We start from the raw sequence: 55,265 nt of genomic DNA, 5'->3' as shown, positions 1-55,265 counted from the left end.
AAATAGATAGCTTTCAGCGCAACACCATCAACAAATTGATAGATAAACAAACCCAAGGTTGTTTATCAGCATGCGCAAGCAGCTATCAAATTCATTGATTCTGCTGCAACGCGCGTGCGATGCGGTCGCGCTTGACCGTGGGCTTGGGCACCTTGAACGGGAACCACATGCGCACATCCTCCTCCAGCCCGATGCCGTGCATGAAGTTGTAGATGGCCTTCTTGAGCGCCGCGCCCAGGGCATCGTGATCGACGCCCGTGGGGTCGATGAAGGGGCGGTCGTTCTTGGCAAAGTTGCCCTCGGGCAGCGGCGGCAGCTCGATGCCGTATTCCTCGGGGTTGAGGCCCACGGGCGAATGCACGGTGCAGCTGAAGCGGTGAAAGAAGCCGCTTTGAATGCAGCCGTTGAGAAACAGCTGGCGCACATATTCGAGCGCGTCCACCGTGTCCTGCACGGTCTGCGTCGGAAAGCCGTACATCAGATAGGCATGGACCAGAATGCCGGCCTCCGAGAACGCCTTGGTCACGCGTGCCACCTGGTCCACGGTCACGCCTTTTTTCATCAGCGCCAGCAGCCGGTCGGAAGCCACTTCCAGACCGCCGGAGATGGCGATGCAGCCGCTGTCGGCCATCAGCTCGGCCAGCTCGGGCGTGAAGGTCTTCTCAAAGCGCACATTGCCCCACCAGGAGATGCCGGCGTTGCGCGCAATCAGCTCCTGCGACAGCGCCTTGAGCGCCTTGGGCGGCGCGGCCTCATCGACAAAGTGAAAGCCGGTCTGGCCGGTCTCGGCGACGATGGCTTCGATGCGGTCGGCCAGCACGGCGGCGCTGGCGCCCTCGTAGCGGCCGATATAGTCCAGGCTCACGTCGCAGAAGCTGCACTTCTTCCAGTAGCAGCCATGGGCCACGGTGAGCTTGTTCCAGCGCCCGTCGCTCCACAGGCGGTGCATGGGGTTGAGCATGTCCAGCAGCGACAGGTATCGGTCCAGCGGCAGGCCGTCCCAGGTGGGCGTGCCGACCTCGGCAAACGCGATGTCGGACTCCATCATGTTCACGTACTGGACCTTGCCACCTTCGTCATCACTGCCGCGCACAAAGGTGCGCACCAGACGCGATCTGCCGCGCTCGCCGCGCAGATGCTCAAGCAGCGCCAGCAGCGGGCGTTCGCCCGCATCCAGCGTCACGAAGTCGAAGTAGTCGAACACGCGCGGCTCGGCCAGCTCGCGCAGCTCGGTGTTGACGAAGCCGCCGCCCAGCACGGTGGCGATCTGCGGGAAGCGCCGCTTGATGGTCTGGGCAATGCGAAACGCCGCATAGGCCGAACCCGGAAAGGGCACGGACAGCAGCACCACCGTGGGCTGGTGGCGCTCCACGGCCTCCAGCGTCAGGCGCTCCAGCACCTCGTCCACCAGATTGGGCTCTGCCGCAAGGGCATTGGCCAGCGGATCGAAGCTGGGCTGGCTGCCGGCCAGCGACTCGGCATAGCGCACGAACTCGAAGCGCTCGTCCACGGCATCGCGCAGCACATCGGCCAGATCGTTCAGGTACAGCGTGGCCAGATGCTTGGCCTTGTCGTGCAGTCCTAAAGCGCCAAAGGCCCAGCCCAGCGGATCGCCGCCCTCCTCGTCCTCATACACATCGAGCGTGGCAAAGCGCGGGCCTTCGGGCAGAAAGTGGCGCCCCACGATGCGGTGGGCCAGCGTGGAGTCTCGCCCCTGCAAAAACGCAATCGTGGGCGCAATCGTGGCCAGATAGCGCTCCTGCTGCGCGACAAAGGACTGCACGGCAGGCGTGTGCTTGCCGATCGGCAGGCTCTGGATGCGCTGGGCCACGGCGCGCAGGCCATCGGGCGAGAGCAGCTGCAGCACCAGGGCCAGTGCCAGGTCTTCCTGCATGGCGGTGATGCCACGCGAGCGCAGAAAGCCGGTCAGATAGGCCGTGGAGGGGTAGGGAGTGTTGAGCTGCGTCATCGGCGGAATGACGGCCAGCACGCGGGTGGGCAAATCGGACATGGGGTGCGGGTCGCCGGCATGCGCCGTTGACGGTGTAGACAGGCCCCGATTATCGGTTTGACCGCTGAGCTGTGCTGGTGTGCGCCCATACAGCCGACCTCGCTGCTGCGCAGGTGACAGGCCAAGGGGCCACCACCAATGACTTGCGCGGCCCGCGGCGCTAGGCTGGGGGCATGTCTTGCGCCCCCCAACACCCCGCCCCCTATATTCCCCAGATCCGGCTGTACCAGAACTGGCTGCGTGAAACGCGCGGCCTGAGCTTCGCCGACTATGACGCGCTGTGGCGCTGGTCGACCAGCGATCTCGATGCCTTCTGGCAAAGCATCTGGGATTACTTCGACCTGCAGTCGCCCACGCCGCACAGTGCCGTGCTGGCCAGCAACACCATGCCCGGCGCGCAGTGGTTTCCGGGCGCGCAGGTGAACTATGTGCAGCAGGTGCTGCGCCATGTCCAGCCGGCCCATGCCGCCGGCATGCCGGCCGTCATCAGCCGCAACGAACAAGGCCTGCAGCGCGAGCTGAGCTGGCCCGAGCTTCAGCGCCAGGTAGCGGCCCTGGCCCTGCATCTGCGCGCGCAGGGCGTCACCAAGGGCGACCGCGTCGCCGCCTATCTGCCCAATATTCCCGAGGCCATCGTCGCCTTTCTGGCCTGCGCCAGCCTGGGCGCCATCTGGAGCCTCTGCGCGCCCGACATGGGCACCCATGCCGTGCTCGACCGCTTCAAGCAGATAGCGCCCAAGGCGCTGATCGCCGTGGACGGCGTGCACTACGCAGGCAAGGACATTGACCGCCGCGAGGTCCTGCAGGAGCTGCGCCAAGGCCTGCCCAGCGTGCAGCACGTGGTGCTGGTGCCCAATCTGAATACCTCGATAAAGATAGCTGACACCGCAGACTACACCAGCGTTACAGCGCGAAATGATGCTGATACCGCTGCCTTTGAGCCCGAGTGGCTGGCGTTCGACCATCCACTGTGGATCGTCTACTCCAGCGGCACCACCGGCCTGCCCAAGCCCATCGTCCACGGCCATGGCGGCATGGTGCTGGTGGCCCTGCAGCTCAAGGGTCTGCACAACGACATCGGCTGCAGCTACGAGCCCAACAGCTGGGGCGAGCGCTATCACTGGTACAGCTCCACGGGCTGGGTGATGTGGAATGCCCAGGTCTCGGGCCTGCTGGGCGGCACAACCTGCGTGATCTTTGACGGCAGCCCCGGCGGCAGCAAGGACAAGCCCGACTGGGGCACGCTGTGGCGCTTCGCAGCCGAGACCGGCGTGACCAGCTTTGGCTCGGGCGCGGCCTTCTACGCCAACTGCATGAAGGCCGGCATTGATCTGTCCGCCTGCGGCGATCTGTCACGCATACGCGGGCTGGGCAGCACGGGCTCGCCGCTGTCTGCCGAGGTGCAGCAGTGGGGCACGGATCAGTTCCGCAAGATCCGGCAGATGAGCGGCGCAGAGCCGTCCCAGGCCGGGAAGGCCCCTTTGGGGGAGCGCGGGGGCGACATCTGGTGGAACAACCTCTCGGGCGGCACCGACTTTGCGGGGGCCTTCATCGGCGGCAACCGCGATCTGCCGCTGGTGCCCGGCGTCATGCAGTGCCGCCAGCTGGGCGCGGCCGTCGAGGCCTGGAACGAAGAGGGCCAGCCTGTGATGGACGAGGTCGGCGAGCTGGTCTGCACCCAGCCCATTCCCTCCATGCCGCTGTTCCTGTGGGGAGACACGGACGGGAAACGTTATCTGTCCAGCTATTTCGACATGTATCCGGCCGGTCATGGCCGCCAACCCGGCGGCGGCGACGGCCCGCAAGCGATGGGGCCGGTCTGGCGTCATGGCGACTGGATCAAGCTGCTTGGCGAGGGCGGCTGCATCATCTACGGCCGCAGCGACGCCACCATCAACCGCCATGGCCTGCGCATGGGCACCAGCGAGATCTACAGCGCCGTAGAAGCCCTGCCCGAGGTGCTGGACAGCATGGTGGTGGATCTGGAGTATCTGGGCAAGGACAGCTATATGCCGCTGTTTGTCGCCCTGCGCCCCGGCGTGGAACTGGATGCGGCGCTGCGCGAGCGCATCAACAAGGCCATACGCTCGGCGCTGTCGCCCCGCTTTGTGCCCGACGATATCTTTGCCGTGGCCGAGATACCGCGCACGCTCAGCGGCAAGAAGCAGGAGCTGCCCATCAAGAAGCTGCTGCTGGGGCAGCCCCTGACCAAGGTCGTGAACAAGGACGCCATGGCCAACCCCGGCTGCCTGGACTGGTACGAGGGCTTTGCCAGGGAGTACCTGGCCAGGGCCGAAGCAGGCACGGTGTCCTGACGCGGCAGGCGCGGAGCAAGGGCCTGGCTGGCCCCTCCGCTTTGCGAAGGAATGCCGTCCCTTCTTCGGCTCAGTGCCCCTGAAAGCGGGCGGCTCTTTTTTCGCGCCAGGCCGCACCGCCCTCCTTCAGATCGGCCGACTCGATGGTGGCCTGCACGGCTGCATCGATGGCGGCCCTGTCATGCACGCCACGGGCAATGGCGTTGAGGTGTTTCTTCATGCCCAGCAGCGCCAGCGGCGCCATGCCGGCCAACGTGGTCTGCAGCTGCACCACGCGCTCGCAGATATCGGTGCCGTCCACCAGATCGGTCAGAAAGCCGCAGTCCTTCATGGCCTGGGCCTGCAGCTTCTCGCAGCTCAGGAACAGGCGCTTGGCCGTATCCACGCCCAGGCGGGTCACATAGCGCTCCAGGCCCGAGCGGTAAAAATGCAGGCCCAGCCGTGCGGCAGGCATGAACATCTGGCTGTTGGCCCCGCCGACGCGGAAGTCGCAGGCCAGCGCCATATCGGTGGCGCCGCCAAACACACCGCCCTGAATGGCGGCAATGGTCACGGGGCGGCAGTTTTCGATGGCGTCCACCATTTCGCCGAAGGAGCTGCCCTCGTTCTGGCTGTTGGCAATCTCGCCAATGTCATAACCGCTGCAGAAATGCTTGCCTACCGCCTGCAGCGTCAGCACCAGCACCGCAGGGCTGGCGTTGACCTCATCGATCTGGCGGCGCAGCACGCCGAGGTCCTCGGGCAGCAGTTTGTTGGCAACTTCGGGGCGGCGCAAGGTGATGCTGGCACAGGCGCCCTGGATCAAAAGCTCTGGAGACATGACTGTATTTTCATCCAGAGCTGCGCCGGTAGAGGCCTCTGAGGTGCATCAAGTGTTGCAGTGCAAACACTCGGTGACCATATCTTTTGCCGGTAGGCAGGTACACTTTGTCGTCCTCATAGAGCACCTGGTGTGCGCTGACCCCATCCATGTCTGTTGAACCGACCGGCGCCGAGCGCCCCAGCTTTGACCTCAAGAGCGCGCAACTGCCGGTGCTTTCCGTGGTGCTTCGCAGCACCGACATGCAGGCGCTGGCGCAGGATCTGGCCCGCCGTCTTGCCGACGACCCGGACTTCTTCGACAACGACCCCGTGCTGATCGACCTCAGCCAGGTGCGCGAAGCAGACGAAGAAATCGACTTTCCGGCCCTGATCGAGGCCCTGCGCAACCACCGCACAGTGCCGGTTGCCGTGCGCAGCGGCAGCGAGGCCCAGATGCAAGCAGCCAAGGCCCTGGGTCTGAGTGCAGCCCCCGATGCCATGCCGACGCGCCGCGCCGAGCCGCAAATCCACGAAATCATTCGCGAAGTGGAGGTCGAGGTGCCTGCGCCTCTGGCCGATGCCGTCATCGTGGATCGGCCGCTGCGCTCGGGCCAGCGCGTCTATGCCAAAGGCACCGACATTGTGGTTCTGGACATGGTCAGCTATGGCGCCGAAGTCATTGCAGACGGCAACGTCCATGTCTATGCGCCTCTGCGCGGCCGCGCCGTGGCCGGGGCCAGCGGCAATACCAGCGCAAGAATTTTTAGCACTTGCATGGAGGCGCAACTGCTTTCCATCGCAGGTATCTACCGCACAATTGAAACCGATCTCCCCAAAGAAGTCGCCGGCAAAGCAGCCAAGGTGCGCCTGGAGGGAGAAAGCATCGTTATCGAGCCGGTATGAGAGAGACACCGGACACCTTATCAACCTGCCCCATTTGTCTTAAAGGAATCGTGCAAACATGGCCAAAATCGTCGTCGTGACCTCTGGCAAAGGCGGTGTCGGCAAGACCACCACCAGCGCCAGCTTCGCATCCGGCCTCGCTCTGCGCGGCCACAAGACCGCAGTGATTGACTTCGATGTGGGTCTGCGCAATCTCGATCTGATCATGGGCTGCGAACGCCGCGTGGTCTATGACCTCATCAATGTCATCCAGGGCGAAGCCAATCTGAACCAGGCCCTGATCAAGGACAAGCAGTGCGAAAACCTGTTCGTGCTGGCCGCCTCGCAGACCCGAGACAAGGAAGCCCTGACGCAGGAAGGCGTGAAGAAGGTGCTGGACGATCTGTCCGCCATGGACTTCGAGTTCATCATCTGCGACTCGCCCGCCGGCATTGAAAGCGGCGCGCTGATGGCCATGCACTATGCCGAAGAGGCCCTGGTGGTGACCAACCCCGAAGTCTCGTCAGTGCGTGACTCCGACCGTATTTTGGGCATGCTCAGCTCCAAGACGGAGCGTGCGGTCAAGGGCGAGCGCATCAAGGAGCATCTGCTGATCACGCGCTACAACCCCAATCGCGTGGAAGACGGCCAGATGCTGTCGCTGGAGGACATCCAGGACATTCTGCGCATCGAGCTGATCGGCGTGATCCCCGAATCCGAAACCGTGCTCCAGGCCTCCAACCAGGGCATTCCTGCCGTGCACATGCAGGGCACGGACGTGGCCGAGGCCTATCAGGACGTGGTGGCACGCTTCCTGGGTGAAGAAAAACCCATGCGCTTTACCGAAGCCGTCAAGCCCGGCTTCTTCAAACGCATGTTTGGCGGGAGGTAAGCCTTATGTCCATGTTGTCGTTTCTGCTCGGAGAGAAGAAGAAGTCCGCTTCGGTCGCCAAGGAGCGTCTGCAGATCATTCTCGCGCGCGAGCGCGTGGGCGGCGAAAGCGGCAAGCCCGACTATCTTCCGGCCCTGCAAAAAGAGCTGATGGCCGTGATTTCCAAGTATGTGGACATCAACCCCAACGACATCAAGGTACAGCTGGAGCGCCAGGAAAACCTTGAGGTTCTGGAAGTCAAGATCGAGCTGCCGGACGCCGCACGCGGCTGAAGTCGACTCACTCTTTCAAGCGTATGGCGCTTGATGGATAAGAAATGGGCCTGAAAAGGCCCATTTTTCATTGCGGCGCCCCGCTGTGCGAACGCGCGGGGTCGTTTCTCATTCGCGCACCGGCTCCCGCATGGTCACCAGCTCCTCGGCCACGGTCGGGTGTATGCCTATGGTCGCATCGAACTGCTGCTTGGTCGCGCCGCATTGCAGCGCCACGGCAAAGCCCTGCATCAGCTCGCCCGCGCCCTCGCCCACCATATGCACGCCGCGCACGCGCTGGTCGGCCTTGGAGACGATGAGCTTGAGGAAGACATTCTCGGGCTCGGCCCCCATGCGGTTGGTCAGCGGCCTGAAGCCGGACTGGAAAACCTGCACCGCGCCGAAGCGCTCGCGCGCCGCCTCCTCTGACAGGCCCACGGTGCCCACCTGCGGATGGGAAAACACCGCCGTCGGCACCAGCTCGTAGTCGGGAGCGCTCTTGCCGCCCTGGCCGAACAGATGATGGGCGAGCACTGTCCCCTCAGCCAGCGCCACGGGCGTCAGAGCCATGCGATCGACCACATCGCCCACGGCATGGATGGAGGGCACGCTGCTGCAGAAATGCGGGTCCACCTCGATGGCGCCCTTGTCATTGACCTTGACCCCCGCAGCCTCCAGCCCCAGGCCTTCGATCAGGGGCACACGACCCGTGGCATACATCACGCAGTCCACGACCAGCTGCTCGCCGCTCTTGAGCTGCAGGTGCAGGCCGTCCGCCTGCTTGTCGATGGCCTGAATTTCATCCTCCCAACGGAAGTTCACCCCCAGCTGGGCCATCTCCTGGCCCAGATGCAGACCCAGGTCTGCATCAAAGCCGCGCAGCAGCTGCTGGCGGCGGTGCAGCAGGGTCGTCTCGGCGCCCAGACCGTTGAAGATGGAGGCGAACTCGACTGCGATATAGCCTCCGCCCACGACCACCACCCGCCTGGGAAGATGCGGCAGATGGAAGGCCTCGTCAGAGCTGATGGCATGCTCCACACCTGGAATATCGGGCAGGCTGGGCGTTCCGCCCGTTGCAATCAGGATATGGCGGGCATGGATGGTCTGGCCGTTCACCAGCACGCTATGCGGCCCCGAGAGCGCCGCTCGGCCGTGGATAAGGGTAATGCCTGCGCCGGCCAGCATGCGGCCGTAGACACCGTTCAGGCGCTCGATTTCGCGGTCCTTGTTGGCAATCAGCGTGGGCCAGTCGAAGCGCGGCGGCTCCAGCTGCCAGCCGAAGCCCCGGGCCTCCTCGGCCAGCTGGCTGAAGTGCGCGGCATGGCTGAGCAGCTTCTTGGGGATGCAGCCCACGTTGACGCAGGTACCGCCCAATTGGGCAGCTTCCACCACAGCCACACGGGCCCCCAGAGCGGCAGCCACACGGCTGGCGCGCACGCCGCCCGAGCCACCGCCGATGACCAGAAAGTCGTAATCAAAGTCTTGTTGCTGCATGTTCTGTCTCGCTGTTTGGGAGGTTCAAAGCAGATGCTTGCTGCTTTGAACTCTACAAGACAAGACTGACGCAGGTGGTTTAACGCAGCGTTAAACCACCTGCACGACCCAGTTTGATTGGCGGGCGGCTCAGAACGGCTTGTCGCCCACGACCGTGGCGCGGTGCATGCGGCGCACGGCCGGGAAATAGTCCTGAATCGCGTAATGCTGGGTGGAGCGGTTGTCCCACATCGCGATGGTGTTGGGCTCCCAGTGCAGGCGCATCTGGTATTCCAGAATCGCGGGCTGGCGCAGCAGATAGTTCATCAGATCCTGTTGCTGGGCATGAATTTCGTTGGCCGAGCGGAAGCTGGCAAAGTTCGAGCTGAAGTTGGCAAAGTGCGTGACGAAGGTCTCGTTGACGTAGAGAATCTTCTTGCCGCTTTCGGGGTGGGTACGCACCACCGGGTGCACCACGGGCGGGTACTTGCCGCGTGCCTGGGCCTGCTGCGCGGGCGTCATGCGCGCACCGAACGAGGGCAGGATGTCATGCACGGCATACAGGCCGGCGATCTGCTGCTTGCGCGTCTCGGGCAGCTGCTCGTAGGCCTGCTCCATGTTGATCCAGACCGTGTCGCCGCCGACCTCGGGGCATTCCACGCAGCGCAGCACCGAGGCCATGGAGGGTGTCTCGCGCCAGGAAACATCGGTGTGATAGACGTTCTCGGTGCCCGGGATCTTGCTGTTGCCGCCCAGCAGCACCAGCTCGGCATGGTCGGGGTGATGGGGAAATACCGGATGCAGCTCCAGCTCGCCGAAGCGGCGCGCAAATGCCACATGCTGGGCAGGCGTGATGTTCTGCCCGCGAAACACCAGCACCTTGTGCGCCACCAGTGCCTGACGCAGCTCGCGCGCCTGCTCCTCGCTCATGGGCTGGCGCAGGTCTATGCCCGAGACCTCCACGCCTATGGCGGGGGAGATGCGCCTGAACTTGATCCCCGTGCTGCTTGCCGCGGCCACCTTGAGCTGGGTGTGGGCCGGCCTGTCTTCGCAATCAATCATGATGTGTCTCCAAAGCGTTGCAACCACTGTCCTGCGGCCTGACGCAGCAGGCCTGGAGGCAATCTAGGGCGAGCCTTGGAGATCGGTATCGTTCAAGCCGACTAGGTAGGGTTCCCAGTCGGCAGCCGGCACTACCTGACGAAGCCGTGGGCGTGCATATGGCCCGAGTGGTAGAGCAGCGGTGCGCGGTCGGTATGGTGCTCGCAGCGATCCACCTCGCCAATGAAGAGCAGATGATCGCCCTCCTCATGCTGGCGCAGATTGCGGCATTCGAAGACGGCGCTGCAGCCCTCCAGCAGCGGCACGCCATGCTCGGAGTCATGATGCGGCGTATGGCTGAAACGGTCCGCACCCTTGCGCGCAAACAGCTCGGCCAGCGGCTTTTGCGAAGCCGCCAGCACATGAATCGCGTAATGCGTGCTGTGGCGGAACACAGGCAGTGAGTTGGCCTTCAGCCCCAGGCTCCAGAGCACCAGCGAGGGCGCCAGCGACAATGCGTTGAAGGAGCTGACCGTGGAGCCCACCGCATGCCCCTCTGCACTGCGCGCCGTGATGATGGTCACGCCGGTGGCAAATTGCCCCAGCGCATCGCGAAATTCGCGCTGCGAGAAAGGCAAGGCCGAACGCAAGACGGAGGTAGGCAAGGCGGAGTTCACGAAATTCAGAGCTCAAGTCGGCGACCACAACGGTGCGCCACGGTTCAAGATCAGCAGATCCAAAGAAGCATCTGCAAGACTTGATCAATTATCAACTTGAACCTTGCCGGTCACAATCCGTAAGGGCTTAAGGCCAGAATCATCAATTTCGATAGCTTCTAACGCAGGATTGCAAAGACCTGCAGGCCAAAATCTTCATCAATCCTGGGTCTGGACTGCTGGTAGCCCCTGACCGGCCTGCTGCGCCAGCCAGCCGCCGACCTTGGCCTTGCTGCAGCGTTGCAGCTGCATCAGCAACTCATGCTCGGGCCAGGGCAGGGCATGGCGCTTGCACAGGTCCTGCTGCATGCGGGCCAGCAGGGCCGCCGCCATCTCGGCATCGGCCAGCGCCCGGTGGGCACGCCCCGTGGAAGGCAGGTGCAGATAGCGCGCCAGATTGCCCAGGCTGTGGCTGGGCGCCTGGGGGTAGATGCGGCGCGACAGCAGCACGGTGCAGGCAAACAGCTGGGGGGCGGCTTCGCCTGCCAGCGCCAGCTCGGCCTGCCAGAACTTGCTGTCGAACGATGCGTTGTGGGCCACCATGGGCGCAGCGCCCACAAAGCGGGCCGCATCGCGCATCACCTCGGCGGCGGGCGGCGCCGTGCGCAGCATGGCATTGGTGATGCCGGTGAGTTCGGTGATGAAGGGCGAGACCCAGGCCCCGGTCTGCATCAGGCTCTGGAAGCGGTCCACCACGCGGCCCTGCTCCAGCAGCACGATGGCCACCTCGGTGGCCCTGGCACCCTGGGCGGGCGTCATGCCCGTGGTTTCAAAGTCGATGACAGCAATCGCAGCACTCATGACTGCATTGTGCCGTGGCCGGCGCCTCAGTCCGTGCCCAGCTCGTCTTCTCCGGGCAGGCCCAGGCTTTGCACCACATGCTCGAGGATGCGAAACAGCTGCTCGCTCTCGGCGCTGCCCAGCTGCGCCTCGATCTCGGTATAGATGGTCTCGAAGTGCGGCACGATCTGCGCCACCATCTCCTGGCCGGCGGGCGTGAGGGCGAACTCGGAGCCCCGCAGGTCGGCCACATGGCGGCCGCGCTTGATGAGCAAACGCCCTTCCAGCGTCTTGAGCAGGCGCGAGAGGCTGGGCATGCTGATGAAGGTCAGCTGCGACAGCTCCATGGGACGCAGGCGCCTGTCGGCCACCCACATGATGCGCAGCACGCGCCACTGCTGCTCGGTCAGTCCGTGCGCACGCAGCGAGGGACGAAAGCGCACCATGACAGCCTCGCGGGCCTTGAGCAAAGCCATGGGCAATGAACGCGCAAAGGAACGTGAGGTGTCAAGGGCAGGAGTGATGTCGTGCTGGGTCATGGCATGGACGAGTTGCTGTGGTGATTGTATGTAAGAGCCCCACACAGCGATACCGTCAATCCGGGCAAAAGAGTCAGCCAGCCCGTACTCGTCCTGCAGTCCTATGCCCTGTCTCAGGCCGACGCAATCCGCGCGCCGCGCACCATCTCGTCGGCGCGCTCGCCCCAGAACCTGAAGTCCAGCGCCGGGCGCTCGCCGCTCATCAGCGCCGCCATGACCTTGCCCGAACCCGCACCATGCGTCCAGCCCAGGGTGCCATGCCCGGCATTGACCCAGATGCCTCTTGCCTGCGTGGCCCCGATGCAGGGAATATTGCTGGGCGTGGCCGGCCGCAGACCGCACCAGAACTGCGGATCGCCGCCCTGCTCGGGCAGGCGCGTGTCGCAGACGCCGGGCATCAGCTCCTCCACGCGCCTGAGCAGCATCTCGCAACGCGCCCTGGCCGTGGGCGTGTCCAGACTCAGATCGAAGCCACCCAGCTCTATGGTGCCGGCCACACGCAGGCGGTTGCCCAAGCGGCTCATGGCGACCTTGCGGCTGTCGTCGATGGTGGAGACCATGGGGGCTTTTTCAGGCTGCAGCAGCGGCAAGGTGGCGCTGTAGCCCTTGCCCGGATAGATGGGGACCTTCACCCCCAGAGGCCCCAGCAGCAGCGGCGTGTATGAGCCGCAGGCGACCACCACGGCATCCGCGCTCAGCATGCGTGGGGCGCCATCGCTGCCGCCGCGAATCTGCACCTGGGCAGGCTTGCCCCGGCGCGCCGGCTGCAGGCTCAGGATGTCGTGGCCGTAGAGGAACTGCACACCGGCCTGGGCACAGAGATCGGCCAGCTTTTCGGTGAACAGACGCGCATCACCGGACTCATCGGTGGCGGTGAACGTGCCACCCGCAATCTGCGCCGCATAGGACGTGAATGCGGGCTCGATGGCAAGCAGCTCGTCGCGGCTGACCAGACGGCGCTGCACACCGTATTGCCGCATCAGCTCCACGCCTTCGGCGGCCTCGGCAAACGCCTGCCGGCTGCTGTAGAAATGGGCAATGCCGCGCTCCAGCCGCTCGAACTCGATACCGGTCTTCTGGACCATGTCCTTGAGCGCCAGATGGCTGTAGGCGCCCAGCGCCACGATCTGCTGCACATTGCGCGCGAAGGCGCGGTCATTGCACTGGGCCAGGAACTGCAGGCACCAGCGCCATTGCGCGCTGTCGAGCCGGGGCCGCAGCAGCAGCGGAGCCTCTTTGTCGAACATCCATTTCAGCGCCTTCCAGGGCGCCTGGCGATTGGCCCAGGGCTCGCAGTAGCTGACCGAGATCTGGCCGCCATTGGCATAGCTGGTCTCCAGGGCCGGACCGCTTTGGCGGTCCACCACGGTGACTTGGTGACCGCGCTCGCGCAGATGCCAGGCGGTGCTGATGCCGATGATGCCGGCGCCCAGGACGATGATGTTCATGCAGCCAGTGTCTGCACTCTTGCGGGTAAACAAAAGCAGCATTAAATTTTCAGCAGTTTCATAAGAAATGCTAATCAAATTGCCATGAGCTCCTGGGACCCTGTTGCGTTGGAATGCCTGGCCGCCATCGTGGAAGAAGGCGGCTTCGAGCGCGCGGCGCAAAAGCTGCACATCACCCAGTCGGCCGTGTCCCAGCGCCTGCGTGCGCTGGAGGCTCAGGTGGGTTCGGTGCTGGTGGAGCGCACGCGCCCCGTCAAGCCCACCAGCGCCGGGCGGCTGCTGCTCAAGCATGCCAAACAGCTACGCCTGCTGCGCGCCGATCTCGCGCATGAGCTGCAGGAGCTGGCACCGCAGACCGGGCAGAGTCTGGCCGGAGAAATCGTCTCCATCGCCATCAATGCCGACAGCATTGCCACCTGGGCCATGACGGCTCTGGACGAACTGGTGAAGAGCGGCCTGCCGCTGGAGGTGGTGGTCGACGACCAGGACTTCACGCAGGAGCTGCTGCGTTCGGGCCAGGTCATGGGCTGCGTCACCACGCTGAGTCAGGCCATGCGCGGCTGCGTCGTGCAGCCCCTGGGCGCCATGCGCTATGTGGCCGTGGCCTCTAGCGAGTTTGTGCAGCAAAGACTGCCCCAGGGGCTGACGCGCAAGAACTTCAACCAGCTGCCCTATCTGTCCTTCAACCGCAAGGACGATATGCAGGCCGAGTTCGTGGCGCGTTGCCTGGGTCTGCGCACTGTGTCGCTGCAGCATCAGATTCTGCTGCCCAGCTGCGAGGCGCAGGTGCGCGCCGTGCGTGCCGGCTGGGGCGTGGGCGTGCTGCCGCAGCTGCTGGTGCAGCCCGCGCTGGATGCCGGTGAGCTGATCGACGTGGCAGCAGGCCATGTGCTGTCCATCGCGCTGTTCTGGCATTGCTGGAATCTGGAGTCACGCGTGCTGGCCCGTCTCAGCCAGGCCTTGCTTGGCAAGGCCCGGCAACTGCTGCAAGCATGATGGATGCAGCCAAGAAAAAAGGCCGTGCTTTGCAGCGCGGCCTTGAGAGCTTGATGTCAAACGGAGGTACTTTGGTTTTTGTAGCTGTGAACGCTCATCCATCCTTGATTTGAAGCTGATTGATGCCTGATACGTATGCAGATAAGGCGCAAGCAGCTATGAAAATCAGCGAATCAGCAGCACGGGGATGGTGCAACCCGCCAGCACCTGCGAGCTGACCGAGCCCATGACCAGACGACCCAGCGCACCGTGACCGTGCGTGCCCATGGCGATCAGGTCGAACTTGCCGTCCTGGGCAGCATGGATGATGGTGTCGGCAATGGGGCCGACCTTGGAGATGCTTTGCGCCTCGACGCCACGTCCCTTCAGGAACTCCAGCACGGGCTGCAGGATCTTGGTGGATTCTTCGTCGTAGTACTGCTCCACCACTTCCTTGCCCAGCGCAGCGCGTGCACGAGGCGGCAGCAGCGGCTGCACGGTGATGATGGTGTACTCGTGGCCCGTGCCCAGCATTTCCTGATGCGAGGTCAGATAGGCCAGCATTTTCTGGGTGTAGGCACTTCCGTCCACAGCGAGCAAGATCTTCATACCAATTTCTCCTTGTTGATGTCTCAAGCCTAAGGGCTGGGGACAGTCAGCATCTTGACTTGGCTCAAGTCAATTGTCGATGCCGGCAGAAAGTCATCCTGCTCTCCCTTGCGGGCATAACCAAGAGGATTGGCCACCACACGGCATTGCCATTCGCTGCCGTCGTCGCGCTGGCCGCGCGCGATGTAGTCGCTGGCGCAATGCAGATGGCCGTGCAGCCAGAGCTGGGCATAAGGCAGAAAGTCGTCCATCACATTGCAGAAACCGGCTGTGCCGGGCACCAGGCCGTAGCGCGGATCAGCACTGCGCAGGCTGGGCGCAAAGTGGGTCACGGCCACCGTGGGCCCGTCAAAAGGCCGCTGCAGCGCGGCGCGCAGCCAGTCCTGGCACAGCAGGCTTTCCTCGCGCATGGGCGCGGCCAGAAACGGCTCGCCCTGGCGACTGCCGCCGGTCTTTTGCAGATAGAAATTGGCGGCGCGAAAGGCCTTCTCGCGCAGCTTGTGCAAGCGCGTGGCATCGCTCACGCCTTCATGCATGGCCATGGCGTCGAAGTCGCTCCACAGCGTGGTGCCGATAAAACGCACCCCGTCCATGACCACGGTTTCACGGTCGAGCCAGATCAGGCCCAGCCTGTCGCACACACGCCGCAGCCGCAGCCGTGCCTCATCGAAGTCCTGCATGTCGTATTCGTGATTGCCGGGCACGAACAGCACGGGCGCGGGCCAGTGAGCGTATTGCGGCAGTGGCGAGAAACGCTCCAGCCCGAAGTTCTCGCCGTCGACCTGGGTGCTGCTCTGATAGGAGCCGATATCGCCGGCCAGCACCAGCACATCGGCGCCCGCGGCAGGCTGGGCCACGAATTGGGGGTGGACTTCGAGGTGCAGGTCGGACAGCAGCTGGATCTTCATGTGGCTAGTTTAGTCAACCATGCTGAGTGACCTGGGCCGAACCGTTGGCAAAGGTGATCTCGGCCGAACGCGTCAGCGTTTTGAGCAGCCAGTCATAGGCCTGCGGGTGCGGGCCGCGCCGACGCCACAGTGCATCCACATGCACGGGCGTGACATCGAACGGCAGATCGCGCAGCTCCAGATGCTCGCTCATGCCGGTCACGGGCACAAAATGGCGCGGCAAGATGGTCAGCAGATCGGAGTTGATCACCACGCGCGCCGCGGTGAAGAACTGGTTGACGGTGAGCACCACTTCGCGCGAACGCCCCAGCGAGGCCAGGGCCTCGTCGATGAAGCCGAAGGAGCGGCCCGAGAAGCTGACCAGCATATGGCGTGCCGCGCAGTAGTTGTCCAGCGTCAGCGGAACATGCGCCAGCGGATGGCCTTTGCGCATCACGCACAGGTACTCGCCCTCATACAGACGACGGCTGTCAAACGCCACCAGACCGCCGGCCTGGGCACGCGCCGTCAGATCGGCCAGTACGGCAGGGAAATAACCCACGGCCATATCGGCCTCGCCATCGTCGAGCAAGGGCCTTGGATCGCGCGTGGTCAGCGGCAGCAGGCGTATGCCCAGGCCCGGTGCCTCGCGCGCCAGAATCGGGTACAGCGGTGGAATCAGCGTGGCAGCCGTGGCATCGGCCATGGCGATCACGAAAGTCGTGGCGGCCGTCTCGGGATCGAACTCGTCGGGTGCGAGTGCGCCTTCCAGGTGCTGCAGGGCCTCGCGTATCACCGGCCACAGGGCCTGGGCGCGCGGCGTGGGCTCCACGCCCTGTCCCTGGCGCACCAGCAGCTCGTCGCCCAGGACCTCGCGCAGCCGGCGCATGGCATTGCTGACCGCCGGCTGGGTGATGCTGAGCTTGTGCGCCGCGCGCGTGAGGCTGCGCTCGGACATGACCTCATCGAAGACGCGCAGCAAATTGAGATCCAGAGAACGAAAGTTCAAAGACATGGCATCACCCAATACATCACTGCCGTGAATGCTACAGATTCAAAATATAAATTTGAACACACATAGGGTAATCCCTATAGTTACACCTATTCCCCGGGCAATTCGCCAAAAGCGTGGGTCAAAGGGTTAACTGCCATGAGCAACTTCATTTACAACTCCTACTGTGTCGAGCACCCTGGTGTGGTGCGTATCTATCAAGCCAGCGATGAACGCATGGCCGCCATTGCCGCCGAACACGAGGCGCAATCCCAGTCCAGGTCGTACTGGATGGTGCTGGCCGTGGTGCTGGCAGCCCTGGCCGCCGGCGTCTTCCAGGCGACCGAGACCTGGAGCGACGGTCATATGATGGCCGCCTGGATGGTTCTGTGGGCCATGGCTTTCGCCAGCATCGCCCTGTTCTCCCAGCCCGTGCGCCGCGCCATCAATCTGGTGCGCACCGGCTACCGCGCCTGGGTCAAGAGCCGCCAGCAAGCTGCTGCCGATGAACGCGTCTGGAACGCCGCTCTGCAAGATGCCCGCCTGATGGCCGATCTGGCCCGTGCCATGGATCGCCAGAGCCGCTGAGCGCCCGGACCGCTTCCCGAAAAAGCCGCTGGCCTTGTGGGCAGCGGCTTTTTGCATGGGGGAATAGATTTTTGAGTCAAACAAGCCTCTATCCCAGATTCAGAAAGTGCTTACAGCTACCAAAATAAAAGCAAACAAAAAGCCCTGCTGAAAAAATCAGCAGGGCTTTTTTAATGTGCACAGTCTCAGTCAGGGACACCGCGCAAGGGCCGCCCGCCGCGCTGGTGTCGTCCCCCCCCATAGCGCCAAGCGCGTAGAGAGAGAGAGGCGCCCGGCCAGGGGGAAGCCGCGCAGCGGCTCAGGGGAGAATCAAGCGCTCAAGCGCTTTTCCAGCTCAGCCTTGGTATCCAGCATGGCCTTGGGCAGGTTGTAAGCCAGCTTGTCGAAATGCTCGCCGTGCAGCTTCATTTCCTCGGCCCAGGCAGCCTTGTCGATATTGGTCACGCTGTCGAACTGGGCAGCGTTGAAGTCCAGGCCGCTCCAGTTGATTTCAGCGTACTGGGGCGCAATACCAAAGGCGGTTTCCTGACCTTGGGCCTGGCCTTCCAGACGGTCGATCATCCACTTCAGCACGCGCATGTTCTCACCGTAGCCGGGCCAGACGAACTTGCCTTCGGCATTCTTGCGGAACCAGTTGGTGGTGAAGATCTTGGGCAGGGTTGCGCCCTGGCCTTCGATCTTGGCGCCCAGATCCAGCCAGTGCTGGAAATAGTCGCTCATGTTGTAGCCGGCAAAAGGCAGCATGGCAAAGGGGTCGCGACGCACCACGCCTTGCGCGCCAAAGGCGGCGGCCGTGGTTTCGGAGCCCATGGTCGCTGCCATGTACACGCCTTCGGTCCAGTCGCGTGCTTCGGTCACCAAAGGCACGGTGGTGGAGCGGCGGCCGCCGAAGATGATGGCATCGATCTTCACGCCGGCTGGATCGTCCCAGGCTTCGTCCAGCGCGGGGTTGTTGGTGGCAGCCACGGTGAAGCGGGCATTGGGGTGAGCGGCCTTGGCACCGGTTTCCTTGGCGATCTGGGGCGTCCAGTCCTTGCCTTGCCAGTCGATCAGGTGATCGGGCAGCTTGCCCTGATCCTTTTCCAGGCCTTCCCACCACACGTCGCCGTCATCGGTCAGGGCCACATTGGTGAAGATCACGTTCTTGTCCAGGCTCAACATGCAGTTCGGGTTGGTCAGCATATTGGTGCCGGGAGCCACGCCGAAGTAACCGGCTTCGGGGTTGATGGCGCGCAGCGAGCCGTCGGCCTGGGGCTTGATCCAGGCGATGTCGTCGCCGATGGTCGTGACCTTCCAGCCGTCGAAGGCCTTGGGCGGCACCAGCATGGAGAAGTTGGTCTTGCCGCAGGCCGAGGGGAAGGCCGCAGCCACGTGGTACTTCTTGCCTTCGGGGTTGGTGACGCCCAGGATCAGCATGTGCTCGGCCAGCCAGCCCTGGTCGCGGCCCATGGTCGAGGCGATACGCAGTGCAAAGCACTTCTTGCCCAGCAGAGCGTTGCCGCCGTAGCCCGAGCCGTAAGACCAGATCTCGCGGGTTTCGGGATAGTGGACGATGTACTTGGTCTTGCTGCAAGGCCAGGTGGTCTCGTCCTTCTGTCCTGCAGCCAGAGGTGCGCCGATGGTGTGCACGCAGGGCACGAACTCGCCGCTGGTGCCGATCACGTCATACACGGCCTTGCCCATGCGGGTCATGATCTTCATGTTGACCGCCACATAGGGGCTGTCGGAGAGTTCGATGCCCACGTGGGCGATGGGCGAACCCAGCGGGCCCATGGAGAAGGGCACCACGTACATGGTGCGGCCAGCCATGCAGCCGTCGAATAGAGGGTTCAGCGTGGCGCGCATTTCGGCAGGGTCCATCCAGTTGTTGGTGGGGCCTGCGTCTTCCTTCTTGGCGGAGCAGATATAGGTGCGGTCTTCCACGCGGGCCACGTCCGAAGGATCGGTCCAGGCCAGGAATGAGCCGGGGCGCTTTGCCAGGGGCTTGAAGGTGCCGGCATCCACCAGCTGCTGGCACAGCGCGTCATATTCGGCTTGCGAGCCGTCGCACCAGTGGATCTGGGCGGGCTTGCACAGCGCAGCCATTTCGGCAACCCAGGCGATGAGCTTGGGGTTCTTGACGTAGTCGGGAGCCTGGATGTTCAGGCTTTGCACAGCGGCGTTCATGGGGAAGTCCTTCAATTAAAAAACCAATTTTTCAAAGAAGCATCCTCTGCAGTCCGTACCGGCTGCGTCTTTGAAAAAAGGCTTTTGAAGGTGTCTCGCTTGCTTTCCCTAGCGCTTGTTGGCGCCTGAAATCCGTCTGAAATAGTCAAAACAACCTTGTTTTGAATAACAGCGGGAGATCGATTTTAGGTAGGAGCCTTGCATTTGTCAGCAAATCACCGGCAATATCTATGCATTCTGTGCATCAGAATATGCATTTGACATTCATTCATCACCTGCACAGACGTAAAAAAACCCCGCGTCGCGGGGTTGGGCTCGAGAAGGTTGGAATGCCTAGGCCATGTTCACGGCGATAAAGGCCAGCAGGAACATCATCACGGCGCCAGCGGCGGGAATGATGATGGGAATGTAGGGCACAACGGCTTCGGCCGCGTCATGTGCCTCGTGGTTCACTGCGGAATCATCTGACATGTGATCAATGCTCCTCCTGAAAGCAGGCGGTGAAACAAGCAAGCTCTGCAGCCATTCTAGGCACAGCCCTGGCGACATGGCTCAGGGAAAGCCATAGCAGCTCTTGGCGCTCAGACCCGCCTCCGATGCGCCGCCAATGGCGAACAGCACTTCTTCGATGTCGACCATGCGCAGACAAGTTCTGCACTCGGCAGTGCAACAGCATATGCTGAGCTTGCGGACGACCCGGCGCCGATTGCGAAATCGATGCGCACTGTTCCGCGTCAGATCGCAGCGCCGAAGTTCCTCGCTGAAAGGATGGCTTCTATGGTTAGCGCTTCTTTCTTGTTCTGGCTGATCCTGCTGATGCTGGTGATTGGCCTGGGGATGGCGTCGATCCGGATTTTTCGCGAGTATGAGCGCGGCGTGGTCTTCACGCTGGGGCGCTTCTGGCAGGTCAAGGGGCCGGGACTGATCTTCATCATTCCCGCCATTCAGCAGGTGGTACGGGTGGATCTGCGCACCGTGGTCCTGGAGGTCCCGGCGCAGGATGTGATCTCGCGCGACAACGTCTCGGTCAAGGTCAATGCCGTGATCTATCTGCGCGTGGTGGATGCGGAAAAGGCGGTGATCCAGGTGGTCAACTATCTGGAGGCCACCAGTCAGCTCGCGCAAACCATGCTGCGCTCCGTACTGGGCAAGCATCAGCTCGACGAAATGCTGGCGGAGCGCGAATCGCTGAACCTGGACATCCAGCAGGCGCTGGATGCGCAAACCGACACCTGGGGCATCAAGGTCTCGAACGTGGAGATCAAGCAGGTAGATCTGACCGAATCCATGATCCGGGCGATCGCGCGCCAGGCCGAGGCCGAGCGCGAACGCCGCGCCAAGGTGATTCATGCCGAGGGTGAATTGCAAGCCTCTGAAAAACTGTTCCAGGCGGCCAAGGTGCTGGCGCAGGAGCCTCAGGCCATCTTGCTGCGCTATCTGGAGACGCTGACCGTGATCGGCGCAGACAAGAACACGACCGTGGTATTTCCCTTGCCCATGGATCTGGTGGCGCCGCTCATGAAGAAAGCAGCATCCTTGCCGGCCTGAACCCCGCCGCCGGCCCCGCTTTCACACCAGGGCTGCCTCCATGCCTGCGGCGCGCAGTGCCTGCAGCACCTGCTCCACATGAGGCCGGTTGCGGGTCTGCAGCACGAATTCGATTTCGACGTTCTGTGCGGCCAGCATGGTGAAGGCACGCTGATGATGCACTTCCTCGATATTGGCACCGGCACCGGCCACGGTGGCGGTGATCTGGGCCAGCACGCCGGGCACGTCGCGCGCGCTGACGCGGATGCGCGCCAGACGACCGGAGCGCACCATGCCGCGCTCGATGATGGCTGCCAGCAACAGCGGATCGATATTGCCGCCCGACAGTACCAGCCCCACCTTCTTGCCCTTGAATCGCTCAGGATTGCGCAGCAGCGCCGCCAGGCCTGCCGCACCCGCGCCTTCGACCAGCGTCTTCTCGATCTCCAGCAGCATGAGCACGGCCTGCTCGATATCCCCTTCGTCCACCAGCAGCAAGTCATCCACGCAGCGCTGCACCACCTCCTGGGTGATGACGCCGGGCTGGGTCACGGCAATGCCCTCGGCAATCGTCGATGTGCCCATGGGCAGCTCGGTGTGGCGCAGCGCGTTGACCATGGAAGGAAAACGCTGAGTCTGCACGCCCACGATTTCGATCTCGGGCTTGATGGCCTTGGCCGCCGTGGCAATGCCCGCAATCAGGCCTCCGCCGCCAATGGCAACGACCAGCACATCCAGATCGGGCTGGGCCTGCAAAATCTCCAGCGCCAGTGTGCCCTGGCCGGCGGCGATCGCCTCGTCGTCATAGGGATGGACAAAGGTCAGCTGCTGCTCCTGCGCCAGCTGATAGGCATGGGCACGCGCCTCGGCCAGGGTATCGCCATGCAGCACCACCTCGGCGCCGAAGCCGCGCGTGCGCTCCACCTTCACGCCGGGCGTGAAGCGCGGCATGACGATGACGGCACGCAGGCCCAGACGTTGCGCGTGATAGGCCACGCCCTGGGCGTGGTTGCCCGCACTCATGGCGACCACGCCGCGCGCGCGCTCGGCATCGCTGAGCATGAGCAGCTTGTTGAGCGCACCACGCTCCTTGAAGGATGCAGTGAACTGCAGGTTCTCGAACTTGAGATAGACCTGTGCCCCCGTGATCTGCGAGAGCGTGCGTGATTCCACAAAAGGGGTTTGAAGGACGGCGCCATTCAGGCGCGCAGCGGCGGCTTGGATATCTGCAAAGGTCAGCATGGTGGATCCATTTTGCAAGCAGCCCATCACCCCGCGCCAGTGCTGGGTTTGCAGATCAGCGGCTTCTGAACCAATCGCTCTCCAATTGATAGCTTCAATCCTTTTATTTGAAGGGGCCTGTTGGCAAAAACGCTGGATTTCAGCGCCATGCTGCGACGGACGAACCGCTAAGGATTTCCCTTAGTTACCTCAAAACATGCAACATAGTGCCTAAAACAGCGTGCATTTTTTTGAGATATCTGCATAATTGTGCCTGCACCCAGTCAATAACTGCACTATCTTTCATCTCAGCAGGAGCCGAGCATGCAGCAGCAAACCGTCGTCGATTACCGCACCGACCCCAGCCAGTACCGGCACTGGTCGTTTGAAGTGGATGGCAATATCGCCCGGCTCAAGCTGGACATTGCCGAAGACGGCGGCATACGCCCCGGCTACAAGCTCAAGCTCAACAGCTATGACCTGGGCGTGGATGTGGAACTGCACGATGCGCTCAACCGCATCCGCTTCGAACACCCGCAGGTACGCTCCGTGATCGTGACCAGCGGCAAGGACCGCATCTTCTGCTCGGGCGCGAACATCTTCATGCTCGGTGTCTCGTCCCACGCCTGGAAGGTGAACTTCTGCAAGTTCACCAACGAGACCCGCAACGGCATGGAGGACAGCTCACGGCACGACGGACTCAAGTTCGTCGCCGCCATCAACGGCGCCTGCGCAGGCGGCGGCTACGAACTGGCTCTGGCCTGCGATGACATCGTGCTGATCGACGACCGCTCTTCCTCGGTATCGCTGCCCGAGGTTCCTCTGCTGGGCGTGCTGCCCGGCACGGGCGGGCTGACGCGCGTGACCGACAAGCGCCATGTGCGCCACGACCTGGCCGACATCTTCTGTACCAGTGTGGAAGGCGTGCGCGGCCAGCGTGCCGTGGACTGGCGACTGGTGGATGCGATCGCCAAGCCCGCGCAGTTTGCCGAGGTGGTGCAGCAACGTGCCGCAGCGCTGGGTCAAAGCAGCCCGCGCCCGGCTAGCGCCCAGGGCATACCGCTGGCCAGGCTGCAGCGCGAGCAAAGCCCGGACGGCCTGCACTATCGCCATGTCAGCGTGCGGATCGATCGCAGCAAGCGCAGCGCCACCATCACGGTCAAGGCTCCCCGGGGCGAGCAGCCCGGCAGCCTTGAAGCCATTGAAAGCGCAGGTGCCGCCTGGTGGCCGCTGGCCATGGGCCGCGAGCTCGACGACGCCATCCTGCACCTGCGCACCAACGAGCTCGATGTGGGCACCTGGATTCTCAAGACCGAGGGCGATGCGCGCGCCGTGCTGGCAGCCGGCCAGGCCCTGGTGGCGCACCGCGATCACTGGCTGGTGCAGCAAACCACAGGCCTGCTGCGCCGTACCTTTGCACGCCTTGATGTGTCGTCGCGCTCGCTGTTCGCCTTGATCGAGCCGGGCTCCTGCTTTGCCGGCATGCTGGCCGAGCTGGTCTTCTGCGCCGATCGCGCCTACATGCTTGTGCTGCCCGACGAGCCCGAGCGCGAGCCCGTGATCGAGCTCGATGCCTTCAACTTCGGCCTGCTGCCGCTGGTCAACGATCAAAGCCGCCTGCAGCGGCGCTTCTACGAGGAGTCCGGGCCGCTTGAGGCCGCGCGCGCTGCCGTGGGCAAGCCGCTCAACGGCGATGCGGCGCAGCAGCTCGGACTGGTGACCGCCGCGCTTGACGATATCGACTGGGAAGACGAGATCCGCATCGCCATCGAAGAGCGCGCCGCCATGTCGCCCGATGCGCTCACGGGCCTGGAAGCGAACCTGCGTTTTGCCAGCCAGGAAAACATGGTCACACGCATCTTCGGACGCCTGTCTGCCTGGCAGAACTGGATCTTCAACCGCCCCAATGCGGTCGGTGAAAAAGGCGCTTTGAAGCTTTACGGCACCGGACAGAAAGCCGGCTTCGATTTCAACAGGGTATGAGATTTCTCGCCCTGGGCCGCGCCAGTTTCACAGCGAATAACGGCTTCATGAATCGGCAAAACATCACAGGAGACATCCGATGAGCAGCATCGACTACAGCCAGAAAATCCCCAACAACGTGGACCTCAGCGGCGACCGCACGCTGCAGCGCGCCCTGGAGAGCTGGCAGCCCAGCTTCATCCGCTGGTGGGACGACGTGGGCCCCGAAGGATCGACCAACCACGAGGTCTATCTGCGCACCGCGGTGAGCGTGGATCCGCAGGGCTGGGCGCAGTTCGGCCACGTCAAGATGCGTGACTATCGCTGGGGCATCTTCCTGAACCCGGCGGATCAGGAACGCAGCATTCATTTTGGCGATCACAAGGGCGAGAAAGCCTGGCAGGACGTCCCCGGCGAGCACCGCGCGAACCTGCGTCGCATCATCGTCACGCAAGGCGATACCGAGCCCGCGTCGGTGGAGCAGCAGCGCCACCTTGGCCTGACCGCGCCGTCCATGTACGACCTGCGCAATCTGTTCCAAGTCAATGTGGAAGAAGGTCGCCATCTCTGGGCCATGGTCTACCTGCTGCACAAGCATTTCGGACGTGACGGACGCGAGGAAGCCGAGGCCCTGCTGGAGCGCCAGAGCGGCGATGAAAACAACCCGCGCATTCTGGGCGCCTTCAATGAAAAAACGCCGGACTGGCTGGCGTTCTTCATGTTCACCTACTTCACCGACAGAGACGGAAAATTCCAGCTCGCAGCGCTGGCCGAGTCCGCGTTCGACCCGTTGGCGCGCACCACCAAATTCATGCTGACCGAAGAGGCCCACCACATGTTTGTCGGCGAGTCCGGCGTCTCGCGCGTGCTGGCCCGTACCTGCCAGGTCATGAACGAGCTCAAGACCGACGATGTGAACAAGCTACGCAACGCGGGCGTCATCGATCTGCCCACGATCCAGCGCTATCTGAACTTCCACTACAGCGTGACCATCGACCTGTTCGGCGCCGATCAGTCGAGCAATGCCGCCACCTTCTACAGCTCGGGCCTCAAGGGCCGCTACGAAGAGGGCAAGCGCGAGGACGACCACAAGCTGCACGACCAGAACTACAAGGTGCTGGAAGTGGTGGACGGCAAGCTGCAGGAGAAGGAGGTGCCCATGCTCAACGCCTTGAACGAGGTGCTGCGCGACGACTACATCAAGGACAGCAATGCCGGTGTGGGCCGCTGGAACAAGGTGATGGAAAAGGCCGGCATCGACTTTCGCCTGACGGTGCCGCACAAGGCCTTCAACCGGCAAATCGGCGCGCTGGCAGGCGTGCGCGTCAGCCCCGACGGACGCCCCTTGAGCGAGCAGGAATGGCTGACCAGGAAGAACGAGTGGCTGGCCAGCGACGACGACCGCAACTTTGTCGCATCGCTGATGAAGCCATGCCTGGAGCCCGGCAAGTTTGCCGGCTGGATTGCGCCGCCCGTCATGGGCATCAATCGCCAGCCCGTGGACTTCGAGTACGTGAAGTTTGGGTGACCCCTGAGCCGCTACGCGGCTTCCCCCGAGGGGGACGACATCCTCGCGGCAGGGCGGCCCTTGCTCGATGTCACTGAGTTGGGTTGCCCTGGTTTGGAGAACAAAATGAGCACCATCACGCTGATTGAAAACGGCATCCTGAAGCAGCATCTGATCGACCCGGAAATCTGCATCCGCTGCAACACCTGCGAGGCGACCTGCCCCGTGGATGCCATCACGCATGACGACAACAACTACGTGGTCATGGCGGACAAGTGCAACGGCTGCATGGACTGCATTTCGCCCTGCCCTACCGGCTCCATCGACAACTGGCGTCTGGTGCCGGCCAGCAAGCCCTACAGCGTGACCGAGCAGTTGGGCTGGGAGAGCCTGCCCGAAGAGCTTTGTGCCGATGTGCTGACCGCCGCGCAGACGGCCGAGAATGCCGGCGATGTGCAGGATCTGAGCCAGGCCCAGGCCGTGATCGCGGCCGCGGCGAGCCTAGCCGAAGGCGGCGCTGCGCAAGTCTTTCGCGCAGCCAGCTATGGCGCCACCACACCGCCCTGGTCTGCCGCCCATGCCTACACCAATCTGCATGGTCCCAAGACTGCGGTGACGGCCACGGTGGTGGGCAATCTGAACTGCACGGAAGCCGGCTTCGACAACGAGACCCACCATATCGTGCTGGACTTCGGCACCATGCCGTTCCCGGTGCTCGAAGGCCAGTCGCTGGGCATTGTTCCACCGGGTGTGGACGCCGGCGGCAAGCCTCATGTGGCGCGCCAGTACTCGATTGCCAGCGCCCGCAACGGCGAGCGCCCCGGCTACAACAATCTGGCCTTGACCGTGAAGCGCGTGGTCGAGGATCACCAGGGTCAGCCCGTGCGCGGCGTGGCCAGCAACTATCTCTGCGATCTGCAGGTGGGTGACAAGGTACAGGTCATAGGACCGTTCGGCAGCAGCTTTCTCATGCCCAATCACCCGCGCTCGCACATCGTGATGATCTGTACCGGCACGGGCAGCGCGCCCATGCGCGCGATGACGGAATGGCGCCGCCGCCTGCGCAAGAGCGGCAAGTTCGACAGCGGCAAACTGCTGCTGTTCTTCGGTGCGCGCACACCTCAGGAGCTGCCCTATTTCGGCCCCCTGCAAAACCTGCCCAAGGATTTCATCGACATCAACTTCGCCTTCTCGCGCGTGGCCGGCCAGCCCAGGCGCTATGTGCAGGACGCCATGCGCGAGCGCTCGGCCGATCTCATGGAGCTGCTGCGCGACGACAACACGCATATCTATGTCTGCGGTCTCAAAAGCATGGAGGACGGCGTCGTGCTGGCCTTGCGCGACGTGGCCCAGCAAGCAGGCCTGGGCTGGGAGGAGCTGGGCGCAAGACTCAAGCGCGAAGGACGTCTGCATCTGGAAACCTACTGACGCCTCAAGCCCTCGCGAACCCTGTGGACGGCAGACAGGATTCGCGCATCCGCGCTGCGGCTGCATGTCATGCCCTTGACAGCCCAGCTCCCGCCAGCGCCCTACAGTGCAACACACCATAACCCACGAAAGACATGGCATGAATGCACGGGCGAAATTTCTGCGCATGCAAGACAGCACGCGTGAAGACTGGCAGTTGATCGGCGGTGAATTTGCACACTTCACCAGCGGTCTGCCCGATAGGGTGATGGCCCATCTGAAGCTGCTGGAGGGCGACTATGGCGGCTTTCCGGTGGACCGCTATACCCACTCCCTGCAAACCGCCACGCGCGCGCTGCGCGACGGCCGCGACGAGGAGTATGTGGTGTGCGCGCTGCTGCACGACATTGGCGATACCCTGGGGTCCTTCAACCACCCCGACATTGCCGCCGCAGTTCTCCAGCCCTTTGTGAGCGAGGCCAACCACTGGATGGTCCAGCATCACGGCATCTTCCAGGGCCACTATTTCTTTCATCACATCGGCCTGGACAGGGATATGCGCGAGCAGTTCCGCGAGCACCCGCACTACCAGCGCACGGCCGAGTTCTGCGAGCTCTACGACAACCCGGCTTTCGATCCCCGGGCCGAGACCTTGCCCCTGAGTGAATTCGAGCCCATGCTGCGCCGCCTGATGGCCAGCCCCAAGCAAAGCATCTACAAGCAGGCAATGGCGCGCTGATCGCCCGGAATCGATTGTCTTTAGGACTTAGGCAGACAAGGATACAAACGGGCATGTCTGTTGACCAAACACCATGCCCAATCCGGATTTGCGTGAGTCGTGGCCTGCTCGCTATCGATCGATGAGCTGCCAGCGCTTTTCCCTCCTGAATATCAGATGCATTTGGTGCTGATGTCGTTACATGACAAGCGCTACATGCTCCTGATTTCACCTCAGTAGTTCATGCGTCTGGTGCCTGAGCGTCGTCGGCCTGACTGCGGGCCAGACGTTCGCTCTTCCAGTACACATCGTCGCCGCCGTCGATGCGGTTGAGCACGCGGGCCAGCACGAACAGCAGATCGGACAGGCGATTCAGATACTGGCGCGCAGCGGCTCGCATGGTCTCGGCCTGCTCCAGCGCAACCACCTGGCGCTCTGCACGGCGCGCCACGGTGCGGCATACATGGGCCTGCGCAGCAGCGCGTGTGCCGGCCGGCAGGATGAACTCCTGAAGACGCGGCAACTGTGCGTTGTAGTGGGCCAGCGCGTTGTCGAGTTGCAGCAGTGCATCGTCCTTGAGCAGCTCATAGCCCGGCATGGACAGCTCGCCGCCCAGATTGAACAGCTGGTGCTGGATGTCGATCAGCAGGTCGCGCACATCCTCGGGCATTGGCTCGCACAGCAGCAGACCGATATGCGAGTTCAGCTCATCCACATCGCCCATGGCATGCGGGCGTCCGCTGTTCTTGGAAACGCGGGTGTTGTCTCCCAGGCCGGTGGTTCCGTCATCTCCGGTGCGGGTGGCGATTTGCGTGAGGCGGTTGCCCATGGGTCATCCCTTGTCAAAGCTGCGAATTTTTCGGGGCCGGCGCGGCCCGCAGATACGGCCGCCATTGTGCGTTACAGCCCGCAGGCAAATGTAGTCTGAGGCAACAGCAGGCAAAAATGCTGGCCCTTTGCCGCCTCACAGGGTGCAATGCACTCCTGTTATCGCATAGAGAAGGAATGCCATTCATGAACAAGAAGAATCTGCTGAACTGCAAGGTCTCGTCATTCGAAGTCGTCAGCGTGGTGCTGTTTTCTGCGCTCACCCTGGGCGGGGGCATGGCTTTTGCGCAGACCGGCGGCGGCAACGCCGGCAACAACAAGGAGCCTGTGCGCATCGTGCAGTCGGGCTCCGCCACCGGCGTGCAGCAGGCCCCCACCGCCAAGAACAGCGTGCAGGCGGCCTTCGAGCGTGCCGATGCCAATCGCGACGGTCAGCTCAGTGCGCAGGAAGCACGCCAGTTGCCGGTCATCTCCCAGCGCTTCGAAGAGATCGACAGCGACCGCAACGGCCAGCTGTCACGCGCCGAATTCGACAAGGGCGCTCAGCAGTACTGAGCCCTTGTCGCGGCGCTTTCCTGATCACGCCGCAGCGCTGATTTCCTCCTGCGGCAAGGCAAACTCGGCGCCGGCATAGTCCAGGTGAATTTCGAACTCGCGGCGCAGCAGGCGCTGCGCCCAATCTTCGACCAGGCTGCGCTGCGCAGCACTCACCCGGCTCCCCATTTCCAGCCGCACCAGGCTCGGCTCCTCAAGGCCGAAGGCACGATAGCCACCCAGCGGCAGCAGGCCCCGGGCATGGTCCTCGACGGCGCGAAACAAGGCCTCGCCGGAGTCGCAGATCGCCGAGGCCACAAACACTTCGGGGTCGCGCTCCACCCAGTTCAGCACATTGCCGATCTGCGCCACGCCATGCGCCCGGCAGGCCTGCGTCACGCCGGGGCGGCCGCCATCGAGCATGGCAAACACAATGTCCAGATCCGTCTGCTCGACCATTGCCGAGACACAGGTGCGGGCCCAGCCCGGGCGATGCTGGTGACCGCAGAACTGGGTGACCAGTGGCCCCTCGAAGCCGGCGCGCCTGAGACCGTCCGCATAGGCCGCGCGGCCACGCAGACCCGGAGGCACTTTCTCGCCCGAAAAATGCCCCACCTTGCCCGTCTTGCTCCACTGGCCGGCCAGCACGCCGGCGAGGAATGCCGACTGCTCCTGCAGCACCTCGTAACGCGCCACATTGGGTGCCGCCCAGCTGCCTTGCGTGACCGCAAAAGCCTGCTCGGGCCAGCGCTCGGCCAGGATCTGCACCGGACCGTCACCCTGACCGCCATGCGCAAGAATCAGCGCATAGCGGCCGCCGCACAATGCGGACATTTCGGCGGCGCGCTGCTGCGCCGACTGGCCGGCCACCCACAGCACATCGACCTCATGGCCGGCATCTCTTGCCTTGTGGGCTCCGCGCAGCCCCGACTCATTGAAACTGCCCTGCCCTTCGGGGCCAAACAGCACCACGGCATAGCGCGGCTTGCGGGGTGAATACAGGTTGTCGCTGCTCATCGTTGTCCTGGCTGGTTAAAGTTTTGCGCCTGTCTTTTTCGCGATGTCGCCCCAGGCCAGATGCTGGTCTGCAATCAGCTGGGTGAAGGCTTTGGGTTCCATGTCCCGGGTCACGAATCCCTGGGCTTGCAGCGTCTGTGCAAACTCGGGACGCGCGCTGATCTGCCGCACCGCGCCGGCGATTCTTTCGGCCAGCGCCCTGGGCAGGCCGGCGGGTGCCGAGATGCCGACGAAGTTTTCGGAGACCAGCTGTGCCAGCCCCAGTTCGGCCACGCTGGGCACCGCCGGTGCCTGCGCTACGCGGCGAGGCGATGTCAGCGCCAGCAGCTTGAGCCGGCCCTGCTTGTGCAGCGCGATGTTCTGCGGCAAGGCGTCGATCGCCAGCTTGATATGGCCGCTGAGCAGATCCGCACGCATGGGACCGGCACCGCGATAAGGCACATGCTCCATGGACAGCTTGAGCGTCTGCGCAAACTGCTCGCCCACCAGATGCCCCACCGAGGCAGCGCCGCCGCTGCCAAAGGCCACCGGGGCAGGCTGCTCCTTGATCCAGCTCACCAGCTCGCTCAGGCTGTTGGCGGGCACCGAGGGATGCACGGCAAACACCGTGGGCACGGCGCCGATATAGGCCAGGTGTTCGAAGCTGCGCAAGGGGTCGTAGCCAGGGCTTTGCAGCAGCGATGGCGCTATCGACAGCGCCGCAGAATTGGATACCAGCAGCGTGTAGCCGTCATTGGCGCTGTGCGCCACGATTTGCGCACCAATAGACGAGCCCGCACCGGGCTTGTTGTCTATGACCACGCTCTGGCCCAGCTTCTCGGCCAGCGCGGGAGCCAGCACCCGCGCCACGATATCGCTGGAGCCGCCGGGCGGGAAGGTCACGACCAGTTTGATGGGCCGCGCCGGCCAGTCCTGCGTCTGCGCCGCACGTACATGCCATGCAGCGCCCAGCATGCCTGCCGCCGACATCCCGGCCAGCCCCTGTATGAATGATCTGCGACCCCTATCGCGCATAGCTTCGCCCTCCGAACTGCTTTTGGTTTGAAGCGAGCTCTGCAGCGCACGCCATGAGGCTTGTCAATATAGGCACGCCAGGAGCAAACCCTAAACACTGATTTCTCATTAGCTAGGGCGCAACTTATCTATGTGCTCGCGGCAGACGGCTGCGCCACGCCGAAACCGCGATCTCTGCCAGCTCCAATGGGCATGCGCCAACCTGGCGATTGCGACCTTGAGCGGCATGGCCTAGTACCCAATACGTACACGCCCGGATCGGGCCAGGTGGTATTCTTTTTCTCCTCTGGAGACCCCGATGAACGCACCTGTTGCCCATACCTCGCTGCAGCCCGATTTCGTGCAGCGCCCCATCCCCGAAGAATTCCTGCAGGCTCTGCAAACACGTTTCGGCGGCCAGTGCTCCACGGCGCTGGCCGTGCGCGAGCAGCACGGCCGCGACGAAGGCGCGATTTCCGCGCCCCCTCCGGCAGCCGTGGTGTTTGCCGAATCCACCCAGGACGTGCAGGATGCCGTCAGGCTCTGCGAGCAGTACAGCGTGCCCGTGATTGCCTACGGTGCCGGATCGTCGCTGGAAGGCCATCTGCTGGCCGTGCAAGGCGGCATCACCATCGACGTCAGCCGCATGAGTCGCGTGCTCTCGGTCAACACCGAAGACCTGACCATCACCGTGCAACCCGGCATCACGCGCAAGGCATTGAACGAGGCCATCAAGGACACCGGATTCTTCTTTCCCATCGACCCCGGCGCCGACGCCTCGATTGGCGGCATGACCTCGACCCGCGCCAGCGGCACCAATGCCGTGCGCTACGGCACCATGCGCGAGAACGTGCTGGCCCTGGAGGTAGTGACGGCCAGCGGCGAAGTGGTGCGCACAGGCAACCGTGCCAAGAAGAGTGCCGCCGGCTACGACCTGACCCGCCTGCTGGTGGGCAGCGAAGGCACGCTGGGCATCTTCACCGAGATCACGCTGCGCATCTATCCGCTGCCCGAAGCGGTGAGCGCAGCCATCTGCTCTTTTTCCAGTATCGAGAACGCCGTGCACACGGTGATCCAGACCATCCAGATGGGCATTCCCATCGCCCGCGTGGAACTGGTCGATGTGAATTCAGTGCGCATGGTCAATGCCTACAGCAAGCTGACCCTGCGTGAAGAGCCCATGCTGCTGATGGAGTTCCACGGCTCGCCCACGGGCGTGAAGGAGCAGGCCGAGATGGTTCAGGACATTGCCCATGAATTCGGCGGCAATGCCTTTGAATGGGCCGAGCGCCCCGAAGACCGTACGCGCTTGTTCACCGCGCGCCACAATGCCTATTTCGCGGCCGTCTCCAGCGTGCCCGGCTGCCGCTGCATCACCACCGATGCCTGCGTGCCCATCAGCCGCTTGGCCGATGCGCTGCTGGAGTGCGTGACCGAAGCCGATGCCAGCGGCATCCCCTACTTCCTGGTCGGCCACGTGGGCGACGGCAACTTCCACTTCGGCTATCTGATCGACCCAGACAACGAAGCCCAGCGCCAGCAGGCCGAGCAACTCAACCACACGCTGGTGGCACGCGCTATTGCACTGGGCGGAACCTGCACGGGCGAGCACGGCATCGGCATCCACAAGCAGGGCTTTTTGCTGGAGGAAGCTGGCGTTGGTGCGGTGCAGATGATGCGCGCCATCAAGCAGGCTCTGGACCCCAAGAACATCCTGAACCCGGGCAAGATCTTTCAGCTGCAGTAAGCAGCGCTAGAGGCGCTTGCTGAAGACGCGCAAACCATGAAAAAAGGGCCTGCAGTTGCAGGCCCTTTTCTGTTCTCGGATCGAGAGCTTTACTTGCCGACCTTGAGCTGACCGCCGCGACCCAGGCCGCCCTTGACTTCCTGTGCCTTGTAGTTGCGCAGCGAGATCACCATGTTGTTGTAGGCATCCATGAAGGCGGCGACCGTGGCCTTGCCTTCGGGTGAGCGCGAGAAGCCGCCCAGACCACCACCCACGCCACCGCCGAACGCGCCCATGGCTGCGCCGAAGTTGGTGGCTGTGGAGTTGCCTTCGGAGATGGATATCTGCACGCCCGAGCGGATGTCGAACATGCTCAGCGTCACCACCGAAGCCTTGCTCTGCATGGCGCCGCCGATCAGCGTACCCACATTGCCGAACAGACCGCCCACGCCCGCAGCCAGCTGACCGGTTGCATCGTTGTCGATGATGATGGAAGGCTCCATGTAGTAGTCGGCAGCCACGCGCTGGCCCTTTTGCTGCTTGGAGCCGGCGCGGAATTCACCGGAGTTGCGCTGCTTGTCGGTGATCGCCGACATCTTGCTTTCGGTACGGTTGTTGCCGACGGAGGTGATCACAAAGCAGTTGGACTGCTGCACGGCCAGACGGATCAGGGGCTCGATGGTCGTGATCTTGGTGGCAGCGCCAAAGCTGGCATACCACTCCTTGCCGCGACCGTCATCCACGGCCAGGGTGCCCAGAGGGGCATCGCAACGCTCCAGCGTAGGGTTCGCATTCACGCTGGTTGCGCCGCCCGCTGCGCCGGTGGCAGCCGTGGGGGCCGTGCCCGTGGAGATGGTACCGCCGCCGGGGGTCACGCAGCCGCCCAGTGCCAGGGCCGATGCGATGGCTGCCAGACGCAGCGTTGTCTTCTTGGACATAGTGTGATGCTTTCTAAAAATAAAAAATGCCGCGGCGCTCACAGCGCCTCAGCGGTAATACCAACCCGACGAACCCCACACCATGTAGTAGGGCGCGCCCACATACCAGCCGTTCCAGGACTTGCGCTCGTCCTCGATGGCCTGATAGCGTGCATGTGCATTCTGTTTGGCGGCCTGCGCCTGGGGCAGCAGGCGCTTGGCTTCCTTGAAGCCCTTGGCGGCAGCACGCGACAGCCAGGCCTCGGCCTCGGCGGGATCCGGGCCCATTTCCTCAAAGCCCAGCAGATACAGACGACCCAACGCAAACTGGGCCTGACCGTTACCGGCATCGCCGGCCTTGCGCATCCACTCGATGGCCTGATAGCTGTTGCGCTCCACGCCATCGCCGCGCAGATAGCGCAGCCCCAGGTCATAGGCGGCGCGAGGATCGGCTTCGGCTTTTTGCACCAGTGCCGCCAGGCGGCGCTCCGCCTCGGGATTGACGGGCTCGCCACGGAAAGTCGCGACATTGCGCGGCAGTTCGGAACAGTTATTGCCTTCGCACAGGCGCACGGTGGGCGAAGCAGGTGCCAACTGCTCCTGCGGTGTCTGTACCGCGCATGCTGTCAATACAAGAGCCGCCAATGACAAGGCGGGGGCAAGCAGGCGCATGGATGTCTCCTCTGAATTCTCAGCCGCTGAAAGCCGAAAAGTATACATAAGCAAAAATCAGTAATTTTTACGACGAGTTGACAACACGCATACCCCACCAAAGAGGGGTATCCCGAACAAAATGCAAAATCCCGACAAGGCCTTGTCTGCGCTGCGGCGTCCTGGAGCCTGTGTATGACGGATACATTTCAAAACTCATGACAAAAAAATGGCTTGCCTCGACCTGGCCTCTGCCTGCATTGCTCGTCTGGTTGCTCGCCTGGGGGATCTTTGCGGCTCTGGCGCGCCTGCTGCCCTGGTGGCTGGCCCTGCTGGTCGCCGGCAGCCTCAGCACGGCGGCCAGTCTCTGCGGGCCCAACTGGTGGCGCAGGCTCATCATTGCGGCCGGGTTTCCGCTGTCGTTTCTGGTGCTCAGCGCCAGCCAGTTGCCAGCCTGGGGCTGGCTGCTGCCTCTGGGCTTGCTGCTGCTGATCTACCCGCTCAATGCCTGGCGTGATGCGCCGGTCTTTCCAACGCCGTTCAATGCGCTCAAAGGGCTGGCAGAGGTCGTGCAGTTGCCGGGACAGGCACTGGTGCTGGACGCCGGCTGCGGCATGGGCGATGGCTTGCGCGCGCTGCGCAGCGCGCTGCCGCAGGCCCGCCTCCATGGTCTGGAGTGGAGCTGGCCACTGGCGATTGCATGCGCCCTGCGCTGCCCCTGGGCACGCGTGCGGCGTGGCGATATCTGGCTGGCCGACTGGAGCGGCTATCAGTTGGTCTATCTGTTCCAGCGGCCCGAAAGCATGGGCCGCGCCGCTGTCAAGGCGGCCACCGAAATGCAGCCCGGCAGCTGGCTGGTGAGCCTGGATTTCCAACTGCCCGGCGTGGAAGCGACGGCATGCCTGCAAGGCAACAGCCGCCACACGGTATGGATCTACGCCATGCCGCTGGATGGCGCGCAGCGCGGCTGAGGCGCTTTATTTGGCTGCGCCGCTGGCCTTGCTCACGTAAAGGGCAACGGCAGCGATATCGGCTTCGCTCATTGTGGCCTTGAAGGAGGGCATGGAGCCGATGCCGTCCTTCAGAGCGCGCGCCACGCGGGCCGCATCGGGCTGCAACTCGTCCAGCACCGGGCCTATGGCACCTTCTGTACCGGCGTCCTTGAGGGTATGACACACCGCGCAGGCAGGGACTGCTGCAGTGGTGAACAGCTCTTTGCCGCGCGCCATCTGGGCAGCCTGATCGGCATGGGCGGCAGTGCCCGCAAAGGCAGTCAACAACAGGGCGGCGAGGGTGTGGTTTGTCTTCATCATTGTTCTTGGAGAAATGCGATGCATCGGGGTTGGATCCCATACCCTGCGTCCCTTCTTGCGGCACAGGGCATGGGCAGTGATTGCGACGCTCAGGCCACGGTGACCGTCACGGCGTGGTCGGCCCAGCTGGTGTTGTTGTAGCCGCTCTGGTTTTCACCGCGCGTCTCGGGCTGCACATTGCCCTTGACGTCGGTGGCGCGGCTGGCCAGCTGGTAAGTGCCCTTGGGCAGCTGGGCCTGGAGCACGAACTGGCGCCAGGCGTACTTGCCCATGTCGGGGCCTACCAGACGGGCCTGCTTCCAGCTCTTGCCGCCGTCGATGGATACCTCCACGCTCTTGACTGCGTTCATCCCGCCGAAGGCCACGCCCTGAATCTGCACCAGGCCAGGAGCCTGGTTGCCGTCTTCGGGGATGGGGCTGTTGATCCAGGACTTGACGCTCATCTCCTGCACCGAAGGCTGGCTGGGATCGCCCTTGCTGCCCGGAGGCGAGATGCGGTAGCCGTGGGACATGATGTGCGCTTCGCTTTCCTTGACGGTAAAGGCCAGCTGCTTGATGTACTTGATGTTGTTCACGCCGGTGTAGCCGGGCACGATCAGGCGCAGCGGGCCGCCATGGGCCAAAGGCACGGGCTCGCCGTTCATCTCCCAGGCCAGCAGCGCGTCCTCCATGGCCGACAGGGGCACGGAGCGCTCCACCAGCACGCTCTTGGGATCGAGGCCTGCGGGCAACGCCTCTCCGCCCGTTCCCGTCATGTAGACCATGCCGTCAGCCACGCCGCCCAGGGCCTTGACGACATCACGCACGGGAACGCCGCTCCAGACCACGCAACCAGCAGCACCCACCGTCCATTGCGTACCGCTGGGCTTGGAGGGGAAGAAGGCGCGGCCGTTGCCAGAGCATTGCAGCACCATGGTCACGGTCTCCAGACCCATGGTCTTGAGTTCACGCACGCTCAGCTTTCTGGGCTCTTTCACACCATCGATCTGCACCACCCATGCATCGCGGTCGGCCACGATGGCCTCCGGCGGCGTCGGCAGGTTGTTGCGCACATAAAGCTGGCTGGTGGGCGTGACCACGCCGGTGCCAAACGCGCTGCGCTTGGTCTCGATGGTGGTGGAGCTGTGCACGATCACGGCATCGGCATTCTTGAAGCTGGCGTAGCCTGGCAGAGGCTTGGCGGCGGGCGCAGCCACCTGTGCCATGGCCTGGCTCTGGAAGCTGGCCAGACCGGCTGCAGCCAGCGCACCGGCGCTACCGGCGAGCAGGCGACGACGTGGCAGGGATGGGGGTTGTTGCATGGTGTCTCCTTGGTAATTGTGGTGAATGCTCAGCGCGAAAAATCCGGTTCAGCCATCGGCTTTCTCAGGGGCTCCCAGAGCGCGTGAAGCCACGGCCAGTGCCTGTTTCTTCTGTGCGATCAGCACCAGCGGGCGACCTTCGCGCGAGCGCACCACCTGCCAGTAGCTGTTGGCCCACCAGCCCTGGCCATCGGCAATCCGCTGGGGCTGCTCGAAGGCCAGCACGGTGACGATGCCGCCTTTTTCAAAAAAAGTGGTCAGGTGATAGGCGCGACTGCCGTCGATATCGCAGGGCCGCATGAGCTGGGTATAGCCAGGCAGCTTCTGGTCGGCAGGCCAGTCCATATGCCTGGCAATCTCGGCCTCGGGGATGAACTGGCCACGCAGCGTGCGTTCGTAGTACTCATGCTCGATGGCCGAGCGCACCAGCTGCGACGGGCGCAGGCTCAGCACGCTGCCCGCAGCGACGCTGGCGACTATCACGGCTGCACACAGCGCATGCAGGCCACGACGGGCGTACCAGGGCGTGTGGCGCAGCAAATGGGTCGGCGGCTCGCCGGGCTCGAAAGCCAGCGCCAGCTCGGCACGGGCACGCAGGTCGAAATCGGTGTCTTCGGGGCGGTCTTGGTGTTTCATGGTGCGCGCTTTCTCAGCGGTATCACGCCGGCAGCTGCGGAAGATTCGGTGGTGGCCCCTGCGGGACGACGCGCAGGCTCCTGCAGTGCCGTCTTGAGCGCCTCACGGGCCCGCGCCAGGCGAGAGAGCACGGTGCCCGGTGCAATATCCAGCGCCTCGGCCATCTGGGCCGTGGGCATGTCGTCAAAGTAGTAAAGCACCAGCACTTCACGATGGATCGGGGCAATGCGGCTCAGCGCCTTGACCACGTCCAGCTGCGCATCGAGCGCATCGTGGTGATTCACGCCCTGCTCGCCGGCTTCATCCAGAGACTCGGTCTGCGATTGCACAGGATCGAAGTGCCTGAAGGCATGACGGCGCATGATCTGGAACAGCCAGGCCCTGGCCATGCTCTGGTCGCGCAGCTGGTGGCGAAAGCGCCAGGCGCTGGTGAAGCAATCCTGCACCACATCCTCGGCCGTGGCACGCGAGCCCGTCAGCGCCCAGGCGCTGCGCAGCAAAAAGCGGTAATGCTCGCGCACCCACTGGTTGTAGCGCGACTCGGCGGAGAAGATCATGGTGATAAAGAGCGCAGGCCTGCTGCTTTCATTCCATGTCGCTGCAAATAATTTCCGCAGGCCCCCGGATACGGGACGAGAAGCCCTGCAGCGCTATCGAATCAATCGCCGGCAGCCATGACTTTGGTGTGCATGCCGAAGAACTGCGCAGGCGGCATGCCCACCGTGCGGCGCACCATGGCGCTGAAGGCGCTGGGACTGTAGTCCAGCTCGGCCGCAATGCGCTGAATCGGCCAGTTGCGCGCTGCCAAGCTGACGGCATGGGCCAGCACCACCTGCTGGCGCCACTGGGTAAAACTGCATTCCAGCTGCTGGCGAAACAACCGCGCCACGGTGCGCGGACTGGCCCCGGTATCGCGCGCCCAGTCCTCCAGCGTCTCGTTGCGCGTCGGGTCGGCCAGCACGGCCTCGCACAGCAGGCGCAAGCGCTTGTCCTGGGGCAGGTTCACGCCCAGTTGCACGGCGCTGGCACGGCGCAGCTCGTCGAGCAGCAGCTGGCTCAAATGGTGCTCGCGCGCCCTGTCCTGCTCGGACCGCTGCAGGCTGTCATCGGGCAGCGTGGGCAGCTCGCGCACCACGGCGCGCAGCAGATCCGACGCATTGAGCACCCGGCATTGACGCCAGGCCGCCTCTTCCTCGGGACTGACATCGGGGCCGCAACGCCCATGGGTCTGGAAGAAGTACAGCGTGCGCAGATCGGCGCTTTCCACCATGGTCACCGCATGCTCTATGCCGGGCGGCACCCACAGTGCGCGGGACGGCGGCACGATATAGGTGCCCTGCGCTACCGTCAGGCGTATGGTGCCCGCGGTGGAGATGGCCAGTTGCCCCCAGGGATGACGGTGCGGCTTGACCTGGGTGTCGGCCTCCAGCCAGCGACATTTGGCGCGCACCGGACGCTGTGCCGTGGGTATGTAGAGATGGGGGGTCAGCGTCTCCACATAGGCGGTGGCCTTGCCTGCACGCAGGGGCTCGGGGTCGTGGAGGCTGGACATGATGGTTTGGCTGGATTGCGATAGCAATTGGCAGACTATCGCATACAAGACGCGAGCAGTCTGCCTAAGATGCGACATATGAACCGCCCTGCCTCCACAACACCTCAAAATCAGGCGCCAGAGACACTGCGCAGTGACGCGCGCACCATCAGCCTCATCGGCCTGGCCCATGGCTCGTCGCATTTTTTCCATCTGCTGCTGCCGCCATTGTTTCCCTGGCTGATCAAGGACTTCGGCTACAGCTATGCCGAGCTCAGCGTCATGGTCTCGCTGTTCTTCATTGTTTCCGGCACCGGCCAGGCACTGGCCGGCTTTGCGGTGGACCGCTTTGGCGCACGTCCGATTCTGTTTGCCGCCCTCAGCAGCTTTGTGGTGGCAGGCCTGATTGCCAGCACGGCCCAGGGCTACAGCATGCTGCTGGCTGCCTCCTTCTTTGCGGGTCTGGGCAATGCGCCCTTCCACCCCGTGGATTTCACCATCCTCAACAAGCGCGTGTCGCAGCAGCGCATAGGTCATGCGTTCTCGGTGCATGGCCTGTCCGGCAATCTGGGCTGGGCGCTGGCACCGCTGTTCATGGCGGGCATCACCACGGCCACGGGCTCCTGGCGTCTGGCCTGCCTGGGCGGAGCCCTGTGCGCAGCCGTGGTGCTGGCCATCATGGTCTTCAACCACGATGCGCTCGATGATCGCGCCGAATCCGCCGGTGCGGGTGCCAAGCCGGCCACCGCAGCCATGGCCGCACCTCAGGAACACCCCATGGCCTTCATGAAGCTGCCATCGGTGTGGCTGTGCTTTTCCTTCTTCTTCTGGAGCACCTGCGCGCTCAGCGCCATCCAGAGCTTTGCCAGCCCGGCCCTGCAATCCATGTACGGCCTGCCGCTTTCCGTGACGGCGCTGATCGTCACCGGCTATATGCTGTGCGGCGCTGCCGGTATGGTCGTGGGCGGCTTTCTGGTCGGCCGCGTGCAGCGGCTGGAGAAGGTGATCTCCATCTGCATGCTGGGCTCGGGCCTGTTGCTGTTTGTCGTTGGCACGGGTTGGCTGCCCGGCATGGTGGCGGTGGTCGTGGCTTCTGTCGCCGGTCTGGGCACGGGCCTGGCCGGCCCCTCACGCGACATGCTGATCAAGCGCGCAGCGCCCCCCGGCGCCACGGGTCGTGTCTACGGCACTGTGTATTCCGGCCTCGATCTGGGCTTTTGCCTGGCCGCGCCGGTCTTTGGCTACATGCTGGATCACCAGATGACCAACGCAGTGTTCTATGGCTCGGCGATTGCGCTGGTGCTGTCGGTGGTCTCGGCCGTCATCGTGGGCGACGGTGTGAGCAAAAAGACCAAATCACAACTGGCAGCTGCCTGAGCAACAGGCGCAACCCACCAAGCCCTGCGCGCGCAAGCTGCAGGGCTTTTTTGTCGACGCGAGAGATCAAGTGGTCCTGGTATTTATCCCTAGTCCCCCAGCGCTGAGGCCGCAAACACGGCTGCTAAGCTGAATTGCCTGAGCGGTGCATCACGCCGCCTTGTCTTGCCGCGGCCCTATCCGGGAGCGGTCCGCCCCCTCAAGGAGAATTTCTATGCGTTGGAACACGCCCTCTGCCCCTTTGCTGCGCGCCCTGCCCCTGGCCCTGGTGCTGGCCTTCGGCTCCGCCCAGGCTGCCCCTCAGGCCGAATGGCTGGAGCATGCGAAAAAGGAGCAGCAGCCCTACCTGGATACACTGCGCGATCTGGTGCATATCGAGTCCGGCAGCAAGGATGTAGCGGGCGTGAAGAAGATTGCCGAGTACATCGCCGGCAAGCTGCGCGCGCAGGGCGGCAAGGTCGAGGTGATCGAGCCCAGCGACATCTACCGCCTCGATGACACGCCCGAGAAAGTCGGCCCCATGGTGCATGCCGAATTCAAGGGCAAGGGCAGCAGCCGCATCATGCTGATCGCGCACATGGACACCGTCTATCTGCCCGGCATGCTCAAGGACCAGCCCTTTCGCATCGACGGCGACAAGGCCTATGGCCTGGGCATTGCCGACGACAAGCAGGGCGTGGCCCTGATCATGCATATCGTGCCCCTGCTCAAGAAGCTGGGCATCGAGGACTACGGCACGCTCACAGTCCTGATCAACGGCGACGAGGAAATCAGCTCGCCCGGAGCACGCAGCACCATCATCCGCCTGGGGGCCGAGCAGGACGCCGTGTTCAGCTTTGAAGGCGGCGGCACCGACGGCAGCCTGCGCCTGGCCACCAGCGGCATCGGCGCCGCCTACCTCAAGGTCACCGGCAAGGCATCGCATGCCGGCGCCAAGCCCGAAGACGGCGTGAATGCGCTGTACGAGCTCTCGCATCAGCTGCTGCAGATGAAGGATCTGTCCCAGCCCCAGGATGGCCTCAAGCTCAACTGGACGGTGTCCAAGGCCGGCACCAACCGCAATGTGGTTCCCGCCGAAGCCTCGGCCCAGGCCGATGCCCGCGCGCTGCGCGTGGCCGACTTCACGGCGCTGGAAAAAGCCATGCAGGACAAGATCGGCAACAAGCTGCTCCCCGCCAGCAAGGTGGAGCTGAAGTTCGAAGTGCGCCGCCCGCCGCTGGAGGCCAATGCCACGGCGCACAAGCTGGCGGCCCATGCCCAGGGCATTTATGAGCAGGAGCTGAAGCTGCCCATGAAGGTCATGGACAAGGCCACGGGCGGCGGCACGGATGCGGCTTTTGCGGCCCTCAAGGCCAAGGGCGGCGTGATCGAGGGCTTCGGCCTGTCGGGCCATGGCGCGCATTCCAACGATGCCGAATATGTGCAGCTCAACACCATCGCACCGCGCCTGTATCTGGCCGCCCGCATGATCCAGGACCTGTCGCGTGGCCAGATCAAGTAAGCGCTTTTGATAGCTGCTTACGCTTGATCCGATTCAGTTTCAATAAAGAAACAATCTGAAAATCAATAGGAGCTTGCGCTGCAAGCTCCTTTTTTTATTTTCCAGACCCGGGCCAATATCTCCCAGGGGTATTGCCACCGCGCCTGATCCGTACCGGCCTCGCCCGCGTTTGCAGGGTTCTGTCGCCTAGCCAACAGACCGCCAGCGCACGAATGTCTACATTCATCGGACCAACGATGAAGGAGAGTCGCCCGTGAGCCAAGAGCCCTTGAACATCCCCAGCGTGCAGCATCTGGTCAGCCCCGAGGAATGGCAGTTGCGCGTGGACCTGGCCGCCTGCTACCGGCTGGTGGCACTGTACGGCTGGAGCGATCTGGTCTTCACCCACATCAGCGCGCGGCTGCGGGGCCCCGGGCATCACTTCCTCATCAACCCCTACGGGCTGATGTTTGACGAGATCACCGCCTCCTCGCTGATCAAGGTGGACCTGGGCTGCAACAAGCTCATGGACTCGCCCTTTCCCGTGAACCCGGCCGGCTTCGTCATCCACAGCGCCGTGCATGAGGCACGCGCCGACGCGCAATGCGTGATCCATACCCACACGCGCGCCGGCGTGGCCGTGGCGGCCCAGAAGAACGGCCTGCTGCCCATCAGCCAGCAAAGCACCTTTGTCCTGGGGTCGCTGGCCTATCACGTCTACGAAGGCGTGGCCTTTCGCGAGGACGAGAAGCCGCGTCTGCTGGCCGACATGGGCGAGGCCAACTTCCTCATGCTGCGCAACCACGGCCTGCTGACCTGCGGCCCCACGATTGCCGATGCCTTTTTGTCCATGTACGTCTTCGAGTCCGCCTGCCAGATCCAGATCGCGGCCCAGTCCGGCGGCACCGAACTCACCGAGGTCGACCCGCAGATCCTGCAAGGCATCGCCCATGCCATGAAGGTGCAGACCGGCGGCATGGGCGGCCAGTTTGCCTGGCCCGCCCTGCTGCGCAAGCTCGACCGAATCGACCCCGGCTATCGCAGCTAGAACACCGCACCGGAATCAAAAAAGGGCATCCATCTGGATGCCCTTTTTTGCAACATCAGCTGCGGCGAATACGGTAGAGACAGTGCTCAGCCAGCGCGTGTCCGGCTGGCAGATCAGGGTGCATGAATGTCTGCGCATCGGGCTGCATTCCCAGGCGCTGCATTACGGCCTGTGAGGGCTTGTTCGGCACCGCCGTGAAGGCCACAACTTCATCCAGTTGCAGCTCATTCCACGCAAAATCCAGCGCGGCTTTTGCGCCCTCTGTCGCCAGCCCTTGGCCCCAGTATGGCCGGGCCAGCCGCCAGCCCACTTCCACGCAGGGCGAAAACGGTAGCTCTGCTGCGGGAGTGTGCAAGCCAATCATTCCTGCCAAATGCCCGGTGGCTCTATCCTGCGCTACCCAGAATCCCCAGCCACGCTCGGCAATCAACGCCTCGGCCTTGGCGGCCAGGGCATCGCTGGCCTGTCTGTCCAGCACGCTTGGGAAGTAGCGCATGACTTGCGTGTCCGCATTGAGCGCGGCAAACTCCGGCAAATCCTGCGGCGTCCATTGCCGCAGAATCAGCCTTGGCGTGGTCAGGCACTCAGGCTTCACCACGCAGCTTTTCGATGAGGCCGTTGAGCTCGTCCAGCGAGCCGAACTGGATGGCGATCTCGCCCATTTCCTGCTGCTTGCCATGGCGGCGCACGGTCTTCTTGATGCGCACCTCGACATCGGCCGTGAGCAGGTCGGACAGCTCTTCCTCGATGCGTTTCACATCGCGCGACTTGCCATCTTTCTTGGCCTTCTGGCGCGTCAGATTGAACTCGGCACCGATCTTCTTGACCAGCGACTCGGCCTCGCGCACTGACATCTTCTTGGCCGCGATCTGGTTGCCTGCCGTGATCTGGGTGGCCCGGTCCAGCGTCAGCAGCGCCCGCGCATGGCCCATGTCGATATCGCCGGCCATCAGCATGGTCTGCACGGGCTCGGCCAGATTCAGCAGGCGCAGCAGATTGGTGGCAGCGCTGCGCGAGCGGCCCACGGCCTGCGCGGTCTGCTCGTGGGTCAGGCCGAACTCCTTGACCAGGCGGGCCAGACCCTGCGCCTCTTCCAGCGGGTTCAGATCTTCGCGCTGAATGTTCTCGATCAGCGCCATGGCCGCCGCCGCCTCGTCGGGCACCTCGCGCACCAGCACCGGCACCTCGGACAGACCCGCGATATGCGCGGCACGGAAGCGCCGCTCGCCGGCAATGATTTCGTACTTGCCGGCGTTGTCGCCCCTGGAGAGCTGGCGCACCAGGATCGGCTGCATGATGCCCTGAGCCTTGATGCTCTCGGCCAGCTCGTACAAGGCGCCTTCGTCCATGCGGGTGCGCGGCTGGTACTGGCCGGCCACCATCACATTGAGTGCCAGCGTGCTCGGCAGATTGGCCTGAGACCCGCTCGCAGCGGCCTGCTCTGCTTCACTGACCTTGGGGCCCAGCAGGGCTTCCAGACCACGTCCCAGGCCCTTGGGTTTCTTAGTCACCATTGCTGAATTCTTTCTTTAAAGGGAGAGCAACAGCTCATGCCCGGCTTCCCACAGTCCCAGTCCGCTGGCCGTGTTGATATGGCCTGCGGCACCCGCATTCACGAAGCGGCTGCCCCAGCCCTCAGCCATGGCCTGGGCGCGTACTACAGAGCAGTTCGGGTCGTTTTCGCTGCCCACCAGTATCGACGGGAAGGGCAGCGTTTGCAGCAGCACGGGCGACCAGCCCGGCAAGACGCCGCGCAGACTCTCCTGCTCGGTGTCGCCCGGCGCCACCAGCAACGCACCGCGCACCTTGCTCCTGGCTACTTGAGAATGTGCCGCCCACCAGGCCACCAGCACGCAGCCCAGGCTGTGCGCCACCAGGGTGACGGGAGCCGGAGCGTCGAGCACGGTTTCCTGCAGGCGAATGCTCCAGTCACCTCGCAGCGGATGCTGCCAGCTGTGCTGCTCCAGCCGCTGGTAGCCGTACCGCTCCTGCCACAGACTTTGCCAGTGGCCGGGGTCGGAGTTCTGCCAGCCGGGCAGCAGCCAGACATGCTGCGGGTTCAGTGCTTCAGAGGTCATGACCATTGGCGATGGCTGGATAGAAGACGGGGAGCTGTTTCACGTGAAACACTCACATTTTCTTGATGCGGCGCACCATCTCTTCGGCGAACTCGACAAAGGCCTTGCTGCCCTTGGCCGAGGCATCGAACACCACGCCCGGCAGGCCGTAGCTGGGGGCTTCGGCCAGGCGCACATTGCGCGGAATCACGGTATCGAACACCTTGTCGCCGAAATGCTCCTTGAGCTGGTCACTGACCTGCTGCTGCAGCGTGGTGCGCGGATCGAACATCACGCGCAGCAGACCGATGATCTGCAGCTCGGGATTCATATTGGCATGCACCTGCTTGATGGTATTGACCAGATCGGTCAGGCCTTCCAGTGCAAAGTACTCGCACTGCATGGGCACGATCACGCCATGCGCCGAACACAGACCGTTCAAGGTCAGCATGGACAGCGAAGGCGGGCAGTCGATCAGCACGAAGTCGTAGTCGGCGGCCACGGCCTGCAGAGCGGTCTTGAGACGCTCGTTGCGGCGCTCCAGCGAGACCAGCTCGATCTCGGCACCCGACAGTTCGCGGTTGGCGCCCAGCACGTCATAGCCGACCTGCTCGGACTTCTGGGCCACTTCCTTGACGCTGGCGTTTTCCAGCAGCACGTCGTAGACGGTCAACTCCAGCGCACGCTTGTCCACGCCGGAGCCCATGGTGGCATTGCCCTGGGGGTCCAGGTCAATCAGCAACACACGCTGGCCGACCTTGGCCAGACCGGCGGCAAGATTGACCGTGGTCGTGGTCTTGCCCACTCCACCCTTTTGATTGGCAACGCAGAAAATTTTGGCCATTGAACTTCTCTTTTAGTTGGCGGCCAGCTTGAGGCCAAAACCGATCAGAAACACACCGGCTGTTTTTTCCAGCCACTTCACCACGGCCGGATTGGCACGCAAGCGCTCGGCCAGCACCGTGGTCAGCGTCACCACGATGAAGCTGTAGATAAAGGTAATTGCCGCCACCGTGGCAGCCATCACGCCAAAGGTGATGGCGCCCTGATGCCGGGCCGGGTCCACGAACATGGGAAAGAACGCCATGTAGAACACAATGGCCTTGGGGTTCATCAGGGTGATCAGAGCACCCTGGCGGAAATACTGGCGCGGCTGGATTTCAATGGCCGGCGCATCGCCGGGCCTGGCCGTGAGCAGCTTGTAGCCCAGCCAGGCCAGATAGGCCGCCCCCACCCATTGCACGGCATGGAAGGCCGCCGGGTAGGCGGCCAGCACCGCCGCCACACCTGCCACGGCCAGCCACATCAGCACCTGGTCGGCAGCCATCACACCCAGGCAGCATGCAAGGCCCGCTCTCCATCCACCCTTGCCCGTGGAGGTAATCAAGGCCAGATTGCCTGGTCCAGGGATCAGCAAGAAAACGGTAACGGCAGCTGCAAAAGCGCCGTAATCAGAGATGCCAAACATTCAAACCCTGCGCGATGGAAAACAGCAAGTTTATGCGAGGGCCATGACCGGCGCATCTGCATTGCGCAGATGTTGTCCGATACGGTGTGTAAAAAAAACGGTTTCCACCGTGGCCGGTGACTTCGACATGCCGGCCCAGGTCGAGGACGCCGAGCAAAGGCCTCGGCGGCCCCGCCGCCCTGCGGCGAAGGCGTCGCACCCCTTCCAGGGGGAATCGGCAACGCCGCTCAGGGGGTTACTTAATGTTCAACCAGATGACGCAGCGCTCGGCATCCAGGCCGGGCACGGCCAATGGTTCCACGTGAAACACATTCACATCGGCAGGCAGCGCAGCAATTTCCTCATCGGGGTGCTTGCCCTTCATGGCAAACCAGATGCCGCCCTCGGCCAGAGCCTTGCGCGACCAGGTGGTGAAGTCCACCAAGGATGCAAAGGCGCGGCAGCTGATGACCGGATAGCGGGTCTTGAGGTTTTCCACCCGGTCATGAATGCCGCGCAGATTGGGCAGTCGCAAGGATGCCGCCACCTGCTGGATGAAAGCGGCCTTCTTGCCAACGGTATCCACGCAGTTCACATCGATCTGCGGGCAGCAGATGGCAAACACCACACCGGGCAAACCACCGCCGGAGCCCACGTCCAGCAGCGGCAGGCGCTTGCCCTCTTGCACCGGCAGTTGGTTCACATGCCGCAGCAAGGCGGGCACGGCGGCCAGACTGTCGAGCAGGTGATGCGTCAGCATCTCCTGGGGATCACGCACCGACGTCAGGTTGTAGACCTTGTTCCATTTCTGCAGCAGATCCATGAAGGACATCAGCAGATCGATCTGGGCCGGGGCCAGTTCCAGCTTCAGTGCCTGAACGCCTTGCTCCAGCTGGGTACGCAAAACCTGGCTCATGCGGAAGCCTCTTCGTTCTGAGTGGCGAAGCCCTTGAAGCCGCCTTTTTTCAGATGCACCATGAGCAGCGAGATGGCTGCCGGCGTCACTCCCGAAATGCGCGAGGCCTGACCCAGGGTTTCGGGCCTGTGCTTTTGCAGCTTCTGGCGCACCTCGAAGGACAGCGCCGCCACCTGCATATAGTCAAAGTCCAGCGGCAGACGCAGACGCTCGAAATGCGCGGCTCGCTCCACTTCATCCTTTTGGCGGTCGATATAGCCAGAGTACTTGGCGGCGATCTCCACCTGCTCGATCACGGAAGCGCTGAGTTCGCCCAAAGCCTCGGGCTGCACATCGGCACTGGCGTATTTGCCCTGGTTCATGCCCATGAGCTTGTCGTAGTCCACACCGGGGCGACGCAGCAGGTCGAACAGGTTGTATTCGCGCTCCATGGCCTTGCCCAGCACGCGCTCGGACTCTTGCGCAGCCACGACACGCGGGTTCACCCAGGTGGATTTGAGGCGCTCTGTTTCACGTGAAACAGCATCGCGCTTGCGGCTGAAGGAATCCCAGCACGCATCGTCGACCAGCCCCATCTGGCGGCCCGCTTCGGTCAGGCGCATATCGGCATTGTCTTCGCGCAGCTGCAGGCGGAACTCGGCGCGGCTGGTGAACATGCGATAGGGCTCGGTCACGCCCTTGGTGATCAGATCGTCGACCAGCACGCCCAGATAGGCCTCGTCGCGACGCGGCATCCAGGGGCCTTCGCCACGGCACTGCAGCGCTGCGTTCAGGCCCGCGAACAGACCCTGGGCGGCAGCCTCTTCATAGCCGGTCGTGCCATTGATCTGGCCCGCAAAGAACAGACCCTGGATCTGCTTGGTCTCGAAGCTGCTCTTGAGCGAGCGCGGATCGAAGTAGTCGTACTCGATGGCATAGCCGGGGCGCAGGATATGGGCGTTCTCCAGCCCCTTCATGCTGCGCACCAGTTCGTACTGAATGTCGAAGGGCAGGCTGGTGGAGATGCCGTTGGGGTAGAACTCGTGCGTGGTAAGGCCTTCGGGCTCCAGAAAGATCTGATGGCTTTCCTTGTCCGCGAAGCGGTTGATCTTGTCTTCCACGCTGGGGCAGTAACGCGGACCCACGCCCTCGATCTTGCCGGTGAACATGGGACTGCGGTCAAAGCCGCTGCGGATGATCTCGTGCGTGCGCGCATTGGTGTGCGTGATCCAGCAAGGCATCTGGCGGGGATGCATGGCACGGTTGCCCATGAAGCTGAACACGGGCACTTCCCCTTCGTTCACGCCGCCTGGCATGCCATCGCCGGGTTGCTCCTCGCACTGGCTGAAATCGATGCTGCGGCCGTCGATGCGCGGGGGTGTGCCGGTCTTCAGACGGCCCTGCGGCAGCTTGAGCTCCTTCAGGCGTGCCGACAGGCTCACGGCCGGAGGATCGCCCGCACGGCCTGCGGCATAGTTGTTCAGGCCCACGTGGATCTTGCCGTCGAGGAAGGTCCCTGCGGTCAGCACCACGGTGCGGCTGCGGAACTTGAGACCCACCTGGGTGACGGCACCGACCACGCGGTCGCCCTCCACCATCAGATCATCCACGGCTTGCTGGAAAAGCCAGAGATTGGGCTGGTTTTCCAGCATCTCGCGAATCGCGGCCTTGTACAGAATGCGGTCGGCCTGGGCGCGCGTGGCACGCACGGCCGGTCCCTTGGAGCTGTTCAGAATGCGGAACTGGATGCCGCCCTTGTCGGTCGCCAGAGCCATGGCACCGCCCAGGGCATCGACCTCCTTGACCAGGTGGCCCTTGCCGATGCCGCCGATGCTGGGGTTGCAGCTCATCTGCCCCAGGGTTTCGATATTGTGGGTCAGCAGCAATGTCTTGCTGCCCATGCGCGCAGCGGCCAACGCAGCCTCGGTGCCGGCGTGGCCGCCACCGACCACGATCACGTCAAATTCCTGTGGGTACAACATATTTCTGCTCCGGGCCAAGCCCGGCCCTTGCCCCTGCACGAAGCAACCATGCCTCGGCTCTCATGGCAGGCGGACATGTTTTCGCGCCATGTCCAGCCCTGCGGGGAACCTGCAATTTTCCCACCATTGGCGCAACAATGCCTTGCCAGGGGGGTTTCACGTGAAACATGGCAGCCAGAGCTACGGCCTACTTGTTTGCCCTGATCACCCTGCCTACGCATGAAAAGTGCAATCGCTCTGTGCTGCAATGCCTGCATGCAAATCCTCATTTTTGCGGGCAGCACCCGCCAAGACTCTTACAACCGCAAGCTGGCCAAGGTGGCCGCCTCCATCGCCCGGCAGCAAGGCGCAGAGCCCAGCCTTCTGGAGCTGTCGGACTACGACATCCCCCTCTACAACGCCGACCTCGAAGCCCAGGGCACTCCGGCCGATGTCATTCGCCTCAAGCAAGCCATGCACAGCCATGCTGCCTGGATTGTCTGCAGCCCCGAGTACAACGGCAGCTACCCTGCCCTGCTCAAGAACGCGATCGACTGGGCCTCCAGCCCGGTCAAGGGCGATGCGCAGTGGTCCGATGGCGTCCTGCCGTTTCGCAACAAGGTCGTCGGCATGGCCAGTGCCTCGCCTGGTGGTCTTGGAGGCCTGAGAGCGCAGTCTCACCTCGCTGCGCTGCTATTGAACCTGGAATGCTGGGTGGCACCGCGCAGCCATGCCGTGAGCCAGGCGGGCGAGGCTTTCGATGCCCAGGGGCATCTGGTGCGCGCCCAGAACCAGCAAGGCATGGAGGCACTGGTGCAGCAGGTACTGTGGGCTGCAGGGCGCCTGGGCTGAGCAATCCCCCACGGATACGTACTACTTGCTGTCGGCTGCATAGGCATACGACATGCAACCGGTTTAGCATGGGCGCTTGTCTTTTCATTGCATAGAGAGCCACTCATCATGAAGCTTTACTACAGCCCCGGCGCCTGCTCCCTGTCTCCGCACATCGTGCTGCATGAAGCAGACCTGCAGCATGAAACTGTGATGGTCAGCACCAAGAGCCACAAGCTCCAGGACGGAACGGATTACTACGGCATCAATCCTCTGGGCTATGTGCCCTTTCTGGTGCTGGACAACGGCGACACCTTGCACGAAGGCCCGGCCATTGTTCAATACCTGGCCGACCTGGCCCCCGAGAAGAACCTGGCGCCCGCCAACGGCACGGTGGCCCGCTACCACCTGCAGGAATGGCTGAACTTCATCAGCACCGAGGTGCACAAGGGCTTCGGCCCCTTGTTCAATCCTGCAACGCCAGAGGATTACAAGCCCCTGGTGCGCGCCAATCTGCTCAAGCGCCTGGCCTGGGTCAACGAGCAACTCGCCAACAAGAGCTATCTGATGGGCGACCAGTTCACCGTGGCCGATGCCTACTTCTTCACGGTCACGGGCTGGGCCCAGTTTGTGGGCCTGGACATCTCCGAGCTTGAGAACATCCAGGCCTACCGCGAGCGCATTCTGGCGCGCCCCGCAGTGCAGGCGGCCATGAAGGCAGAAGGCTTGCTCAAGTAAGTTCTTCGACACCCATGCAAACTCAAAAGCTCGGTACCCACCGAGCTTTTTTCATCTGGAGTTCTGCATGACCTCATTGTTCGACTCGATTGAAGCGGGCAGCCTGCGCCTGCCCAACCGCATTGCCATGGCACCGCTGACGCGCAACCGCGCTCCCGACGCGATACCGACGCCGCTGATGCAAACCTACTATGTCCAGCGCGCCTCTGCCGGCCTGCTGATCAGCGAAGGCACGGCCATCAGCCACCAGGGACAGGGCTATGCCGACGTACCCGGTCTGTACGGCCAAGAGCAGCTGCAGGCCTGGAAGAAAGTCACCGATGCCGTGCATGCCAAGGGCGGGCGCATCGTCACCCAGCTCTGGCATGTGGGCCGCATCTCCCACACCGTGCTGCAGCCCGAGCTGCAGGCACCGGTCGCGCCGTCGGCGCTGACGGCCCGCTCCAAGACTTTTGTGATCGACCGCGAGACGGGACAAGGCCAGTTTGTCGCCACCTCGGCGCCGCGTGCACTTGAGCAGCAGGAGCTGCCGGGCATTGTTCACAGTTTTGCCACCGCCGCGCGCGAGGCCGTGCAGTCGGCGGGCTTCGATGGCGTGGAGCTGCATGCAGCCAACGGCTATCTGCTCGACCAATTCCTCAAGACCGGCACCAACCAGCGCAGCGACGACTACGGCGGCAGCATCGAGAACCGGGCCCGTCTGGTGCTGGAATGCGTGCGCGCCGTGGCCGATGCCATCGGTGCCGGCAAGGTCGGCATCCGCATCTCTCCGGTCACGCCGGCCAACGACATCGTGGACGAAAACCCGCAGGCGCTGTTCGAGTATCTGGTGCGCCAGCTCGCGCCGCTGGGCCTGTCCTATATCCACGTGATCGAAGGCGCAACCGGCGGTCCGCGCGAGCTGGCGGATCGTCCCTTCGACTACCAGGCACTCAAGCAGGCCTATCGCTCAGCGGGCGGCAAGGGCGCCTGGATGGTCAACAACGGCTATGACCGCCAGCTGGCGACGCGCGCGGTGGAAAGCGGCTATGCAGATATCGTGGCCTTCGGCAAGGCCTATATCTCCAACCCCGATCTGGTGCACCGTCTGCGCGACGATCTGCCGCTCAATGCCTGGAACAGCGAACGCTTCTACGGCGGCGGGGCCGACGGCTATACCGACTACCCTGCGCTCGCCAGCCAGTAAGCGCGATCGGGCTGCAGGCCCTGTCGACGCTTGCGCCAGCAGCTGTTGAACGAAAGAAAAAAGCCCGGTGCAGGACAGCATCCGGGCTTTTTTGTGGGCGTGCTCCGCCTGAGGATCAGGCCTGTTCGAGCAACTGCTGCTTGTGGCCCGGCAAAGCCGCCTGGGCAGGCGCCATACCGGGATGTGCGGCAGTCCTGGGGCTGCGCTGGACGGCATGCAGCGCGCCGCCGGCCAGCTTGAACTGGCTGACCAGTTGCGCCAGTCGCGCCGCCTGCTCGCGCAGCGATTCTGCGGCGGCGGCAGACTCTTCCACCAGTGCCGCATTCTGCTGGGTCATGCGGTCGATATCGCCCACGGCCTGGTTGACCTGGCTGATGCCCAGCGACTGCTCGCTGGACGCCGCCGTAATCTCGCCAATGATGTCGCCCACACGCTGTGCGCTGTCCACGGTCTCCTGCATGGCCTTGCCTGCGCTCTCGACCTGGCGCGCGCCCACATCCACGGTCTGCACGCTGGTGTTGATCAACGACTTGATCTCGCTGGCAGCCTGGGCCGAACGCTGGGCCAGGCTGCGCACCTCGGCCGCCACCACGGCAAAACCGCGGCCCTGCTCGCCGGCACGGGCCGCTTCCACAGCGGCATTCAGCGCCAGGATATTGGTCTGGAAAGCAATGGAATCAATCAGGCCGATGATGTCGCCGATCTTGCGGCTGGAGGCCGAAATCTCCTGCATGCTGTTGACGGCCTGGCCGACGATCTGGCCGCCCTGCACGGCCGTCGAAGAGGCCGAGGCCGCCAGCTGGTTGGCCAGCTGCGAAGACGATGCGGTCTGCTGCACCGTGGCCGTCAGCTGAGCCAGCGACGCGACGGTTTCCTGCAGATTGCTGGCCGTCTGTTCGGTGCGGCCCGACAGATCCTGATTGCCTGTGGCAATTTCCTGGCTGGCGGTGGCGATATTGCCGCTGGCATCGCGCACCTGGGCCACCGTGGTGCTCAGCGATTGCTGCATCTGGTCCAGCGCACGCTGCAGATCCGTCAGCTCATCCTTGCCGCTGACCTCGACCTTGTGCGACAGATCGCCGCCGGCAATCGTCAGTGCCATCTGACGGGCCACTTCAAGCGGACGGCAGATGGACAGCATGTTCAGCAAAGTCAGCGGAATCACCACCACCAGCGCCAGGATCACGGCCGCCACAAACATCCAGCGTGTCATGTCGGCCACGTCGCGCTCGGCTGCGGCCAGTGCATTGGCCTGCTGGCGCAGCAAGTTGTCCAGCTGCGCCAGCAGCTTGTCGGCCTCCATGACTTCGGCCAGAGCCTTGCCGCTCATGCGGTTGGCTGTGGTGGCCGAGTCATAGCCACCGGCTTCCAGCTGGCGCGCCACAGGCTCGAAGAGCTTTCGATAAGCGTCGATGTGCCCAATGATGCTCTTGGTCAGCTGTGCGTCCTGCGCGTTCGGGTCGGTCACGAACTTGCCCAATGTCACCTTGGATTTGTCGATGAACATGACCCATTGCTGATAGGCCTTGCGCACCTCTTCGGGCTTTTCGTACTGGATGACCATGTCCTTCTCGCTGGAGCGGATGCCACCCAGCTCGGTGCGCAGTTGCGCCATATGGCCCGATTTGACAAAGGCGTTGCTCAAAAATTCCTGGCTCATGTCCTGGATGCGGAACATGCCCAACATCCCAGCACCCCCCAGCAAGCCCAGCAACACCATCACCACACCAATGGCGCCCATCATGCGCGTGCGGATGGTGAAGCCCCGCATCATTTCCAACAGACTCATGAATCTCTCTCCACTTTGAACGACTGGCATTGTCGGGCCAGAACTTGCAAATTGTTTCAGATTGTCACCGGCATCCAAAAAAACCCGTGACTGCGATGCCCAAGCCATGGCGATCTGCAATATGACAAGTTCTTATCGGCAGTCTTTGCGGCTTATCAACCCTGCCGGCTTCATGTCTTATCAAAGGCTTGACCTTGCCATGATGTTAGGGTTAACCATTCAAGACATGGAGTCCGCCAGCCCGGTCGACTCACCTTCTGAAGGAGCCATCCATGCAACAAGTTTTTGAAGTTCAAGGCATGACCTGCGGCCACTGCGAACGCGCCGTCACCAATGCCATCCAGGGCGTCGATGCCCAGGCGCAGATCAAGATCGATCGCACCGCCAATCGAGTGGAAGTCGAAACCGGCGCCAGCCGCGAGGCCGTGGCAGCCGCCATTGCCGAAGAGGGCTACAAGGTAGCCTGAGCGCAGCCTCTCCCACCGCGCCAGCACCTCATGCAAGCCGCCAGAAGGCCGCTGGCGCTTTTTTTCAGGATCATCCATGCCCAACCACCCAGCGACACAAAAAATCGCTCAGAACTGGCCTGTCGTCATCGGCGAGGCCGCACGCCGCGCCGGGGTTTCTGCGCGCATGGTGCGTCACTACGAGTCACTGGGCCTGCTGCCACCCGTGCACCGTACCGACAGCGGCTATCGCCAGTACACCGAAGCCGATGTGCATGCGCTGCGCTTCATCCGCCGCGGGCGCGATCTGGGCTTTTCCATGGACGAGATCGCCACCCTGCTGGGCCTGTGGCAGAACCAGGGCCGTGCCAGCAGCCAGGTCAAGGCCATCGCGCAAAAGCACATTGCCACTCTGACCGAGCGTATCGCCGCCATGCAGTCCATGCAGCGCACGCTGCAGACTCTGGTGCATTGCTGCCATGGAGATGACAGGCCTGACTGCCCCATCCTCGACGACCTGGCCAGCGCGGACACCGACCTGACGCCGGCCCATCACGAACCCAGGGCTCCCACTCCGAGAAGCCGGCGCAGGGCAGCGGCCTGAGGCGGCTCAAGGGTTTCACGTGAAACCATCGCCCCCCAGCAGGGCAGCGTCAACAATGAGACATGTTGCACTGCAGCAAGTACTGCAGAATACTCTGTGCGATGAATGCGGTTGCTCTCATTCATTTTTTAAATCACTCAAGCACAAGCATTGCCGACGCGATGCAGGAGACAAACCATGAGCACCAGAGACATCTTCGTTGTCAGCGCCGCGCGCACGGCCATCGGCACTTTTGGCGGCAGCCTCAAGGAC

54 protein-coding genes are annotated in these 55,265 nt (G+C 63.3%); 22 read left to right on the top strand and 32 right to left on the bottom strand.

The annotated features are described in order from the left end of the window. Positions 1-91: 91 nt before the first annotated feature. Positions 92-2,011, bottom strand: a complete 1,920-nt coding sequence (locus tag AC1RTQ_RS19000) for a B12-binding domain-containing radical SAM protein (RefSeq protein WP_492877998.1) — start codon at positions 2,009-2,011, stop codon at positions 92-94. A gap of 173 nt (positions 2,012-2,184) precedes the next feature. On the opposite strand from AC1RTQ_RS19000, the gene AC1RTQ_RS18995 reads away from it, so the two are divergent. Then, on the top strand, positions 2,185-4,326 hold the full coding sequence (locus tag AC1RTQ_RS18995) for an acetoacetate--CoA ligase (protein WP_492877996.1): 2,142 nt from the start codon (positions 2,185-2,187) through the stop codon (positions 4,324-4,326). 70 nt (positions 4,327-4,396) lie between these two features. On the opposite strand, the gene AC1RTQ_RS18990 is transcribed toward AC1RTQ_RS18995, so the two are convergent. Continuing rightward, on the bottom strand, positions 4,397-5,146 hold the full coding sequence (locus AC1RTQ_RS18990) for an enoyl-CoA hydratase/isomerase family protein (RefSeq protein ID WP_302092725.1): 750 nt from the start codon (positions 5,144-5,146) through the stop codon (positions 4,397-4,399). A gap of 149 nt (positions 5,147-5,295) precedes the next feature. On the opposite strand from AC1RTQ_RS18990, the gene minC reads away from it, so the two are divergent. From minC to minE, 3 genes are read left to right on the top strand one after another with little or no spacing between them, the layout of a single operon-like run. Further along, positions 5,296-6,030 (top strand): septum site-determining protein MinC, encoded by a 735-nt coding sequence (gene minC, locus AC1RTQ_RS18985; RefSeq protein ID WP_302092724.1) that lies wholly within the window; start codon positions 5,296-5,298, stop codon positions 6,028-6,030. Between the two features lie 58 nt (positions 6,031-6,088). Next, a complete protein-coding gene (gene minD, locus AC1RTQ_RS18980; protein WP_003069672.1) occupies positions 6,089-6,901 on the top strand; it encodes a septum site-determining protein MinD in 813 nt (270 codons plus the stop codon). A gap of 5 nt (positions 6,902-6,906) precedes the next feature. Then, a complete protein-coding gene (gene minE, locus AC1RTQ_RS18975; RefSeq protein WP_003071985.1) occupies positions 6,907-7,173 on the top strand; it encodes a cell division topological specificity factor MinE in 267 nt (88 codons plus the stop codon). 108 nt (positions 7,174-7,281) lie between these two features. On the opposite strand, the gene gorA is transcribed toward minE, so the two are convergent. From gorA to AC1RTQ_RS18945, 6 genes are all read right to left on the bottom strand, one after another. Then, positions 7,282-8,646: a glutathione-disulfide reductase gene (gorA, locus tag AC1RTQ_RS18970; protein WP_492877992.1), complete on the bottom strand. Its 1,365-nt coding sequence runs from the start codon at positions 8,644-8,646 to the stop codon at positions 7,282-7,284. Positions 8,647-8,775: 129 nt separating this feature from the next. Next, complete coding sequence (locus tag AC1RTQ_RS18965) at positions 8,776-9,687, bottom strand: TauD/TfdA dioxygenase family protein (RefSeq protein ID WP_492877990.1); 912 nt, start codon at positions 9,685-9,687, stop codon at positions 8,776-8,778. Between the two features lie 131 nt (positions 9,688-9,818). Then, on the bottom strand, positions 9,819-10,343 hold the full coding sequence (locus AC1RTQ_RS18960) for a flavin reductase family protein (RefSeq protein WP_114863663.1): 525 nt from the start codon (positions 10,341-10,343) through the stop codon (positions 9,819-9,821). 198 nt (positions 10,344-10,541) lie between these two features. Next, the gene (locus AC1RTQ_RS18955) at positions 10,542-11,183 is read right to left on the bottom strand and encodes a 3'-5' exonuclease (RefSeq protein ID WP_492877988.1); all 642 of its coding nucleotides are present in this window, start codon (positions 11,181-11,183) and stop codon (positions 10,542-10,544) included. A 26-nt stretch (positions 11,184-11,209) separates the two neighbouring features. Then, positions 11,210-11,701: a homoprotocatechuate degradation operon regulator HpaR gene (hpaR, locus tag AC1RTQ_RS18950; RefSeq protein WP_492877986.1), complete on the bottom strand. Its 492-nt coding sequence runs from the start codon at positions 11,699-11,701 to the stop codon at positions 11,210-11,212. A gap of 113 nt (positions 11,702-11,814) precedes the next feature. Further along, positions 11,815-13,191 (bottom strand): D-amino acid dehydrogenase, encoded by a 1,377-nt coding sequence (locus AC1RTQ_RS18945; protein WP_492877984.1) that lies wholly within the window; start codon positions 13,189-13,191, stop codon positions 11,815-11,817. Between the two features lie 42 nt (positions 13,192-13,233). Between AC1RTQ_RS18945 and AC1RTQ_RS18940 the strand changes: the two genes are divergently transcribed. Then, the gene (locus AC1RTQ_RS18940; protein WP_492877982.1) at positions 13,234-14,145 is read left to right on the top strand and encodes a LysR family transcriptional regulator ArgP; all 912 of its coding nucleotides are present in this window, start codon (positions 13,234-13,236) and stop codon (positions 14,143-14,145) included. A 165-nt stretch (positions 14,146-14,310) separates the two neighbouring features. Here the strand turns inward: AC1RTQ_RS18940 and AC1RTQ_RS18935 are convergent, their stop codons facing one another. From AC1RTQ_RS18935 to AC1RTQ_RS18925, 3 genes are read right to left on the bottom strand one after another with little or no spacing between them, the layout of a single operon-like run. After that, positions 14,311-14,733 carry a universal stress protein gene (locus AC1RTQ_RS18935; protein ID WP_492877980.1) on the bottom strand — a complete coding sequence of 141 codons (423 nt, stop codon included), beginning with the start codon at positions 14,731-14,733 and terminating at the stop codon, positions 14,311-14,313. A 29-nt stretch (positions 14,734-14,762) separates the two neighbouring features. Next, positions 14,763-15,641 (bottom strand): metallophosphoesterase, encoded by an 879-nt coding sequence (locus AC1RTQ_RS18930; protein ID WP_492877978.1) that lies wholly within the window; start codon positions 15,639-15,641, stop codon positions 14,763-14,765. 13 nt (positions 15,642-15,654) lie between these two features. Then, positions 15,655-16,635 carry a LysR family transcriptional regulator gene (locus AC1RTQ_RS18925; protein WP_492877976.1) on the bottom strand — a complete coding sequence of 327 codons (981 nt, stop codon included), beginning with the start codon at positions 16,633-16,635 and terminating at the stop codon, positions 15,655-15,657. 135 nt (positions 16,636-16,770) lie between these two features. Between AC1RTQ_RS18925 and AC1RTQ_RS18920 the strand changes: the two genes are divergently transcribed. Next, on the top strand, positions 16,771-17,199 hold the full coding sequence (locus tag AC1RTQ_RS18920; protein WP_302092713.1) for a hypothetical protein: 429 nt from the start codon (positions 16,771-16,773) through the stop codon (positions 17,197-17,199). Between the two features lie 309 nt (positions 17,200-17,508). On the opposite strand, the gene AC1RTQ_RS18915 is transcribed toward AC1RTQ_RS18920, so the two are convergent. Both AC1RTQ_RS18915 and AC1RTQ_RS18910 read right to left on the bottom strand, forming a co-directional pair. Further along, entirely contained in the window at positions 17,509-19,365 is a 1,857-nt protein-coding gene (locus tag AC1RTQ_RS18915) for a phosphoenolpyruvate carboxykinase (GTP) (protein WP_302092712.1), read from the bottom strand. Between the two features lie 333 nt (positions 19,366-19,698). Then, positions 19,699-19,836, bottom strand: a complete 138-nt coding sequence (locus tag AC1RTQ_RS18910; RefSeq protein WP_302092711.1) for a hypothetical protein — start codon at positions 19,834-19,836, stop codon at positions 19,699-19,701. A gap of 306 nt (positions 19,837-20,142) precedes the next feature. Here AC1RTQ_RS18910 and AC1RTQ_RS18905 point away from each other — a divergent pair, with 306 nt between their 5' ends. Then, positions 20,143-20,913 (top strand): slipin family protein, encoded by a 771-nt coding sequence (locus AC1RTQ_RS18905; RefSeq protein WP_492877973.1) that lies wholly within the window; start codon positions 20,143-20,145, stop codon positions 20,911-20,913. Between the two features lie 21 nt (positions 20,914-20,934). Here the strand turns inward: AC1RTQ_RS18905 and AC1RTQ_RS18900 are convergent, their stop codons facing one another. After that, positions 20,935-22,134: a threonine ammonia-lyase gene (locus AC1RTQ_RS18900; RefSeq protein WP_492877971.1), complete on the bottom strand. Its 1,200-nt coding sequence runs from the start codon at positions 22,132-22,134 to the stop codon at positions 20,935-20,937. A 303-nt stretch (positions 22,135-22,437) separates the two neighbouring features. On the opposite strand from AC1RTQ_RS18900, the gene boxC reads away from it, so the two are divergent. The 4 genes from boxC (at position 22,438) to AC1RTQ_RS18880 (ending at position 27,728) form a co-directional block, all read left to right on the top strand. Further along, positions 22,438-24,096 (top strand): 2,3-epoxybenzoyl-CoA dihydrolase, encoded by a 1,659-nt coding sequence (gene boxC, locus AC1RTQ_RS18895; protein ID WP_492877969.1) that lies wholly within the window; start codon positions 22,438-22,440, stop codon positions 24,094-24,096. A gap of 79 nt (positions 24,097-24,175) precedes the next feature. After that, complete coding sequence (gene boxB / locus AC1RTQ_RS18890) at positions 24,176-25,603, top strand: benzoyl-CoA 2,3-epoxidase subunit BoxB (protein ID WP_302092707.1); 1,428 nt, start codon at positions 24,176-24,178, stop codon at positions 25,601-25,603. A gap of 105 nt (positions 25,604-25,708) precedes the next feature. Continuing rightward, entirely contained in the window at positions 25,709-27,010 is a 1,302-nt protein-coding gene (boxA, locus tag AC1RTQ_RS18885; protein WP_492877967.1) for a benzoyl-CoA 2,3-epoxidase subunit BoxA, read from the top strand. A gap of 139 nt (positions 27,011-27,149) precedes the next feature. Further along, entirely contained in the window at positions 27,150-27,728 is a 579-nt protein-coding gene (locus AC1RTQ_RS18880) for an HD domain-containing protein (protein WP_302092705.1), read from the top strand. A gap of 220 nt (positions 27,729-27,948) precedes the next feature. Here AC1RTQ_RS18880 and AC1RTQ_RS18875 read toward each other — a convergent pair whose 3' ends face one another. Next, positions 27,949-28,536: a cob(I)yrinic acid a,c-diamide adenosyltransferase gene (locus AC1RTQ_RS18875; protein WP_302092704.1), complete on the bottom strand. Its 588-nt coding sequence runs from the start codon at positions 28,534-28,536 to the stop codon at positions 27,949-27,951. A 185-nt stretch (positions 28,537-28,721) separates the two neighbouring features. Between AC1RTQ_RS18875 and AC1RTQ_RS18870 the strand changes: the two genes are divergently transcribed. Beyond that, positions 28,722-29,090 (top strand): EF-hand domain-containing protein, encoded by a 369-nt coding sequence (locus tag AC1RTQ_RS18870; protein ID WP_302092703.1) that lies wholly within the window; start codon positions 28,722-28,724, stop codon positions 29,088-29,090. A 24-nt stretch (positions 29,091-29,114) separates the two neighbouring features. Here the strand turns inward: AC1RTQ_RS18870 and AC1RTQ_RS18865 are convergent, their stop codons facing one another. Continuing rightward, positions 29,115-30,086: a BMP family lipoprotein gene (locus AC1RTQ_RS18865; protein WP_492877964.1), complete on the bottom strand. Its 972-nt coding sequence runs from the start codon at positions 30,084-30,086 to the stop codon at positions 29,115-29,117. Positions 30,087-30,101: 15 nt separating this feature from the next. Further along, positions 30,102-31,100 (bottom strand): Bug family tripartite tricarboxylate transporter substrate binding protein, encoded by a 999-nt coding sequence (locus tag AC1RTQ_RS18860; protein ID WP_492877962.1) that lies wholly within the window; start codon positions 31,098-31,100, stop codon positions 30,102-30,104. 298 nt (positions 31,101-31,398) lie between these two features. Between AC1RTQ_RS18860 and AC1RTQ_RS18855 the strand changes: the two genes are divergently transcribed. Next, on the top strand, positions 31,399-32,826 hold the full coding sequence (locus tag AC1RTQ_RS18855) for an FAD-binding oxidoreductase (protein WP_492877960.1): 1,428 nt from the start codon (positions 31,399-31,401) through the stop codon (positions 32,824-32,826). Between the two features lie 89 nt (positions 32,827-32,915). Here AC1RTQ_RS18855 and AC1RTQ_RS18850 read toward each other — a convergent pair whose 3' ends face one another. Together AC1RTQ_RS18850 and AC1RTQ_RS18845 are read right to left on the bottom strand one after the other, a co-directional pair. Continuing rightward, the gene (locus tag AC1RTQ_RS18850; protein WP_302092698.1) at positions 32,916-33,743 is read right to left on the bottom strand and encodes a hypothetical protein; all 828 of its coding nucleotides are present in this window, start codon (positions 33,741-33,743) and stop codon (positions 32,916-32,918) included. 48 nt (positions 33,744-33,791) lie between these two features. Further along, positions 33,792-34,394, bottom strand: coding sequence for a tetratricopeptide repeat protein (locus AC1RTQ_RS18845; protein WP_302092697.1), 603 nt, complete (start codon positions 34,392-34,394; stop codon positions 33,792-33,794). Positions 34,395-34,591: 197 nt separating this feature from the next. Between AC1RTQ_RS18845 and AC1RTQ_RS18840 the strand changes: the two genes are divergently transcribed. Next, complete coding sequence (locus tag AC1RTQ_RS18840; protein ID WP_304349806.1) at positions 34,592-35,344, top strand: class I SAM-dependent methyltransferase; 753 nt, start codon at positions 34,592-34,594, stop codon at positions 35,342-35,344. Between the two features lie 6 nt (positions 35,345-35,350). Here AC1RTQ_RS18840 and sorU read toward each other — a convergent pair whose 3' ends face one another. The 5 genes from sorU to AC1RTQ_RS18815 all read right to left on the bottom strand — a co-directional run bounded on the left by sorU (position 35,351) and on the right by AC1RTQ_RS18815 (position 39,175). Next, the gene (gene sorU, locus AC1RTQ_RS18835; RefSeq protein WP_301444446.1) at positions 35,351-35,686 is read right to left on the bottom strand and encodes a SorU family sulfite dehydrogenase c-type cytochrome subunit; all 336 of its coding nucleotides are present in this window, start codon (positions 35,684-35,686) and stop codon (positions 35,351-35,353) included. A gap of 89 nt (positions 35,687-35,775) precedes the next feature. Beyond that, a complete protein-coding gene (gene sorT, locus AC1RTQ_RS18830; RefSeq protein WP_492877957.1) occupies positions 35,776-36,987 on the bottom strand; it encodes a SorT family sulfite dehydrogenase catalytic subunit in 1,212 nt (403 codons plus the stop codon). A 48-nt stretch (positions 36,988-37,035) separates the two neighbouring features. Continuing rightward, positions 37,036-37,623 carry a hypothetical protein gene (locus tag AC1RTQ_RS18825; RefSeq protein ID WP_302092694.1) on the bottom strand — a complete coding sequence of 196 codons (588 nt, stop codon included), beginning with the start codon at positions 37,621-37,623 and terminating at the stop codon, positions 37,036-37,038. Next, positions 37,620-38,180 (bottom strand): RNA polymerase sigma factor, encoded by a 561-nt coding sequence (locus AC1RTQ_RS18820; RefSeq protein ID WP_492877955.1) that lies wholly within the window; start codon positions 38,178-38,180, stop codon positions 37,620-37,622. The genes AC1RTQ_RS18825 and AC1RTQ_RS18820 overlap by 4 nt, the downstream gene beginning before the upstream one ends. 101 nt (positions 38,181-38,281) lie before the next feature. After that, positions 38,282-39,175: an AraC family transcriptional regulator gene (locus tag AC1RTQ_RS18815; protein WP_492877953.1), complete on the bottom strand. Its 894-nt coding sequence runs from the start codon at positions 39,173-39,175 to the stop codon at positions 38,282-38,284. A 78-nt stretch (positions 39,176-39,253) separates the two neighbouring features. Between AC1RTQ_RS18815 and AC1RTQ_RS18810 the strand changes: the two genes are divergently transcribed. The 3 genes from AC1RTQ_RS18810 (at position 39,254) to AC1RTQ_RS18800 (ending at position 43,059) form a co-directional block, all read left to right on the top strand. Next, entirely contained in the window at positions 39,254-40,531 is a 1,278-nt protein-coding gene (locus AC1RTQ_RS18810; protein WP_492877951.1) for an MFS transporter, read from the top strand. Positions 40,532-40,745: 214 nt separating this feature from the next. Then, a complete protein-coding gene (locus AC1RTQ_RS18805; RefSeq protein WP_492877949.1) occupies positions 40,746-42,032 on the top strand; it encodes a M20/M25/M40 family metallo-hydrolase in 1,287 nt (428 codons plus the stop codon). A 253-nt stretch (positions 42,033-42,285) separates the two neighbouring features. Beyond that, positions 42,286-43,059: a class II aldolase/adducin family protein gene (locus AC1RTQ_RS18800; protein ID WP_492877947.1), complete on the top strand. Its 774-nt coding sequence runs from the start codon at positions 42,286-42,288 to the stop codon at positions 43,057-43,059. 55 nt (positions 43,060-43,114) lie between these two features. Here the strand turns inward: AC1RTQ_RS18800 and AC1RTQ_RS18795 are convergent, their stop codons facing one another. The 7 genes from AC1RTQ_RS18795 to mnmG form a co-directional block, all read right to left on the bottom strand. Continuing rightward, on the bottom strand, positions 43,115-43,657 hold the full coding sequence (locus AC1RTQ_RS18795) for a GNAT family N-acetyltransferase (RefSeq protein WP_302092688.1): 543 nt from the start codon (positions 43,655-43,657) through the stop codon (positions 43,115-43,117). After that, positions 43,644-44,573 (bottom strand): ParB/RepB/Spo0J family partition protein, encoded by a 930-nt coding sequence (locus tag AC1RTQ_RS18790; RefSeq protein ID WP_304349800.1) that lies wholly within the window; start codon positions 44,571-44,573, stop codon positions 43,644-43,646. The genes AC1RTQ_RS18795 and AC1RTQ_RS18790 overlap by 14 nt, the downstream gene beginning before the upstream one ends. A gap of 15 nt (positions 44,574-44,588) precedes the next feature. Then, the gene (locus tag AC1RTQ_RS18785; RefSeq protein WP_302092686.1) at positions 44,589-45,137 is read right to left on the bottom strand and encodes an RBBP9/YdeN family alpha/beta hydrolase; all 549 of its coding nucleotides are present in this window, start codon (positions 45,135-45,137) and stop codon (positions 44,589-44,591) included. Positions 45,138-45,189: 52 nt separating this feature from the next. After that, entirely contained in the window at positions 45,190-45,960 is a 771-nt protein-coding gene (locus AC1RTQ_RS18780) for a ParA family protein (protein ID WP_302092685.1), read from the bottom strand. Positions 45,961-45,972: 12 nt separating this feature from the next. Next, positions 45,973-46,584, bottom strand: coding sequence for a LysE family translocator (locus AC1RTQ_RS18775; protein ID WP_492877943.1), 612 nt, complete (start codon positions 46,582-46,584; stop codon positions 45,973-45,975). A gap of 235 nt (positions 46,585-46,819) precedes the next feature. Next, on the bottom strand, positions 46,820-47,479 hold the full coding sequence (gene rsmG / locus AC1RTQ_RS18770; RefSeq protein ID WP_492877941.1) for a 16S rRNA (guanine(527)-N(7))-methyltransferase RsmG: 660 nt from the start codon (positions 47,477-47,479) through the stop codon (positions 46,820-46,822). Next, complete coding sequence (gene mnmG / locus AC1RTQ_RS18765) at positions 47,476-49,440, bottom strand: tRNA uridine-5-carboxymethylaminomethyl(34) synthesis enzyme MnmG (protein WP_492877939.1); 1,965 nt, start codon at positions 49,438-49,440, stop codon at positions 47,476-47,478. Before mnmG ends, rsmG begins: the two co-directional genes overlap by 4 nt. Positions 49,441-49,695: 255 nt before the next feature. Between mnmG and AC1RTQ_RS18760 the strand changes: the two genes are divergently transcribed. The 3 genes from AC1RTQ_RS18760 to AC1RTQ_RS18750 all read left to right on the top strand — a co-directional run bounded on the left by AC1RTQ_RS18760 (position 49,696) and on the right by AC1RTQ_RS18750 (position 52,174). Next, the gene (locus AC1RTQ_RS18760; protein WP_034374944.1) at positions 49,696-50,271 is read left to right on the top strand and encodes an NADPH-dependent FMN reductase; all 576 of its coding nucleotides are present in this window, start codon (positions 49,696-49,698) and stop codon (positions 50,269-50,271) included. Positions 50,272-50,379: 108 nt separating this feature from the next. After that, complete coding sequence (gstA, locus tag AC1RTQ_RS18755; protein WP_409811925.1) at positions 50,380-50,988, top strand: glutathione transferase GstA; 609 nt, start codon at positions 50,380-50,382, stop codon at positions 50,986-50,988. Between the two features lie 67 nt (positions 50,989-51,055). After that, the gene (locus tag AC1RTQ_RS18750) at positions 51,056-52,174 is read left to right on the top strand and encodes an alkene reductase (RefSeq protein ID WP_492877937.1); all 1,119 of its coding nucleotides are present in this window, start codon (positions 51,056-51,058) and stop codon (positions 52,172-52,174) included. 115 nt (positions 52,175-52,289) lie between these two features. On the opposite strand, the gene AC1RTQ_RS18745 is transcribed toward AC1RTQ_RS18750, so the two are convergent. Further along, positions 52,290-53,963: a methyl-accepting chemotaxis protein gene (locus tag AC1RTQ_RS18745; RefSeq protein ID WP_492877935.1), complete on the bottom strand. Its 1,674-nt coding sequence runs from the start codon at positions 53,961-53,963 to the stop codon at positions 52,290-52,292. 272 nt (positions 53,964-54,235) lie between these two features. On the opposite strand from AC1RTQ_RS18745, the gene AC1RTQ_RS18740 reads away from it, so the two are divergent. Then, entirely contained in the window at positions 54,236-54,430 is a 195-nt protein-coding gene (locus AC1RTQ_RS18740) for a heavy-metal-associated domain-containing protein (RefSeq protein ID WP_003072092.1), read from the top strand. Between the two features lie 76 nt (positions 54,431-54,506). Then, positions 54,507-55,013 (top strand): Cu(I)-responsive transcriptional regulator, encoded by a 507-nt coding sequence (gene cueR, locus AC1RTQ_RS18735; RefSeq protein WP_492877932.1) that lies wholly within the window; start codon positions 54,507-54,509, stop codon positions 55,011-55,013. The last annotated feature ends 252 nt before the right edge of the window (positions 55,014-55,265 follow it).

The organism is Comamonas sp. GW821-FHT11H03, from assembly GCF_058807955.1.
The sequence above is the reverse complement of the archived record's forward strand: the minus strand, read 5'-3'. Positions and strand labels throughout refer to the sequence as shown.

Coding starts and splice junctions, on each gene's coding strand:
- AC1RTQ_RS19000 (WP_492877998.1), bottom strand. CDS start 2,011: ATGTCCGATTTGCCCACCCGCGTGCTGGCCGTCATTCCGCCGATGACG.
- AC1RTQ_RS18995 (WP_492877996.1), top strand. CDS start 2,185: ATGTCTTGCGCCCCCCAACACCCCGCCCCCTATATTCCCCAGATCCGG.
- AC1RTQ_RS18990 (WP_302092725.1), bottom strand. CDS start 5,146: ATGTCTCCAGAGCTTTTGATCCAGGGCGCCTGTGCCAGCATCACCTTG.
- minC (WP_302092724.1), top strand. CDS start 5,296: ATGTCTGTTGAACCGACCGGCGCCGAGCGCCCCAGCTTTGACCTCAAG.
- minD (WP_003069672.1), top strand. CDS start 6,089: ATGGCCAAAATCGTCGTCGTGACCTCTGGCAAAGGCGGTGTCGGCAAG.
- minE (WP_003071985.1), top strand. CDS start 6,907: ATGTCCATGTTGTCGTTTCTGCTCGGAGAGAAGAAGAAGTCCGCTTCG.
- gorA (WP_492877992.1), bottom strand. CDS start 8,646: ATGCAGCAACAAGACTTTGATTACGACTTTCTGGTCATCGGCGGTGGC.
- AC1RTQ_RS18965 (WP_492877990.1), bottom strand. CDS start 9,687: ATGATTGATTGCGAAGACAGGCCGGCCCACACCCAGCTCAAGGTGGCC.
- AC1RTQ_RS18955 (WP_492877988.1), bottom strand. CDS start 11,183: ATGAGTGCTGCGATTGCTGTCATCGACTTTGAAACCACGGGCATGACG.
- hpaR (WP_492877986.1), bottom strand. CDS start 11,701: ATGACCCAGCACGACATCACTCCTGCCCTTGACACCTCACGTTCCTTT.
- AC1RTQ_RS18945 (WP_492877984.1), bottom strand. CDS start 13,191: ATGCTGCTTTTGTTTACCCGCAAGAGTGCAGACACTGGCTGCATGAAC.
- AC1RTQ_RS18940 (WP_492877982.1), top strand. CDS start 13,234: ATGAGCTCCTGGGACCCTGTTGCGTTGGAATGCCTGGCCGCCATCGTG.
- AC1RTQ_RS18935 (WP_492877980.1), bottom strand. CDS start 14,733: ATGAAGATCTTGCTCGCTGTGGACGGAAGTGCCTACACCCAGAAAATG.
- AC1RTQ_RS18930 (WP_492877978.1), bottom strand. CDS start 15,641: ATGAAGATCCAGCTGCTGTCCGACCTGCACCTCGAAGTCCACCCCCAA.
- AC1RTQ_RS18925 (WP_492877976.1), bottom strand. CDS start 16,635: ATGTCTTTGAACTTTCGTTCTCTGGATCTCAATTTGCTGCGCGTCTTC.
- AC1RTQ_RS18920 (WP_302092713.1), top strand. CDS start 16,771: ATGAGCAACTTCATTTACAACTCCTACTGTGTCGAGCACCCTGGTGTG.
- AC1RTQ_RS18915 (WP_302092712.1), bottom strand. CDS start 19,365: ATGAACGCCGCTGTGCAAAGCCTGAACATCCAGGCTCCCGACTACGTC.
- AC1RTQ_RS18910 (WP_302092711.1), bottom strand. CDS start 19,836: ATGTCAGATGATTCCGCAGTGAACCACGAGGCACATGACGCGGCCGAA.
- AC1RTQ_RS18905 (WP_492877973.1), top strand. CDS start 20,143: ATGGTTAGCGCTTCTTTCTTGTTCTGGCTGATCCTGCTGATGCTGGTG.
- AC1RTQ_RS18900 (WP_492877971.1), bottom strand. CDS start 22,134: ATGCTGACCTTTGCAGATATCCAAGCCGCCGCTGCGCGCCTGAATGGC.
- boxC (WP_492877969.1), top strand. CDS start 22,438: ATGCAGCAGCAAACCGTCGTCGATTACCGCACCGACCCCAGCCAGTAC.
- boxB (WP_302092707.1), top strand. CDS start 24,176: ATGAGCAGCATCGACTACAGCCAGAAAATCCCCAACAACGTGGACCTC.
- boxA (WP_492877967.1), top strand. CDS start 25,709: ATGAGCACCATCACGCTGATTGAAAACGGCATCCTGAAGCAGCATCTG.
- AC1RTQ_RS18880 (WP_302092705.1), top strand. CDS start 27,150: ATGAATGCACGGGCGAAATTTCTGCGCATGCAAGACAGCACGCGTGAA.
- AC1RTQ_RS18875 (WP_302092704.1), bottom strand. CDS start 28,536: ATGGGCAACCGCCTCACGCAAATCGCCACCCGCACCGGAGATGACGGA.
- AC1RTQ_RS18870 (WP_302092703.1), top strand. CDS start 28,722: ATGAACAAGAAGAATCTGCTGAACTGCAAGGTCTCGTCATTCGAAGTC.
- AC1RTQ_RS18865 (WP_492877964.1), bottom strand. CDS start 30,086: ATGAGCAGCGACAACCTGTATTCACCCCGCAAGCCGCGCTATGCCGTG.
- AC1RTQ_RS18860 (WP_492877962.1), bottom strand. CDS start 31,100: ATGCGCGATAGGGGTCGCAGATCATTCATACAGGGGCTGGCCGGGATG.
- AC1RTQ_RS18855 (WP_492877960.1), top strand. CDS start 31,399: ATGAACGCACCTGTTGCCCATACCTCGCTGCAGCCCGATTTCGTGCAG.
- AC1RTQ_RS18850 (WP_302092698.1), bottom strand. CDS start 33,743: ATGTCCAAGAAGACAACGCTGCGTCTGGCAGCCATCGCATCGGCCCTG.
- AC1RTQ_RS18845 (WP_302092697.1), bottom strand. CDS start 34,394: ATGCGCCTGCTTGCCCCCGCCTTGTCATTGGCGGCTCTTGTATTGACA.
- AC1RTQ_RS18840 (WP_304349806.1), top strand. CDS start 34,592: ATGACAAAAAAATGGCTTGCCTCGACCTGGCCTCTGCCTGCATTGCTC.
- sorU (WP_301444446.1), bottom strand. CDS start 35,686: ATGATGAAGACAAACCACACCCTCGCCGCCCTGTTGTTGACTGCCTTT.
- sorT (WP_492877957.1), bottom strand. CDS start 36,987: ATGCAACAACCCCCATCCCTGCCACGTCGTCGCCTGCTCGCCGGTAGC.
- AC1RTQ_RS18825 (WP_302092694.1), bottom strand. CDS start 37,623: ATGAAACACCAAGACCGCCCCGAAGACACCGATTTCGACCTGCGTGCC.
- AC1RTQ_RS18820 (WP_492877955.1), bottom strand. CDS start 38,180: ATGATCTTCTCCGCCGAGTCGCGCTACAACCAGTGGGTGCGCGAGCAT.
- AC1RTQ_RS18815 (WP_492877953.1), bottom strand. CDS start 39,175: ATGTCCAGCCTCCACGACCCCGAGCCCCTGCGTGCAGGCAAGGCCACC.
- AC1RTQ_RS18810 (WP_492877951.1), top strand. CDS start 39,254: ATGAACCGCCCTGCCTCCACAACACCTCAAAATCAGGCGCCAGAGACA.
- AC1RTQ_RS18805 (WP_492877949.1), top strand. CDS start 40,746: ATGCGTTGGAACACGCCCTCTGCCCCTTTGCTGCGCGCCCTGCCCCTG.
- AC1RTQ_RS18790 (WP_304349800.1), bottom strand. CDS start 44,573: ATGGTGACTAAGAAACCCAAGGGCCTGGGACGTGGTCTGGAAGCCCTG.
- AC1RTQ_RS18785 (WP_302092686.1), bottom strand. CDS start 45,137: ATGACCTCTGAAGCACTGAACCCGCAGCATGTCTGGCTGCTGCCCGGC.
- AC1RTQ_RS18780 (WP_302092685.1), bottom strand. CDS start 45,960: ATGGCCAAAATTTTCTGCGTTGCCAATCAAAAGGGTGGAGTGGGCAAG.
- AC1RTQ_RS18775 (WP_492877943.1), bottom strand. CDS start 46,584: ATGTTTGGCATCTCTGATTACGGCGCTTTTGCAGCTGCCGTTACCGTT.
- rsmG (WP_492877941.1), bottom strand. CDS start 47,479: ATGAGCCAGGTTTTGCGTACCCAGCTGGAGCAAGGCGTTCAGGCACTG.
- mnmG (WP_492877939.1), bottom strand. CDS start 49,440: ATGTTGTACCCACAGGAATTTGACGTGATCGTGGTCGGTGGCGGCCAC.
- AC1RTQ_RS18760 (WP_034374944.1), top strand. CDS start 49,696: ATGCAAATCCTCATTTTTGCGGGCAGCACCCGCCAAGACTCTTACAAC.
- gstA (WP_409811925.1), top strand. CDS start 50,380: ATGAAGCTTTACTACAGCCCCGGCGCCTGCTCCCTGTCTCCGCACATC.
- AC1RTQ_RS18750 (WP_492877937.1), top strand. CDS start 51,056: ATGACCTCATTGTTCGACTCGATTGAAGCGGGCAGCCTGCGCCTGCCC.
- AC1RTQ_RS18745 (WP_492877935.1), bottom strand. CDS start 53,963: ATGAGTCTGTTGGAAATGATGCGGGGCTTCACCATCCGCACGCGCATG.
- AC1RTQ_RS18740 (WP_003072092.1), top strand. CDS start 54,236: ATGCAACAAGTTTTTGAAGTTCAAGGCATGACCTGCGGCCACTGCGAA.
- cueR (WP_492877932.1), top strand. CDS start 54,507: ATGCCCAACCACCCAGCGACACAAAAAATCGCTCAGAACTGGCCTGTC.